Consider the following 57,493-nt stretch of genomic DNA (forward strand, 5'->3'; position numbering starts at 1 on the left):
TGACGGCACTGGTGATTCCGGCGGCAGTGGCGACGACGGCGGTGGTGATCAAGGGCATGGTCAGTCATGCGGATGCGACTTGAGGGCGTGATCCGGATTTTTTGGCGATGCTGATGGGCTCTTAGCGGGTAAGCCTCGCTCCTACAGGAATGATGATCTCAGCGATTTTGCGAACACCTCCAAACCGTAGGAGCGAGGCTTGCCCGCGAAGCTTTTGAGGTCGGTAGGTAGACAACAATATGTGCGATAAACGAACACTCAGTCGATTATCGGATTGTCTGGCGATTTTTAGGGGCTTACTCTTCAGTCATTCCGGCGCAGCGCCTCGCGCCTTTTTCTACCACTGTCGGTTCATAACAAAACGGGAGCCTGCCCCATGGCTGAAATCCTTTCGCTGCACGACGCGGTGAAGCAATTCGTTAACGACGGCGATACCGTCGCCCTCGAAGGCTTCACCCACCTGATTCCTACCGCGGCGGGTCACGAAATCATTCGTCAGGGCAAGAAAGACCTGACCCTGGTGCGGATGACCCCTGACTTGATCTACGACCAGTTGATCGGTGCCGGTTGTGCTCGCAAGCTGATCTTCTCCTGGGGCGGTAACCCGGGTGTCGGTTCGCTGCACCGTCTGCGCGATGCAGTCGAGAAGCAGTGGCCGCACGCGCTGGAAATCGAAGAACACAGCCACGCCGACCTGGCCAATGCCTACGTCGCTGGCGCTTCGGGACTGCCGTTTGCAGTGCTGCGCGCCTACGCCGGCTCCGACCTGCCGAAGGTCAACCCGCTGATCAAGACCGTCACTTGCCCGTTCACTGGCGAAGTGCTGGCAGCGGTGCCGTCGGTACGTCCGGACATCACCGTGATTCACGCACAAAAAGCCGACCGTAAAGGCAACGTGCTGCTGTGGGGCATCCTCGGCGTGCAAAAAGAAGCCGCGCTGGCGGCCAAGCGTTGCATCGTGACCGTCGAAGAAATCGTCGACGACCTCAATGCACCGATGAATTCCTGCGTACTGCCGACCTGGGCCCTGAGCGCGGTCTGCCACGTGCCTGGTGGCGCACATCCGTCCTATGCCCATGGTTACAACGAGCGCGACAACCGTTTCTACCAGGCTTGGGACCCGATTGCCCGCGACCGTGAAACCTTCACCGCGTGGATCAACGAGTACATCCATGGCTGCGCTGACTTCAGCGAGTTCCAGGCCAAGCTGGCCGCTGCTTCGGAGGCGAAGTAATGACTTACACCACCAATGAAATGATGACCGTCGCCGCCGCCCGCCGTTTGAAGAACGGTTCGGTGTGTTTCGTCGGCATCGGCCTGCCGTCGAAAGCCGCCAACCTCGCGCGCCTGACGTCCTCGCCAGATGTAGTCCTTATCTACGAATCGGGTCCGATCGGTGCCAAGCCGAGCGTACTGCCACTGTCGATCGGTGACGGTGAGCTGGCGGAAACCGCCGACACCGTAGTCCCGACCGGCGAGATTTTTCGCTACTGGCTGCAGGGCGGGCGCATTGACGTCGGCTTCCTCGGCGCTGCGCAAGTCGACCGTTTCGGCAACATCAATACCACCGTGGTCGGCGACTACCACGCGCCGAAAGTCCGTCTGCCGGGTGCCGGTGGCGCGCCGGAGATCGCCGGTTCCGCCAAGAGCGTGTTGATCATCCTCAAGCAGTCGGCGCGTTCCTTCGTCGACAAGCTCGACTTCATCACCTCGGTCGGTCATGGCGAGGGCGGTGATTCACGCAAGCGTCTCGGCCTGCCGGGTGCCGGTCCGGTCGGCATCATTACCGACCTGTGCATCATGGAACCGGAAGCCGGCACCCATGAATTCGTGGTCACCGCACTGCACCCGGGCGTGACCCGCGAGCAAGTGACCGCTGCCACGGGTTGGCCGATTCGTTTTGCCGAACACGTTGAAAACACCGCCGAGCCGACCGATATCGAGCTCAAGGCCCTGCGCGACCTGGAAGCCCGCACTGCCGCGGCCCACGGCCAAGCACCTGGAGAAGCGTGATGCGTGACGTTTATATCTGCGACGCGATTCGTACCCCCATCGGCCGTTTCGGCGGTGGTCTGTCGGCGGTTCGCGCCGACGACCTGGCCGCCGTGCCGATCAAGGCGCTGATGGAGCGCAACCCGTCGGTAGACTGGAACGCCGTGGACGAGGTATTCCTCGGTTGCGCCAACCAGGCCGGTGAAGACAACCGCAACGTGGCACGCATGGCGTTGCTGCTGGCGGGCCTGCCGGAAAGCATCCCGGGCGTGACCCTCAACCGCCTCTGCGCCTCGGGCATGGATGCCATCGGCACGGCATTCCGCGCCATTGCCAGTGGCGAGATGGAGCTGGCGATTGCCGGTGGCGTCGAGTCGATGTCCCGCGCACCGTTCGTGATGGGCAAGGCCGATGCGGCGTTCTCGCGCAACATGAAGCTGGAAGACACCACCATCGGCTGGCGTTTCATCAACCCGTTGATGAAGGCCCAATACGGCGTCGATGCGATGCCGCAGACCGCGGACAACGTCGCCGACGACTACGAAATTTCCCGCGAGGATCAGGACGCGTTCGCACTGCGCAGCCAGCAAAAGACCGCCGCCGCGCAAGCTGCAGGGTTTTTCGCCGAAGAAATCGTCGAAGTGCGCATTGCCCACAAGAAGGGTGAAACGGTCGTCAGCCAGGACGAGCATCCGCGCGCCGACACCACCCTGGAAACCCTGGCCAGACTGAAACCGGTCAACGGTTCCGACAAAACCGTTACCGCAGGCAACGCCTCGGGTGTGAACGACGGTGCCGCCGCGTTGATCCTGGCATCCGGCGACGCGGTGAAGAAACACGGCCTGACGGCGCGTGCCAAAGTATTGGGCATGTCCAGCGCCGGTGTCGCCCCTCGGGTCATGGGCATCGGCCCGGTCCCGGCGGTGCGCAAACTGACCGAACGCCTGGGCCTGGCTGTCAGCGATTTCGACGTGATCGAACTCAACGAAGCTTTCGCCAGCCAGGGTCTGGCGGTACTGCGCGAACTGGGACTGGCGGACGACGCGGCTCAGGTCAACCCGAACGGTGGCGCCATTGCCCTGGGCCATCCGTTGGGCATGAGCGGTGCGCGCCTGGTGCTGACGGCGCTGCATCAGCTGGAAAAGACCGGTGGCAAGAAAGGCCTGGCGACCATGTGCGTCGGCGTCGGTCAGGGTCTGGCGTTGGCCATCGAGCGCGTCTGACTCGTCGCCCCGATAACAAGAACTGAGGAATGCTCCATGACTGACAAGCCTGGTTACCGCCGCCCGCAGGCGGGCACTCAGCCGGACTACCTGCACCCGGCCTATCAATCCACCAACCGTCGCTCGCCGTCCAAGCCGCTGGTGTTCTTGCCTCACTCGCTGTCGGAAATTACCGGTCCGACGGTCGGCGCCGAGCGCATCAACGAGAAGGACAACGACCTGACCGCTCAACACCAGGGTGAACCCCAGGGCGAGCGGATCATCATCCACGGCCGCGTGCTGGATGAAGATGGCTTGCCGGTGCCGGGGATCCTGGTGGAGATCTGGCAGGCCAACGCCGCCGGTCGCTACAACCATGATCGCGACCTGCACGATGCGCCGCTGGACCCGAACTTCACCGGTACCGGCCGCACCGTGACCGACGCCGATGGCTGGTACCAGTTCCAGACCATCAAGCCCGGCGCCTATCCGTGGGGCAACCACCACAATGCCTGGCGTCCGGCGCACATTCACTTTTCGCTGTTCGGGCCGAGCATCCTGACGCGGCTGGTCACCCAGATGTATTTCCCCGGGGACCCGTTGCTGGCCTACGACCCGATCTACAACTGCGTGCCGGATACTTGCGCCAAAGAGCGCTTGATCGCCAGTTTCGACCTGGAAAAAACCATCCCTTCCTACGCCCTCGGTTATCGCTGGGACATCGTCCTGCGCGGCCGCGAAGCCACGCCGATGGAGAAATAAGATGACGCTGAATGCGACCACGTCCCACACCGTCGGACCGTATTACCACATCGGCCTGACCTGGCTGAACCGCGAAGATCTGACCGTCGAACACACCCTCGGCGAGCGCGTGGCGATCACCGGGCAGGTCATCGATGGCAACGGCGATGTCGTCAACGACGCGATGCTGGAAGTCTGGCAGGCCAACGCCGCCGGCAAGTACGACCACCCCGAAGACGATCAGGACAAACCCCTGGACCCGAACTTCGAAGGGTTTGGCCGGGTGCCGGTGGATGCCGAAGGGCGGTTCCGCTTCACCACGATCAAGCCGGGCACGGTGCAAGGCCTCAAAGGCACGACCCAGGCACCGCACCTGGTGGTCCTGGTGTTCGCCCGTGGTCTGGTCAAGCACTTGCTGACGCGAATCTACTTCGATGGCGAGCCGGCCAATGTGGCTGATTCGTTGCTTGAATGCGTACCTGCCGAGCGCCGCGATACCTTGCTGGCGAAGAAGGATGCATCGGGTGTTTATCAGTGGAATGTGATTTTGCAAGGGACTGAGGCGGAGACGGTGTTCTTCGATTATTGAGAGAACACCATCAATCCCTGTGGGAGCGGGCTTGCTCCCACAGGGGTTGTGTATTGCCAATGCTTCTGTGGAACGGGACTGTTGCAAATTGTGTCTAGACTCTGACAGTCCCCAAAGAGTGAATACCCATGACTACCCCCACCGCTATTCCAGCGCACTACACCGGTGAAGAGCGCAGCAAACGGATCTTTGCAATTGTCGGTGCCTCGTCGGGCAACCTCGTCGAATGGTTCGACTTTTACGTCTATGCCTTTTGTGCAATCTATTTTGCGCCCGCGTTCTTTCCTTCCGACAACCCCACGGTACAGCTGGTCAACACCGCTGGCGTATTCGCCGCCGGGTTTCTGATGCGGCCTATCGGCGGCTGGATCTTCGGCCGGGTCGCGGACAAGCACGGTCGCAAGAACTCGATGTTGATCTCGATTCTGATGATGTGCTTCGGATCGTTGCTCATCGCTTGCCTGCCGACCTACAAGGACATCGGTGTCTGGGCGCCGATCATGCTGCTGTTCGCCCGCTTGCTGCAGGGCTTGTCGGTAGGCGGTGAGTACGGCACCACGGCGACCTACATGAGCGAAGTCGCCCTCAGGGGCCAGCGCGGTTTCTTCGCCTCGTTCCAGTATGTGACGCTGATCGGCGGGCAGTTGCTGGCGGTGTCGCTGGTGGTGGTCCTGCAACAGTTCCTTACCGAAGACGATCTGCGCGCCTACGGCTGGCGGATACCGTTTGTGGTCGGTGCGGCGGCGGCATTGGTTTCGCTGTTCCTGCGTCGTTCGCTCAAGGAAACCACCAGCAAGGAAATGCGCGACAACAAGGACGCCGGCAGCATCCGAGCCCTGTTTCGCGACCACAAGGCTGCGTTCATTACTGTGCTGGGTTACACCGCCGGTGGCTCGCTGATTTTCTACACCTTCACCACGTATATGCAGAAGTACCTGGTGAACACCGCCGGCATGCACGCCAAGACGGCCAGCTACATCATGACCGGCGCGCTGTTCCTTTATATGTGCATGCAGCCGTTTTTCGGCATGCTCGCGGACAAGATCGGCCGTCGTAAGTCGATGCTCTGGTTCGGCGCCCTCGGTACCTTGTGCACCGTGCCGATCCTGTTGAGCCTGAAAAGCAACACCAATCCGTTCCTGGCCTTTGTGCTGATTACCCTGGCGCTGGCGATCGTCAGTTTCTACACCTCCATCAGCGGCCTGGTGAAAGCCGAAATGTTCCCGCCGGAAGTGCGGGCACTGGGTGTCGGCCTGGCGTATGCGGTGGCGAATGCGATCTTTGGTGGTACGGCGGAGTATGTGGCCTTGAGCCTCAAAGCCGTGGGCATGGAAAACTCCTTCTACTGGTACGTGACGGTGATGATGGCGGTGGCGTTCCTGTTCAGCCTGCGCCTGCCGAAGCAGCCGAAATATTTGGAACACGATCTTTGATTTTTTACCCGTGGGCCTGACCGGCCCACGCCTTCAGGGACTGTTTATGAACCAGCGACCGGGCAACCAGTTGTTCGATGCTTATTTCACTGCCCGCGATATGCGTGACGTGTTCTGCGATCAGGGCCGGGTCCAGGCCATGCTCGATTTCGAAGCGGCACTGGCCCGGGCCGAAGCGCAGGTCGGGTTGATTCCGCCGACTGCGGTCGCACCGATCGAAGCGGCTTGTCGGGCGGAGCATTACGACTTCGTCGCCCTCGGAGAGGCGATTGCCACGGCGGGCAATTCGGCGATTCCGCTGGTCAAGGCGCTGGGCAAGCAGATCGCGAAGCACGATGCCGAAGCCGAGCGCTTTGTGCATCTGGGCGCGACCAGTCAGGACGTGATGGACACCGGCCTGGTGCTGCAACTGCGCCACGCGCTGACCTTGATCGAAAGCGACCTGGCGCAACTGGGTGAAACCCTGGCGACCCAAGCCTTGCGTTATGTTGCGACGCCACTGGCCGGACGCACCTGGTTGCAACATGCGACCCCGGTCACCCTTGGCATGAAGATCGCCGGCTGGCTCGGCGCCGTGACTCGCAGCCGTCAGCGTCTGCAAGAACTCAAGCCACGACTGCTGGTGCTGCAATTCGGTGGTGCCTCCGGGACACTGGCGGCCCTCGGCGAACAAGCCATGCCGATTGCCGAAGCGCTGGCGGCGGAACTGCAACTGAGCTTGCCCGAACAACCCTGGCACACCCAGCGCGATCGCCTGGTGGAATTCGCTGCGGTGCTGGGTCTGATCGCCGGCAGCCTTGGCAAATTCGGTCGCGACATCAGCCTGTTGATGCAGACCGAAGCCGCCGAAGTCTTCGAACCGTCGGCGCCGGGCAAGGGCGGTTCCTCGACCATGCCGCACAAACGCAACCCGGTGGGCGCCGCGGTGCTGATCGGTGCCGCGACCCGGGTGCCGGGTCTGTTGTCGACCCTGTTCAGCGCCATGCCTCAGGAACACGAGCGCAGCCTGGGCCTGTGGCATGCCGAGTGGGAAACCCTGCCGGAGATTTGCTGCCTGGTGTCCGGCGCGCTGCAGCAGGCGCTGTCGCTGGCCGACGGGCTGGAAGTGGATGCCGTTCGCATGGCCCGCAACCTCGACCTGACCCAAGGCCTGGTGCTGGCCGAAGCGGTGAGCATCGTCCTCGCCCAACGGGTCGGCCGCGACACCGCCCATCATCTGCTCGAGCAATGCTGCAAGCGTGCCGTGGCGGAACACCGTCATCTGCGCGCAGTACTGGGCGACGAACCGCAAGTGACCGCCGAGCTGTCGGCTGCTGAACTCGATCGTCTGCTGGACCCCGCCCATTACCTCGGTCAGGCCCATACCTGGGTCGAGCGAGCGGTGGCTGAACATTCTGCATTGACTGCCTGAAGGAGACTGCCGTGGCATTCGTACAACTCGCCGAGGGCGAACTGAATTACCAACTCGATGGCCCGGCCGGAGCGCCGGTGCTGGTGCTGTCCAACTCGTTGGGCACCGACCTGCATATGTGGGACGCGCAGATTGCGGCGTTCACCGAACAGTTCCAGGTGCTGCGTTTCGATACCCGTGGCCATGGAAAATCCCTGGTCACGCCGGGGCCTTACAGCATCGAGCAACTGGGCCATGACGTGCTGGCCCTGCTGGATGCCTTGCACATCGAGCGCGCGCATTTTTGCGGTCTGTCCATGGGCGGCTTGATCGGCCAGTGGTTGGGGATCAACGCCGGCCAGCGTCTGAACAAACTGGTGGTGTGCAATACCGCGGCGAAAATCGGTGATCCATCGGTGTGGAACCCGCGGATCGAAACCGTGCTGCGTGACGGTGTGGCGGCGATGGTCGCGCTGCGCGATGCATCGATTGCACGCTGGTTCACCGCGGATTTCTCCGAAGCCAACCCGGAAGCGGCGAAGAAGATCACGGACATGCTCGCGGCCACCTCGCCTGAAGGTTATGCGGCCAATTGCGCCGCCGTGCGCGATGCGGATTTCCGTGAGCAGCTGTCTTCGATCAAGGTGCCGTTGCTGGTCATTGCCGGCACCGAAGATGCGGTCACGCCGCCGTCGGGCGGGCATTTCATTCAGGAGCATGTGCATGGCGCCGAATACGCCGAGTTCTATGCGGCGCATTTGTCCAACGTCCAGGCTGGCGCTGCGTTCAGCGACCGGGTACTGGCGTTCCTGTCAGCCGATTAAGGGGATGGTCGTGGACGAAAAACAACGTTATGACGAGGGCATGAACGTCCGGCGCGCGGTACTCGGTGACGCTCACGTCGACCGCAGCCTGACTACCCTGACCGAGTTCAACTCGGAGTTCCAGGAGATGATCACCCGCCATGCCTGGGGCGACATCTGGACCCGCCCGGGCCTGCCGCGCCACACCCGCAGCCTGATCACCATCGCCATGCTGATCGGCATGAACCGCGAAGGTGAACTCAAACTGCACTTGCGCGCCGCCGCGAACAACGGCGTGACCCGTGGCGAGATCAAGGAAGTGATCATGCAGAGCGCGATCTACTGTGGGATTCCGGCGGCCAATGCGACCTTCCACCTCGCGGAATCGGTGTGGGATGAGTTGGGAATCGAGTCGCGGGAGTGATTCCGTAAAACTCTGCTGCTGACGCCTTCGCGGCGGTGCGGCGATCCGACAAGCCCGCTCCTACAGTGTTCGGTGTGAACGCTAATTATGTGTTCACCGAAGATCCCCTGTGGGAGCTGGCTTGCCAGCGAAAGCGTTCTATCAGTCAACATCTCTGTTGAATGTGCCGCCGCCTTCGCGGGCAAGCCCGCTCCCACAGTGGGCCGGTGTGAACGCCAATTTTGTGTTCACTGATGGTCCTCTGCGGGCTTGCCCGCGATGGCGGTAGTGAAGTCTAGAGCAGGTTGATCGGATAGCTGACGATCAACCGGTTCTCGTCGAACTCGTTATTGCTGAAATCCCGGCGAATGGTCGAGTTGCGCCATTTGACGTTCAAGTCCTTGAACGTTCCGCTTTGCAGGGTGTACGCCAGTTCTGATTCGCGCCCCCATTCCTTGCCATCGGTAACGGTACCGGTGTGCACATTGTCACCACTGATGTAGCGGTTCATCAGGGTCAGGCCCGGCACGCCGAGCGCGACGAAGTTGTAGTCGTGGCGCAGTTGCCAGGACTTCTCCTTGGCGTTGTCATAGCTCGCGTTATAACTGTCGTTGGCCAGGGTGCCGCCGCTGGTACCGTTGACCCGCATCCAGGCATTGTCGCCGGTGAGCTTTTGCAGGCCGACGTAGAAGGTGTGGCCGCCGTACTTGGCGGAGAACAGCCCAGACCAGGTCTTGTTGTCCAGTTCGCCGGCCCGGGCACTGCCGTCATCCTTGCCGTAGAAGAAGCCGAGGTTGGCGCCCAGGGTCCAGTCGCCGATGGGCTGGCTGTGGGTCACATTCAGGTATTGCTGGCTGTAGATGTCCTTGAGTTCGGCGTTCCACAGGCCGACCTGGGTGCGCTTGTCGTTGAACAGGTATTCGCCGCCCTGGAAATTGAAACGGTCGGAGGTGAACGCAGCCTGGCCGGTCATCGACATGTCGCTCATGCTGCTGTCGTCCCGGGGGCTGTTGGCGCGGAACTGGCCGCCGTAGAGCGTCAGGCCGTTGATTTCCTTCGAAGTGATCTGCCCGCCACGGAAGGTTTGCGGCAGGGAACGCCCGTCGTCGGAACGCAGGATCGGCAGCACCGGCATCCATTCGCCGACCTTCACTTCGGTCTGGGACAGCTTGGCCTTGAACGCCACGTTGGTGCGCCCGAAGTTGTCCGCCGGGCGACCGTCGCTGTCCAGCGGCAGTAATTGTGTGCCACCGGTACCTTTACCGCCGTCGAGTTTCACCGAGTACAGCCCCAGCACATCCATGCCGAACCCGACGATGCCCTGGGTGAACCCGGACCTGGCATCGAGGATGAAGCTTTGCGTCCACTCTTCAGCCTTGCCCTGCGCCCGGGTCGGGTTGGTGAAGTTGCGGTTGATGTAGAAGTTGCGCAGGTTCAGGTTGACCTTGGCCCCTTCGACAAAACCCGATTCCTCGGCTGCGGCGGGCAGCGCCGCACCGGTCAGCGCGATGGCGATCAGGCTGGGGAAAAAATACTGCGCAGTGGAAGGCGTCATGGGCTCGGGTCTCTCTGGTTTTTAGGGGTGTAACGGGTTGCGACTGCAATGCGTGATTGCAGACAAAGGCGGGTATCAGGGACTAAAAATGAACAGGATCAGCCGGACAGGGCAGGGCGCGGGGGCATGGTGTAGAACCTGATGTTATTGGTCTTGTGTTGAGGATGGTGCGGGGAATGTACTGGATGGTTCAATCTGGAAAATCGGAATCGGGGCGATTATCGAACGATAGTTTTGGTAGATTTAATACATTGCCAATGTTCACAAAAGGCCCAGGCCACTTTTGTGTGGGGAGAATGTTAACTTTTCAAAATCTATCAGTTTTGTAAGGTTGTCAATCTGTCATATCTGACAGTTGTTGGCGTAGGTATGAGGGTGTAGTCTTTTTTTCGTTGTCTTTTGATTTCTTTATTTCATACGACTTTCAGTTGGAGATGGTTATGAGCTCTAAGAAAAAACAGCAGAATGCAGCAGATCTCAACGTTCTCTATAAAAATGGGCAAGCCTATTTTATATTTAATGAGGAAGAAATTTTACTCGAACCCGTACAGGGGAGAATCAGTGGAACTCTCCATGACTATCGTGCAACGGAAGAATCAAAAACCGATGTCAGCTTGACGAAATTGCTTTTTTCTCAGTGGACCCATAATCAACAGCGAAATTTTATGCTAATCGCTGCGGAGAGAGCTGAAGTAACCGGAATAGCATTGCGTATGGTGGGCGGAGATCTCGTGACAGGAACGCCCTACAGAATTTCAGATGAAATTACGGATGTGGGAGCACTGATTGAAGTTAAAGGAAAAGTCATTCCTGGTAATTGCATTTTAGAAGGGGTCCTTACTGTCTTGTCCGCTAATGAGTACTCAATTGATGGTTATTTCGATTTTTCCTACACTAATCTGCAAGGTGAGCGAGAGATCTATTTTAAGTGCAATGCTTTTTCTATAAATCTACAAGCCAGCGAGAGCTAATTAACGTTCTGGCTTTGGTTTTTTTTGTGTGAGGCGATTTCAAAGTATTATATGTGTAGCGGTGTACTATTTTAGATGGTTGCTTTGTAAAAAAGCCGCCTCATGGAACCACTATGTCCCATGAGGCTTTTTTTTGCTGAAGAATTAAAACAACTTCATCTTCGGCGCTTCTTCTTTCTGCGGCTCGACCCTGGCGGTCTGCTCATTCCAGCCACCGCCCAGTGCCTTGTACAAATTAACCGCACTGGTCAGCTGCGCCAGACGGTCGGTGATCAGCGCCTGTTGGGCACTGAACAGCTGGCGCTGGGCATCGAGGAAGGTCAGGTTGCTGTCGACACCAATGCGATAACGACGCTCGGCCAGACGGTAGTAGTCCTGGTTGGCGCTGACGAAATCACGCTGGGCCTGCAATTGATCGGTGTAGGTCTGTCGCGCGGCCAGGCCATCGGCGACTTCCTGGAAGGCCGTTTGAATGGACTTCTCGTAGTTCGCCACGCCGATGTCTTTCTGGATTTTCGAGTAATCCAGGCTGGCGCGCAGGCTGCCGGCGTTGAAGATCGGCAGGTTGATCTGGGGCTGGAACAGCCAGGTGCCCGAACCGCCCTTGAACAGGCCGGACAGGTCCGGGCTCAGGGAACCGGCATTGGCTGTCAGGCTGATGCTCGGGAAGAATGCCGCCCGGGCCGCGCCGATGTTGGCATTGGCCGCCTTGAGGTTGTATTCGGCCTGGAGGATGTCCGGACGCCGTTGTAGCAAGTCCGACGGCAGGCCGGGCGGAACGTCGCTCAGCAGTTCGTCGGACAGCGGCTTGGCGGTTGGCAGATTGGCCGGGATAGCGGTGCCGAGCAGCAACACCAGGCTGTTTTCATCCTGCGCGACCTGGCGGGTGTAGCGAGCCAGTTGCGCCCGGGCGTTTTCCACCGAGGTCCGCGACTGGGCCAGGTCCAGGGCCGAGGCTACACCGACTTCGTTGCTGCGGGCGGTGAGCTTCAGGCTCTCCTCGAACGCACCGAGGGTGTCCTGGGTCAGCTTGCGCAGCTCTTTGTCCGCCTGCCAGGTCAGGTAGGCATTGGCCACGCTGGCCACCAGACTGATCTGCGTGCTGCGGCGGCCTTCTTCGGTAGCGAAGTACTGCTGCAGGGCTTCTTCGCTCAGGCTGCGAACCCGACCGAACAGGTCCAGTTCATAAGCGCTGATGCCGACCGTGGCCGAGTAGGAACTGGTGATGCCCGCTTCGCCGGTCTGCGAGGCCCGTGCCGGGACCCGCTGCCGGCTGCCGGTGCCATTGGCCGACACCGCCGGGAACAGATCAGCACGCTGGATGCGGTACTGCGCCGCGAAGGCATCGATATTCAACGCCGCGACCCGCAGGTCGCGGTTGTTTTCCAGGGCGACCTGGATCAGTTGCTGCAGGGCCGGGTCATGGAAAAACTGCTTCCAGCCCTGTTCGGCGGCGGCCTGGGCCGGCGCCTGGGCCGGCGAGTACGCCGGGCCCTGTGGATACTGGCCGGCCACCGGCGCTTCCGGCCGCTGATAATCCGGTATCAGTGAGCAACCGCTCAGCACGAGGGCGGCGATTGCGATGGAGAGTAGCGACTTGCTCATTAGCCAGCCTCTTTAGAAGGTTCAAGTGCGTCATCCTGGTCAGCGGTTTTGCGCTGCCCCATGGCCGACACGGTGACGAAAAACAGTGGGACCCAGAAGATCGCCAGGATCGTGGCGGTGAGCATACCGCCAATCACCCCGGTACCGATCGCATGTTGGCTACCAGAGCCTGCGCCCGTGGAAATGGCCAGTGGTACCACACCAAGGACGAAGGCGAGCGAGGTCATGACGATCGGTCGCAAACGCATCCGGCAGGCTTCGATCGCGGCATCGCGCAGGCTGCGCCCCTGTTCATGCAGTTCCTTGGCGAATTCGACGATCAGGATGGCGTTTTTCGCCGCCAGCCCGATGGTCGTCAACAGGCCCACCTGGAAGTACACGTCGTTGGACAGGCCGCGCAGGCTGGTCGCCATCAGCGCCCCGATGATGCCCAACGGCACCACCAGCATCACCGCGATCGGGATCGACCAGCTTTCGTACAGCGCGGCCAGGCACAGGAACACCATCAGCAGCGACAACGCATACAGCGCGGGCGCTTGCGAGCCGGACAGACGTTCCTCATACGACAGACCGGTCCAGGAAATACCGACACCGGCCGGCAGTTTCCTGGCCAGGGCTTCGACTTCGGCCATGGCTTCACCGGTGGAATACCCGGGCGCCGGAGCACCGAGAATTTCCATCGCTTCCACGCCGTTGTAACGCGACAGCTTCGGCGCGCCGTAAATCCACTCACCTTTGGCGAAGGCCGAGAACGGCACCATGGTCCCGGCGCTGTTGCGCACATACCACTTCTTCACGTCCTCGGGACTCATGCGCGCATTTGGCTCGCCTTGCAAATAGACCTTCTTCACCCGACCGCGGTCGATGAAGTCGTTCACATAGCTACTGCCCAGGGCAATCGACAGGGTGTTGTTGATGTCGGTGAGGGTCACGCCCAGGGCGCTGGCCTTCTCGTCATCGATTTCCAGCTGGTATTGCGGCTCGTCGTTCAGACCGTTGGGACGCACTTGCGAGAGGACCTTGCTTTGCGCCGCCATGCCGAGGAACTGGTTGCGCGCTTCCATCAGCTTGTCGTGACCGATACCGGCGCGGTCCTGCAGGAACACGTCGAAACCGGTGGCGTTACCCAGTTCCAGAACCGCCGGTGGGGCGAAAGCAAACACCATGGCATCACGGAAGGTGAAGAAGTGCTGCTGGGCCCGTGCCGCGAGTTTGAATACGCTGTTGTCGGCGTTACGCTCGTCCCAGGGTTTGAGCATGATGAACGCCATGCCCGAGCTCTGGCCACGGCCGGCAAAGTTGAAACCGGTCACGGTAAACACCGAGGCCACCGCGTCACCTTCACCGCCGTCCTTGGAGGGACGCAGCAGGAACTCACGCATTTCGTCCACCACCACCTGCGTGCGCTGTGCAGTGGAGCCGGCCGGGGTTTGCACCTGGGCGAACAATACGCCTTGGTCTTCTTCCGGCAGGAACGCCGTTGGAATACGGGTGAACAGCCAGATCATGCCGACCAGGATGATGAGGTAGGCCAGCAGGTAGGGCGCCTTGTTCGAGAGCATATTGCCCACGCCACGCTCATAGCTTCTGACACTACGGTCGAAATTGCGGTTGAACCAGCCGAAGAAGCCGCGTTTCGGCGTGCCGTGTTCGCCTTTCGGAATCGGCTTGAGCATGGTGGCGCACAAGGCCGGGGTGAAGATCAGCGCAACCAGTACCGACAGCGCCATGGCGGAAACGATGGTGATCGAGAACTGCTTGTAGATCACACCGGTAGAGCCACTGAAGAACGCCATCGGCAGTAATACCGCCGACAGCACCAGGGCAATACCGACCAGTGCACCCTGGATCTGCCCCATGGATTTCTTGGTGGCCTCCTTGGGTGACAGGCCTTCTTCGCTCATGACCCGTTCGACGTTTTCCACCACGACGATGGCGTCGTCCACCAGCAAGCCGATGGCCAACACCATGCCGAACATGGTCAGGGTGTTGATGCTGAAGCCAAATGCCGCAAGGATGCCGAAGGTACCCAGCAACACCACCGGGACCGTCATCGTGGTGATGACGGTGGCGCGGAAGTTCTGCAGGAACAGGAACATCACCAGGAACACCAGCACGACCGCTTCGACCAGGGTTTCAACCACGCCCTTGATCGACTCGGTCACCACCGGCGTGGTGTCGTACGGGAACACCACTTCCATGCCTTGCGGGAAGAACGGCTTGAGTGTCTCGATGGTCTTGCGCAGGGCTTTGGCCGTGTCGAGGGCGTTGGCACCGTTGGCCAGTTTCACCGCCAGACCGGAGGCCGGGCTGCCGTTGAACTGGGCACTGATCGCATAGTTCTCGCCGCCCAGGCCGACATCCGCGACGTCGCCGACGCGCACTTGCGAGCCGTCCTTGTTGACCTTGAGCAGGATCGCCTTGAACTGCTCGGCAGTCTGCAGGCGGGTCTTGCCGATGATCGTCGCGTTCAGCTGTTGGCCGGCGACCGCTGGCAAACCGCCGAGTTGACCGGACGACACCTGGACGTTCTGCGCCGCGATGGCGGTCTTCACGTCCACCGGCGTCAGGTTGAAGTTGTTGAGCTTGGCCGGGTCGAGCCAGATCCGCATCGCGTACTGGGCACCGAAGACCTGGAAGTCACCGACACCGGCGGTCCGCGAGATCGGATCCTGCATGTTCGACACGATGTAGTTGGACAGGTCGTCCTTGGTCATGCTGCCGTCACGGGACACCACGCCGATCACCATCAGGAAGTTTTTCACTGCCTTGGTCACGCGGATCCCCTGTTGCTGCACTTCTTGCGGCAGCAGCGGGGTGGCCAGGTTCAGTTTGTTCTGGACCTGAACCTGCGCGGTATCGGAGTTGGTGCCCTGCTCGAAGGTCGCGGTAATGGTCATGCTGCCGTCGGAGTTACTTTCCGAGGAGACATAACGCAGGTTATCGATACCGTTGAGCTGTTGTTCGATCACCTGCACCACGGTGTCCTGCACGGTTTGTGCGGACGCGCCCGGGTAGGTCACCTGGATCGCAATGGCCGGAGGCGCAATGCTCGGGTATTGGTTGATCGGAAGTTTGAGGATCGAGAGTGCCCCGACCAGCATGATCACCAGGGCAATTACCCAGGCGAAAATCGGACGGTCGATAAAAAATTTCGACATGGTCTACTCCCCTTTGCCGCCGGCAGCCTTGTCAGCTACCTGTGCGGGGGCCGGGTTCTTTGCGCCAACGTTAGTCGCTTCACTGGCTTTGACTTCAATGCCAGGTTTGACGTATTGCAGCCCTTCGGTGATCAGTCGATCGCCGGCCTTCAAGCCATCTTCGATCAGCCATTGGCTGCCCACGGTGCGGCTGGCCTTGAGCTGACGCAATTCAACCTTGTTGTCCGGGCCGACGACCAATGCGGTCGGGCTGCCTTTGAGGTCGCGGGTCACACCTTGTTGCGGTGCGAGGATCGCCGCGCTGTTCACGCCCGATTGCAGCTGGGCGTGAACAAACATGCCTGGCAGCAAGGTGTGATCAGGGTTAGGGAACACCGCACGCAAGGTCACGGAACCGGTGGTCTGGTCCACCGAGACTTCGGAGAACTCGAGCTTGCCCGATTGTTTGTATTCGCTGCCATCTTCCAGGGTCAGCTTGACCATGGCGGCAGTGTCGCCAGCTTTTTGCAGGCGACCGCTTTCCAGTTCGCGGCGCAGTTGAAGCAGCTCCACGGAGGACTGGGTCACGTCGACGTAGATCGGGTCGAGCTGGTGAATCACGGCCATGGCTTCGGCCTGGCCGCTGGTCACCAGCGCGCCTTCGGTCACCGTAGAACGGCCGATACGGCCGGAGATCGGCGCGTACACCTTGGTGTAGCGCACATTGATCTGCGCGCTTTGCATGGTCGCTTCCGCTTGCAGCCGGTTAGCCAGGGCCGTGTCGTATTCCTGGCGGCTGACAGCCTGCTCCTTGACCAGTTGCTGGTAGCGATCGGAGATCGACTTGGTCTGTTGCAGATTGGCCTGGGCGCTTTTCAGGGTGGCTTCATAAACGGCCGGATCGATCTGATACAGCTGCTGACCGGCCTTGACGTCGCCGCCTTCCTTGAACAGGCGCTTGAGAATGATGCCGTTGACCTGAGGGCGAACCTCGGCGATGCGGAACGCGCTGGTGCGGCCCGGGAGCTCGGAGGTCAGGGTGAAGGCTTGTGGTTGCAAGGTGACGACGCCGACCTGAGGGGGCGGTGCTGCAGGCGCGGCCTCTTCCTTTTTGCATCCGCCAAGCAGTGTGGCCAAGGCGACGGCGGTGACCAGAGCGGTAACAGCTGGCTTGAATTGCATGAAAATCCTCGGGTCAGGCACGCACAGTGCGCACTCGAAAGGTGGAAAGGTAAAAATTTTGCGCTGAGTGGATAAGTAGCTTGCTAAGTAATATACTTACGTTCATGGTTGTTTGTAAATAGCTGAACCGTGTCACCTTGACGTTACAAAATTTGTTCAAGAGTTCGAACTGTAGGGTGGGGACGCCGCCTGAGAGCGTTCGCCCCACTTTTATTCAGCTGATATCCAGTCATCGCTGAAGCATCCTGATTGAGGTTGTACTGCCATGGTCCGTCGTACCAAAGAGGAAGCTCAAGAAACCCGTAGCCAGATACTCGAAGCGGCCGAAAAAGCCTTTTTCGAGCGGGGCGTGGCGCGCACGACACTGGCGGACATCGCGACCCTGGCCGGCGTCACGCGCGGGGCCATCTATTGGCATTTCAGCAACAAGGCGGACCTGGTGCAGGCCATGCTCGACACCCTGCATGAGCCGCTGGATGAAATGGCCACGGCCAGCGAAAGCGCAGATGAACCTGACCCGCTGGGTTGCATGCGCAAGCTGCTGATTCATTTGTTTCATCAAGTTGCCCTGGACCCGAAAACCCGGCGCATCAATGAGATTCTGTTTCATAAGTGCGAATTCACCGATGAAATGTGCGATCTGCGCCAGCAGCGTCGCTCGGCCAGTCTCGATTGCAACGGGCGAATCGCCCTGGCCCTGAGTAATGCAGTGAATCGCGGACAGTTGCCGGAAAACCTCGACACCGCCCGCGCCGCCATCAGCCTGCATGCGTACATCGATGGCATCCTGTACCAGTGGCTGTTGGCCCCCGACAGTTTTGAACTGCACGCCGAAGCCGAGCGTTGGGCCGATACAGGGTTGGATATGCTGCGCCTGAGCCCGAGTCTGTGCAAATAAAACAAAATGAACAAATGAGTCCGGTTCTGCCATTGGTCGACAGGGGTGAAGCTCGGTTCTTTGCTCCCGTTGTCGCAACGGGGGGCTTTTATATACGTAGACTCTTGCAGATGACAGCGAGCGAACCCGGTATTTTGTAGGGAATTTGTGTCGAGTTTGATTGAGTGTGGCGTCGGCGGGAGCGGTATCGCGCCGATTGGCCTCAATGATCTTGCTATTGCCTGGCTCCAGCGCCAGTGCTGAAAGGGTCAGAACATCAGCCCCATCCGCCGCTCGTAACCTATCCGGCCCTTATAGGCCTCACCGCTGTCGACCCAGCCGAATTTTGCGTAAAGCGCGATGGCCGACACGTTGTCGGCATCCACTGACAATTCCAGCCCCTTGATCTCTGGCCAGGCCTGGCGCGCCACCTCGGGCAACGCCTGCAGGCAGGCCTTGCCATAGCCTTTGCCCTGAGCGCGTTGATCCACTTGCAATGCATGCAGGGTCGCACTGTGTTCGTCGGCCCAGGCGGGCAGCACCGGCGGGCGTTTGAGCAGCAGAAAGGCCACGGGAATGTCCTCGGCCAGCAGGGCAAATCCCTTGACCCCGGGGCCGGGCTTTGACAACAAGCTGTGCAACGCACCGTGGATGTCACCAGAGAACCTGATTTGTTCTTTATGCACTTCAATGGCCTCGACCTGCCGACGCTGGAGCGCGTTCAGGCTTTCGTAAGGCACGAGTCTGGCTGTCACTGGAGTATCCTTTTTCCATTACCAAGATGTTTCAGATTCTAACGAGTTTGTGCCGACGGATTATTTTTATTTCGGTTGTCGATTTGGCGTTTAGCCAGACGACAAAGGGTGTCTTCCAACAAAAACCACGGAGAACCACCATGAACGCTACCCACGAGATCCAGACCCTGATCGACACCTATCGCCAGGCGGTCATCGCCAAGGATGTGGAGAAAATCATGGCCTTGTATGCCGACGACATCGTCTCCTACGACGCCGTCAAGGCCCTGCAATTCCGGGGCAAGGCCGCCTACCGCGCGCATTGGCTGGAATGCATGGAAATGTGCCAGGGCCCGCACACCTTTGACTTCGACCAGATGAACATCGTGGCGGACGAGCACATCGCCTTTGCCCACTGGCTGGCCCATTGCGGGGGCACCAATGAAAAGGGTGAAACCCAGGCCTGCTGGATGCGCGTGACCGCCTGTTATCGGCGCGAGGCCGGACAATGGCGCATCGTCCACGAACACTGGTCGGCCCCGTTCGACATGATGAGCGGCACGGCGCTGTTCAATCTGGAACCTTGATCGCCTGGCGGTTGATCGACAAACAGCGCCATAACGCCAATCTGCAGCCATAGTTGATCAGTTCGACCAGTTCGACCAGTTCGATCAGCGCAGAGCCTCAAGAAACGGAGAGCGTCATGAAATACCTATGCCTGGTCTACAGCAACGAGCTCGAGTTGCATTCGCTGCCCGACAGCCCGAAAGACGCCGAATGCATGGCCTACGCCGAGTCGATCCAGGGCAGTGGCCGGATGCTCGCGGCCGAAGCACTGGAGTCGGTGCAGACCGCGACCACGGTGCGCATGCGCAACGGGAAAATGTCGATCACCGACGGCCCGTTTGCCGAAACCAAGGAACAGTTGGCCGGCTTCTACCTGATCGATGCCAAGGACCTCAATGAAGCGCTCCAGGTCGCCGGCCACATCCCGGCGGCCCGGGTGGGCTGTGTCGAGGTGCGCCCCGTTCGCCAGTTGAACCCCTGAACCTTCAGCAAAAACAGGAGATCTGCATGAGCCCGCAACCCTGTAACAAGCAACCTGCCGAAGTCGAATCGGCGATGACCGAAGGCCTGCCGGTCTGATGCCTGATGTCGCGGTGACGGCTCGGGTCGAACAGGTCTACCGTGAGGAGTCGCGGCGGATCCTGGCGACCCTGATCCGGCTGCTCGGCGATTTCGATTTGGCCGAAGAGGCCTTGCACGAGGCGTTTTTCGTCGCGGTCGAGCGCTGGCAGCGTGACGGTGTGCCGGACAATCCGCGGGCCTGGCTGGTGTCTACCGGGCGCTTCAAGGCCATTGATGTGTTGCGTCGGCGCGCGCGCTTCAACGCGTCCCGGCCATTGTTGATCGCGCAACTGGAGGCGCTGGAGCAGGCCGACTGGAGTGACGAAGACGTGGAAGACGACCGCCTGCGCCTGATCTTTACCTGCTGTCACCCGGCACTGGCGGCGGACGCGCAGGTGCCGTTGACCCTGCGGGAAGTCTGCGACCTGACCACCGAAGAAATCGCCCGGGCCTTCCTCTCGACACCGCCCACCATTGCCCAGCGCATCGTGCGCGCCAAAGCGAAAATCCGTGACGCGAACATTCCCTATCAAGTGCCGACCCTGGCGGAATTGCCCGAACGCCTCGACAGCGTGCTGCGGGTGATTTACCTGGTGTTCAACGAAGGCTACTCGGCGTCCGTCGGCGCCGAATTGACCCGTGAGGAGTTGACCCGCGAAGCGATCCGGCTCGGCCGGTTGCTGGTCGAATTGCTGCCGGAACCGGAGGTGATGGGCCTGCTGGCGTTGATGCTGTTGCACGAGGCGCGGCGCCTGGCCCGGACATCGGCCAGTGGCGAGCTGATTGTGCTGGATGAGCAGGATCGTTCGTTGTGGGATGCCGGGATGATCGCCGAAGGTTGCGCGCTGGTGGCGCGGGCACTGAAGACCCGGCGTTTCGGACCTTATTGCCTGCAGGCGGCGATTGCGGCGGTGCATGCCGAGGCAGCGAAGGCGGGGGAGACGGACTGGCCGCAGATTGTCGGTCTGTATGACGTACTGGTGCAGGCCATGCCTTCACCGGTGATCGAACTGAACCGGGCTGCGGCACTGGCCAAGCGGGATGGACCGTTGGCGGGGTTGATCTTGATCGAAGGGATTCTGCAGCGCGGTGAGTTGCTGGATTACCACTTGGCGCATTCGGCGCGGGCGGAGTTTTGTCGGCAGTTGGGGCGGGTGGATGAAGCGCGGGCGGCGTATGAGCGGGCGCTTGAGTTGACGCAACAGGTGCCGGAGCGGCGGTTTATCGAGGGGCGGCTCAAGGGGTTGGAGTGAGGTGATCCCTCGGGCCTCTTCGCGGGCAAGCCTCGCTCCTACGGGGCCAGGTCAATCACAAGATGGGCTCGATCCTGTAGGAGCGAGGCTTGCCCGCGAATGGCCGCGCCGCTATTCCAGCATCTTGCCGATCAACCAACTCCCCGCCGGCCCCGGCGGATTCAACCGTGACCACAGCGCATCCACCGACACCGTCTTCGGCCAGCCGCGCACCTGAAGCTCCTGCAACGCCCCCGCACCAAAGCGTTCCACCAACCACCGTGGCAACGGCGCCCAGCCGAATCCGCCCTGGGCCATTTCCAGCAGCATCAGGTAGCTCGGCGCCGACCAGACGCGCCCCTTCGCCCGGCTTTCATAGGGATTGACGATGGTCGCCAGCCGCAATTCGCGGTGCTGTTGCAGCATCTCCTGATCGACCTTTGCCAACGCCGCCAACGGATGCCCGTGGGCGACGAACAGGGCGATTTCCGTGCGTTCGTCCACTGTCGAACTGGCCAGGTCCGGCGGGTAGCTGTCTTGCCGCTCGGCGAAGGCGACATGGGCGCGACCGCTTTGCACCAGCGCCACCAGGTCATCGCATTCGGCAATCAGGCATTCGAGCTCGAGGTCCGGATAACGCTGTTCGAAAGTACCGAGTGCCTCTTCGAACCGGTCGGACTGGTAGGTGTCGGACAACGCCACCGTCAGCTTCGCCTCGACCCCCTGGGACAGTTGGCTGGCGGTCATTTCCAGGCGGCTGGTGGCCGCCAGAATCGCCTCGGCCCGCTGCAAGACCACATGCCCGGCCGGGGTCAGGCCGGGCTTGCGGCTGCTGCGATCGAACAAGGTCAGGTTCAGGTCGATCTCCAGGCTGGCCACTGCCGCGCTGATGGTCGACTGACTGCGGCCCAGCTTGCGCGCCGCCGCGGAGAACGAGCCTTGCGTCGCCGCCTGGACGAACGCCAGCAACACTTCGTGAGAGGCCATAAACTATCGCCTTGATCGATGGTTATTGGTTATGAAGTATCGGTGTGATGGCGGACCATGGCAACCACAGTCACCCAGGGAGTCTGGCCATGAACGCCAACAAATCCATCACTGAACGTATTTTCCAGGCCATTGGTTTCGAACTGCTGGCGGTGTTGATCTGCACCCCGTTGCTCGCCTGGGTCATGGACAAGCCGATGCTGGAAATGGGCGTGGCGACCCTGGCCATCGCTGCATTGGCCCTGGCCTGGAACGTGGTCTTCAACGGCGTGTTCGATCGCGTGCTCAACCGTCTCGCCCTTGTGCGCAACGCCTGGGTTCGGGTGGTGCATGCGTTGCTGTTCGAGGGCGGCCTGGTCGCCGTCGGCGTGCCGCTGATTGCCTGGTGGCTGAATGTCAGCCTGTGGCAGGCGTTCCTGCTGGACATCGGTGTGTTGCTGTTCTTCCTGCCGTATACCTATGTTTATCACTGGGCGTATGACGTGGTGCGTGAGCGGATGGTCATGCGCAGTGCTTGTGAAAATCTGTAGGAACTGGCTTGTCGGATCGCCGCACCGCAGCGAAGGTCGTTAACGATAACGCGCCCAACCTGATTGAACCCGGAGCCTCTACGTTCTTCGCGAGCAAGCTCGCTCCTACAATCACCGCTGATCTGTAGAGGGATTGTTATCGACGGAGCGGCAGGCTGAAGGTGAAGATCGTGCCCTGCTCGGCGTTGGAGACCACCTCCAGTGTTCCCCCATGGGATTTGGCGATTTCGCTGGCGATGTACAAGCCCAACCCGAGGCCGGCCTGGGGTGTATCGTGCGATGGTCGCGAGTAAGGGCGGAACAGATGCGGCAACACCTGCTCGGCAATTTGTCCCTGATTTTTCACGCTCAGCACAAAGGTGCCTTGATCGATCCGCGCGCTGACCACCACTGAACCCGCCGCATCGCCATGGGCGACAGCGTTGGCCACCAGATTGGAGGCCAATTGCGCGACGCGCTCGCGATCGCACTGCGCACCGCGCAAGTCGCCAATGGACGCCACGATACTGCGGTCGGGGTGCACGCTCTGGATTTCAGCGATCACATGGCGCAATGCCCCTTCCAGATCCGGACACGGCTCGATAATCACCGGAATGCCCTTGCCCATGGTACCGCGGGTGAAGTCCAGTACATCGTTGACCAGTTTGGTCGCGCGCCGGGCGCTGGTGAGAATGTGGCGCACCAGCTTGTCGGTGGCCGGGTCTGGAAACTTGCGCAGGAGCATTTCCGCGCCGGCGCTGATGGCAAACAAGGGGTTGCGCAAGTCATGCCCGAGCACGGCGATAAACTGTTCGCGCAGTTCGCCGGCTTCCTGCTCCTGAATCAGGGCCGCTTCGGTCTTCTGCTGGTTTTCTTCGGATTCGATCTGCAGCGCCAGCATCCGCGCGAACGACTCCATGGTGCTCTGGATCGTGCTGGAGGTGAGCGGCGCCGGGTTGGGGTCAAGGGCGCAGATGGTGCCGAAGAAACGCCCGTCCGTGCGAAAAATCGGTACCGAGATGTAGCTTTCGAATTGATACAGGCGCGGCGTGTGGTGATCGCGGTAAAGCGGATCGTCACTGGCCTTGTCGATCACCACGGCGCGGTGGGCCTGACGGATTTCGTGACACAGGGTGGTCGTCACCTCCAGTTCACCACCGACCTGCAGGCCAAAACCCAGTTGATCGAGCACCGCACAGGCGGTCCAGGCATCTTCTGTCACGCGGGCCACTGCAGCAAAACGCAGGCCGGTCATTTCGCGGATCACCTGAAGTATGGCGGGCACCGCGCTGATGCGACCGATGGTGGCGATATCTGCTGCCGCTGTCTGACCCATGTACGTTGTTCTCGCTGCAAGATGCCGTGCGTGTGGAGGAATTCTAGCGGGCTGGGGCGAGGTTGGCGTCACTTGATTGAGGGCGTCGGGAATCAGCTGATGCAGAATGCAAAAAAGCCGCACGACCCGAAAGGCGTGCGGCTTTTTGATGTGTGTATCAGTCGTCTTGCTTGTTTTTCAGGACTTCGCCGGTGGCTGCGTTCAAATCCACGTCCCATTCAACGTTTTTGGCATCGCGCAGTTCGACTTCGTATTCATAGTTGTTGAAGTGGTTGTCCAGGTCGCTGTCGGTAATCGTGGCACCCGGGTGCAACTTCAGAACGATCTTGTTCAGTTCTTCCAGCGGCATGATCTTTTTATCTTTGACCAACTGTGGGATCTGATCGACAGGAACATCGGCCTGGGCCAGGCCAGCGGTAAGGGTCAGGGCGGCAGCGGTGAACAAGGCAGTCAGGGTTTTCATGGGGTTCTTTCCTTGGATGATCTGTTTAAGTGGGATCAGATTAACTGTGGCAACTTAATTCACCCTTAATTCCGAAAACCTCCCGTAGGAGCGAGGCTTGCCCGCGAAGCAGGCGCCTCGGTCTCGAATCAATACCCATTGTTCTGCAACAACTGCGCAACACTCGCCGCCGCCGGCCGTTTATAAAACTTGAGCAATTCGCTGGCGCGATTGGTAAAGATGCCATCGACGCCGGCATCCATGACCTTCTGATAATCCACTGCATCGTCAACGGTGTAGGCGTGCACCAGCAAGCCCTGGTCATGGGTGTACTGGTTCATCCACGGTTGCACCAGGTCCGAGTAGCTCTGGTCACCCCTCTGGGTCAGCCTGACAGACGGGCCGGTGCCGATCGCGCCCTGGGCCTTGGCGTACTCGACCCAGCGCTGGAATTCGGCTTTGTCCTTCGGTTGCTGCCTGGCGTAGAACGTCGCTTTGTCCTTGTCGCCGGATTCGGCAAACGTCACCTTGGACTTGGGCTCGATGCTGCCTGCGCCGACCCACAGCAGCAGGATCTTCGGCACTTGTGGCATTTCCTTTTCCAGCAGTTCGAGGCTGCCCTTCTCGAACGTCTGCAACACCACCTTGCCTTTGCCCTGGCCGACCGCCAGTTCGCTTTTCGCCAGTTTCGAACCGATCGGGCTCAACCAGCCGCGATCCTGGAGTTTCTCCTTGAGGTCGCGTTCGAGACCGGGAAACTGTTTCGGTTCCTTGGTTTCGATGTACAGGCCCGGCTTGTGCAGCGGGTTGCCCTGGGCGATGTCGATGATCTCGTCCAGGGTCAGGATCTTCAGCCCCGCATAGGACGGACGGGCGCGATCCGGGTAAGCGCTATTGAACCAGCTGCCGGCATCGAGGGTTTTCAGTTCGGCAAGGGTGAAGGCGTTGGCCGGGCTGTCCTTGCGCTCCGGAAATTTGCTGGCGACGTCGGTGGTGCGTTGCAGGTTGTCGTCGTGCAGGGCGAACAGCACGCCGTCCTTGCTGCGCTGCAAGTCCAGCTCCAGGTAATCGGCCCCCAGATCCCGCGCCAGCTTGTAAGCCGGGGCGGTGGATTCCGGCGCATCGAATGACGCGCCCCGGTGGGCGATCACCGCCGGATGCGGGATACCCAGGCGGGTCGCCAGTGCAGTGGGGCTGGGTTCGCTGGCGGCCTGCGCCTGGCCGAGGCCAAGCAGCACACTCAGCAACAGGGCGCTTCGGGTGAAGGTGACGGGCATGGGTCGAGGTCCTTTCGCAGTTTTTCAAAGAGCTCCCTTTTAACAACTGAGGGCTGCCAGCGCTATCGCGAGACCGACATAAACCTGTTTAAAGCAGATTTTTCCCGCGCTTTCGTGCGGTTCTTTGCAGTACTCTTGGCCCCGGCAGCGTCCCCGGCAGAGGGAACGCCATTCACTTGCCTTGCGTGTAAACCATCGATCACCGGTCCTTCGCGACCCATTGTGAGGTTTACCATGCGCATCACTTCCCAGCTCATCTGCCAGGCGGCCGACCAACTCCAGGGCTTCGTCGGCCTCAACCGCAAAACCGGCCAGTACATCGTCCGCTTCAGTGAAGACGCGTTCGGCATGGACGTGGCGGACGACGGCATTATTCCCGTGAGCGAGTTCGTCTGGGCAACCGGTCCGGAACAGGCTATGACCCTCAAGCGCGAGTCGATCCAGTTGCTGCTGGATCAGAATATCGACGACCGGATCAACATTACCGAGCCGTTGCGGGTGTATATGAATCGGCGGGAAGTGCCGCAGATTACGGCGGTGCGCAGTTTGGTGCAGCGGTTCGCTGATCAGCTGCCTGGCTGATCCTTGCCCACAAAGTGCTGATGCATCTCCGACGTCAGGCTTTCGATGCGTTCGGTCAGGGTCTTGGTCATTTCGGTCAGCCGGGTGTTTTGCTCCAGCAATTCCAACAATTGCGCGGAGTTCTGCGCTGCCTGGGCTTGACGTTCCGCGTTGGCCACGGCCAGGGCTTCGCGGTGCTGCGCATCGGCGTCGGACTGGGCTTTGTCGCGGGCGGCCTGGCGGGTCTGGGCCAGCAGAATCAGCGGTGCGGCGTAAGCCGATTGCAGGCTGAACGCCAGGTTGAGCAGGATGAACGGGTACAGGTCAAAGTGAGCCACGCCAAACAGGTTGAGGCAAATCCACACCACCACGATCAGCGTTTGCGCACCGAGAAAGGTCGGTGTGCCGAAGAAACGCGCAAAGGCCTCGGCGCGCAAGGCGAACTTGTCGTTGCCGAAAGTAGGCGCCAGGTGCGCGTGAGGCCGGTGGAAACGCAGGTGATCGACGGGAGCGGTGTGTTTGGTTTCGGTGGTCATGGGGCTCTCTGCCTGGCGCTGGGACTGGGACTCACTATAGCGCCCGGGCGCAGCCAGAGCTTGATCTAGACCTGATGACAGGCCAGAAACATGTCCAGCGCCGACTCCACAACGGTGCTCTGCCGCTCGGCTGACAGGGTTGGCAGGCCCATGGAAATCTGCGGCCAGAAGGCAAAGGATTTGAGCATCCCCTGAATCTGCTGCGCGGCAAATTCCGGTTCGACCGGTTTTAACCGGCCATCGGCCTGGGCGGCACGGATCCACAGGGTCAGGCTTTCTTCGCGTTCACCCATTCGCGCGACCATGTTCTGCGCACGCTCCGGGGAGTGAATGGTGGCGGCAATGGCGACCCGGGCCAGGTCGAGAAAATTGTCGTCGCTCATCATCTGCAATTTTGCCATCAGCATCCGGCGCATCTGCTCGCGCAGGGGCAGGTCAGGGCGGTAGGACGTTTCCGGTTCTGCGGTCAGCCGAGCCCACAACTGATTGAGGATTTCGGCGAACAACTCTTCCTTGCTGGGGAAGTGGTTGTACACCGTGCGTTTTGATACCCCGGCGGTGGCGGCGATCTTGTCCATGCTGGTGATGTCGAAACCGTTGGCACGGAATTCGGCAATCGCCGCCTGAATGATGGCTGCACGTTTTCGATCGGTAAGGCGCTGTGGGGCGGTCATGGCAACGCTTCGTCAGGAAAAAGTAAAGATTACACTGATCAGTTTACTTGTGATCGGCAATGATGCAACCTAGAAACTACACTGTGCAGTGTAATGCTCTGTTAATCCTGTGCAGTGACCATAGAGTTTTCGGCTAGTGCGTGCGTGCTCGGCCATTTAACGTTTCAAAGCAGAGGGCCGCCAATCAGCGGTTTTCCTGGAGTCTTCAGCCATGGCCACCTCAATTTCCCCGGCGGACAACGCCTCCACACCTGAAGCGTCGCGACAGACTCAAGGGCAATATCGCAACCATGCCCCGGTGCAGCGCGAAGGTTTTCGCAAAACCTTGCGCATTATGTGGAACGTGATCTTCCACAAACCAAACAACACCCGCCCGACGGCAGCCGTTCCGGTACAAAGCCTGACGCGAGCGGCATTGATCGCTGCGCCCAATCACAGCGTCTACCGCCTCGGTCATTCCACCGTCCTGCTGAAACTGCGCGACAAATTCTGGATCACCGACCCGGTCTTCGCCGAACGCGCCTCACCGGTGCAATGGGCCGGCCCCAAGCGTTTCCATCAGCCGCCGATCAGTCTGGAAGAACTGCCGCCGATTGAAGCGGTGATCCTGTCCCACGATCACTACGACCACCTCGATTATCAGGCGATCCGCCAACTGGCGGACAAGGCCAACTACTTCCTGACGCCCCTGGGCGTGGGCGACACCCTGATCAAGTGGGGCGTCGACGCCAGCAAGGTGCGTCAGCTGGACTGGTGGCAAGGTACCGAGGTCGATGGCCTGGAGTTCATCGCCACCCCTTCGCAGCACTTTTCCGGCCGTAGCCTGTTCGATGGCAACAGCACGCTGTGGGCTTCATGGGTGATGATCGACGGCGACACGCGGATCTTCTTCAGCGGTGACAGTGGCTATTTCGACGGCTTCAAACGCATCGGCGAACAGTACGGGCCGTTCGACCTGACACTGATGGAAACCGGCGCCTACAACGTCGAGTGGCCCCATGTGCACATGCAGCCGGAGCAGACCTTGCAGGCGCATATCGATCTGAAAGGGCGGTGGTTGCTGCCGATCCACAACGGTACTTTCGATCTGTCGATGCATGCCTGGTACGAACCCTTTGACCGGATCCTGGCGTTGGCCTGGGAGCGCAATGTGTCGATCACCACGCCGCAGATGGGGCAAGCCTTCAATGTGCTGCATCCGCAGCGAGGCAGTACCTGGTGGGATGAGGTCGAGCAGCAGGTGTACCAGCAGAGTGTCGGCTAAAGCGGCTACAGGGCGGGGCGCGTATTCGTACAGGATCCAGCGATAAGTGATGACGGACATTTCCAGCGGCGTCGATAGGCTGGATAGCGGGTGAACTCATTCACCCGCTATCCATCATCACAAGGATTTTTATCACATGGATGTGACATCAAAAGCCTGCATGACGCGACTGGCCTCGCTGGTGCTTCTGACGGTTGCAAGCGCAGCCCTTGCGCAAACGTCGTCAGCCGAATCGGGGCTGGAATATTTAAGTGTCGATGAACTCGGCAAAAGAATGGAGCGCAATCAGCTGAGTGCGGTAACGCTGGTGCAGCACTTGCAACAGCGGATCGAACAGCTGGATAAACAGGGACCGGCGATCAACGCGATCATTGAACTCAATCCGGAGGCATTGGCCATTGCCGAGTCGCTGGATCAGGAGCGACGGGCAGGGCATAGTCGAGGCCCACTGCATGGCATTCCGGTATTGCTCAAAGACAATATCGATACCTCCGACCAGATGCAGACCAGCGCCGGGTCGTTGGCCATGATCGGGCAACCCGCCGCGCAGGACGCCTTTATCGTGCAACGACTCAGGGCGGCCGGGGCGGTTATCCTGGGGAAAACCAACCTCAGCGAGTGGGCCAACGTCCGCGACCTTTCCATCCCGGCTGGGTGGAGTGGCCGCGGTGGACAAACCAAAAATCCCCACGTGTTGAGTGAAACGCCCTGCGGTTCCAGCTCGGGCTCCGGCGCCGCTGTCGCCGCTGGTTTCGCCCCCCTGGCCGTCGGCACGGAAACCTCCGGCTCGATCATCTGCCCGGCTGCCCTCAACGGGGTAGTGGGCCTCAGGCCTACCGCGGGCCTGCTCAGTCGTAGCGGCATCATTCCCGTAACCTATAAAACCGATACGCCCGGGCCGATGACGCGCACCGTCCGCGAGGCTGCACTGCTGTTGAACGCCATGACCGGTAATGACGATGACGAGCCGGTCAAGAAACCGCAGTCCGTGCGCGACGTGGACTATACGCAATGGCTGCAACCCAACGCTCTGGAAGGGCGGCGCATCGGTTATCCGGTGAAATTCGACACCGGCATAGAGGCGAAACAGCTCGACCCCCAGTTCTCCCTGGCGCTGGAAATCATGCAGGCCGCAGGCGCCACCTTGATCCCGGTGGAGTTCATTGAACCGGAATCGGAACAGATAGAGGAGGCCTTCTCGATGGGTATCAAGCGCAACCTGCCAGGCTATCTGGCAACTCGCAAAGGACTTGTGGCACCGAGTCTTGAGGCGATTGTGCAATTCAACGAAAAGTCCCCCGGGGCTGAAGGTTATGGGCAGACGATGTTGAGCGCGGCCAGCAAGATCGATTTTGACGAGAGTACGTACAACCAGTTGTGGCAAAAAATCCAAAGCGAAAATGCGGCCGCCATCGACAACGTGCTGGTCACCCATCAACTGGACGCCCTGGTGCTGGACGTCGGCTCACCCGGCTTGAACGCCGCCCCGCTGGCGGGTTATCCCGGCATCATGGTGCCATCCGGGATCGACGATGGCGGGGTGCCGACCTCGGTGTACTTCTTCGGCGCACGCTGGAGCGAGGCCCGGCTGCTGGCATTAGCGTACGGTTATGAACAAGTGTCTCGTGCGTGGCGGGCACCGGCGTTTAAGCCGTAGGCACTGGCGGGTGCTGGCTAGGCTAGTCATAGCTCGACGCTCATTGAGCGTCAGAGCTGCTCCTGCCAGATCACTCAACCATCGCATAATCCGCCCGTCCCACCGGATTCGGCGTCGATCCCTTCACATTCATCCCTCTCCCCGGCGCAAACCCCGGGAAGAACACCAACCCCTCCGCTTCAAACCGGTAAGCCAGCGCCAGCCGGGTCACATCCAGCACATCACGCTCGGCTTCGAACCGTCGAATGGCGTCAACCGAAACACCGGCTTCTTCAGACAACTCTTCAATACTCCAACCCAGCATCGCCCGGGCCTGGGCGCAGTGGGTTGGCGTGAATTGGAAAAGGGCGATACGTTCCAGGGTGATCTTCATCGCATAAGAGGCCATGGTGTTCTCCGGGCTCGAGAGTGTCGGTTCAAAATATACTGTGTTTTTGTACAGTTGTTTTGCCCCCGGATCAAACTCATTTTTTGATGCATCCTATTTCACCCCCTCCAGCCAGACCGACGGTGGGCTCTTCCGGCACCCGGCGAAACAGGCGGATACCGGATAGAGTGCACGCGCGGGTATGTATCGGCCTGTTGACGCTGGTAACGACGAGCATGACCGCGTCACATACGTGATTATGAGAGCAGCCACCTGTCAGAACTGACAGTAGACGGGGTTTTTTGTTTGAGGGACGCTGAACACCCAGCCCCCCAAGGACGGAAAACAATGCGCAAAGCAGCCTGGTTGATCCTGGTTACTCTCTTGAGCAGTGATGGCATTGGGGCGCAATCGTGGCCGGAATCTGCTCCTGACTATGCCAAGCTCCATTTCATCGACAAGCTGATGCGACAGATGACGGTCGAAGAAAAGATCGGCCAGCTCAGATTGAATTGCATTGGCGCGCAATCACCCCGCGAGCAATTGCTTGAGGAGGCTGGCGCATCAACACTCGGTGGCATTTTCTACGCCGTGGGTCGTAGTGAGCTACGGGAGTTCCAGGACGCAGCTCTGCGCAGTCGTTTGAAAATCCCTCTGTTCTTCGCCTACGACGTAATTCACGGTCATCGCACGCTGTTCCCCATCGGTCTTGGCTTGGCTTCCACCTGGGATACCGATGCGATTGCGCTTTCCGGTCGCATCGCCGCGAAAGAGGCCAGTGCAGACGGGCTGGATATGGTGTTTTCACCGATGGTCGATATTGCTCGGGATCCGCGCTGGGGCAGGGCTTCGGAAGGCTGGGGCGAGGATACCCATCTGTCCGCCCGCTACACCGAATCGATGGTCAACGCACTGCAAGGCGCCACACTGGACGCTGCCGGTAACGTCATGGCGAGCGCCAAGCATTTTGCCTTGTACGGCGCCGCGGAAGGTGGGCGCGACTACAACTCGGTGGACATGAGCCTGCCGCGAATGTATCAGGACTATCTGCCACCCTATCGCGCTGCGGTAAAGGCTGGTGTCGGCGCGATGATGCTGACGTACGTCGCCATCAACGGCATACCGGCCACGTCCAACATCTGGTTGATCCGCGACCTGCTGCGCCAGCAATGGCGTTTCAAGGGGCTGGTCATCACGGACTTCAATGCTGTGGCTGAACTGGTCAGTCATGGGGTGGCCCGTGATGGCCGTGAGGCAGCCATGTTGGCGATCAAGGCCGGGGTCAGCATGAGCATGTCCGACACTTACTTTCGTGACGAATTGCCCGGTCTGTTGCAATCGGGAGCGGTGTCGCAGAAAGACATTGATGACGCCGTGCGGGAAGTCCTGGGAGCCAAATACGATTTGGGATTGTTTGCCGACCCCTACTTGCGCATCGGTACCGCCAAGGATGATCCAGCGGATATCAATGCCGAGCACCGCCTGCATCGCGCACAGGTCCGAGACGTCGCCCGCAAAAGTCTGGTGTTGCTGAAAAATGATCGGGCGGTATTGCCGCTCGACAAGACCGCCGTGGTCGCCGTCGTCGGACCTCTGGCCAAAAGTCGCGTCGACATACTGGGCAATTGGAGCTCCATCGGCTCCTCCGCGCAAGCGATCTCGGTGTATGACGGCATCGCCCATGCGCTCGATGCGCCGAACCGGCTGCTATACGCCCGTGGGGCAGACGTCACGGGCGATCCTCTGGTCCTCGACTACCTTAATGCCCCCGGTGCCAACCCTGCCGATGTGGAAGTCGACCCACGCTCGCCGACGCGCATGTTGCAAGAGGCGATGGATGTTGCCCGACAGGCCGATGTGGTGGTTGTGGTGGTCGGCGAATCCCGGGGCATGTCCTATGAAGGGGCCAGTCGTGCCAGCCTGGCCTTGCCGGGGTATCAGACGCAGCTCATCAGCGCACTCAAAAGCACCGGCAAACCCTTGGTGCTGGTGTTGATGAATGGCCGACCACTGTCCATTGGCGTGGAACATCAACTGGCCGATGCGGTCCTGGAAACCTGGTACAGCGGCACAGAAGGCGGCAACGCCATCGCCGATGTGCTGTTCGGGGACTACAACCCTTCAGGAAAACTGCCGATCAGTTTCCCACGCTCCGTGGGCCAGGTGCCTACATACTACAGCCACCTGAACACCAGCCGGCCCTATCAAGCCGATGCCCCACGAGCGGTGACTTCTCGTTACTTCGATGAAGCCTATGGGCCGCTTTATCCGTTCGGTTTCGGCTTGAGTTACACCAATTTCAGCGTCTCGGACATCACCCTTACTCGCCAAAGCCTCAAGCGCGGTGAAGCCCTGGGCGCGAGTGTGGTGGTGAAAAACATTGGTCAGCGCGCCGGGGGAACCGTCGTGCAACTATACATCCACGATATCAGCGCCTCGATCAGCCGCCCCGTCAAGGAATTGAAGGGCTTTCAAAAAATCATGCTGCAGGCAGGGGAAGAACAAGTCGTGCACTTCAACTTGAGCGAAGAAGATCTCAAGTTCTACAACGCACAACTGGAGTACGCGGCCGAGCCGGGGGAGTTCAGCGTAATGATCGGCCTGGATTCGCGGGAGGTGAAGCAGCGGCGATTTGAGCTGTTATGAATACGCTGCCAAGCTTTGACGCAAAGATGAACAGCTTCATCAAGGGCAACAAAAGCGCCAAAGGTTATTCAGGGCCGGATGAGCAAATGATGGCCCACTGGATGCGTCAGTACGGTGGTCTCGACGAGTCCGTTATCCAGGACGCACGCAACCGACGTGATGAAGTAAAACGAGAGATACGGGAGCTGGAAGCGGCCCACGAGCAGCAGGATCAGCCGTTGCAATAACGCTATGCAGCGAGTTACTTGTCCGCCAACCCCGGCGCCTCACGAATAATGAAGTGATCCAGGTTCTCGATATCGGCACTGAACACCCCGAACGTCTGCTCGGGGTTCTTCTTGCTCGGCACCTGCTGCAACTCCGGCGTCACCCCATAAAAGAAGCAAAACAACTCGGCATCACTGTCGATGGCATGCTTGATCTCCTCCAGAAACGCCTTGCGCTTGCGGTAGTTCTCGATCAGCTTCTTGCTCAGGTAAACGTTGACCGAATAAGGCTTCTTCTTCGCCTCATCCCCTTGCTTGAACCAGACCTTCTGCTCGAAATCGATGCGAAAGCTCTGGGTGTAATCCTTGATCTCCTTGATCTTGCCCCAGTAGATCAGTCCCTTGTTGTCCTGCAGATACTCGATCTTCTTGAAGAATGATGCATAAGGCGCCGTGTGCTCGCCGATCTTCAGCGGCATGCGCTTGAGCAGCGCCTTGTCCTCGAAGTTCGACACGAAACACTCTACCGGGTGGGCGAAGACGCTGGTCTTGTCCGGCGCCGAGTCGCGTGTCGAATGCTCGACGTCACTGGCCGTTGAAGGTGGTTTCGGATCATCCCGCACGACATCCACCACCACCGCCGGGCTGGACGGCTTGCGCACATACTCACGCCGGGTCAGCAACAACTCCGACGGAAAATGCTCCTCGCGGCTGTCATCCGTTTCCGCGCCGTCCACCTCCACGCCCGACGCTGGCGTCCTCAGGCTGACATAAGGACAACCCTCGACATGCCGGGTGCTGGGAATGTTCTTGAAATGCGGGGTGCGCACGTAATTCACATTCTTGGCGTTGAACGTCCCCAACACATTCACCGCATCGAACGCCAAGCGGCAGGCATCGTTGGGGCACTGGAAGTGCTCCTTGGCGGAATCGAACGCCATCGTCTCGTCAAAATTCAAATCGCGCACGTCATAGATCGACAGCTTGGCGTCGAGGCTGAGGCAGTAGGCGAGGTCGAATTTCATGGAAGGGCTCGGATCCTTGAGGGGAAGGGTCTAGGTAAGCGTTTCGCCTAAGTAGAGACGATGAGTATTCTCGATCGCGTCGATCAACCGCGGAGCTACGCCCACCGATTCCGCGATTTCACGCCAGCGCTTAACTGCAGCACACACTTCTTTGATGATGGTTGAAGCATCCATGCCACGGACTTGTTTGGCGACAGCCTCCAAGTCAGCGATTTCAAATTTGTCGCGCTTCCCGTTGACCGTCATTTGGTGGGTCTCAACCCAAAAACTGCCCGGCTGGTATGACCATGAAACATCGTAGGCTGGAGAGAGGGTCCACGTCCCCTGCGAATCCATCAAAAAGCTGGTGTTCTTCGTATGATCGTCCTGGTTGCGCCCCACCACGTTGAAAACCATGCGGCGGTAATACTCTACGGCGTCCTGGCGCGACAGCCCGAGGACTCGCATCACACTGAAGGCTTCCTCATACGAATAGCCGCCCGGCTGCTTGTAGTCAGCATGGTCCAGTGCGCACAGGGTTGCCATGTGGATTTTGTCGCCGTCGTCGGTCCGATCAAAACGCTTTGTTAAAAAGTGAGCGCGGCCGCCTTCTTGCAGCAATTCACACGGGTTCATGGTGATGCCGGCCTCTTTCGCCATGAGTGAGTAGGCATATTCCACGCGCCCAAAGCCTTGAGAGTCGGCCAGCACATCTGTGTTTTTGGCAACGTCGAATTTCAACAGCCAGTAAGTAAACCCTTTTGGGGCTTTGACTTGGCCTGAGCGGATCTCACCGGCCGCGTTCATCGCGATGACAGCTTTTGCCCGGGCGCCGCCAGCGCTGGTACCCACCTGAATCAAGCGTTGAAGAGCCGCATCATCGACATTTGGGTCGTGTTTTGCGAGACGATCGGCCAGGCTTTCCCGCTGAGAAAGCACTTCACTTGCGAGCTCGACCAGCGCCTCAATCTGGATGCTCTCACTGGCCTTGGCAGAGCCATCGAGGGCAGGTCGATACTCTAATCCCCCCATTCCTCTGCTTCCCTGATACAAAATTCGTTCGACTGGTGTGAAAGTCGATTTGTCTCGGCCCTCTTTTGCCAACCAGGCATCGATCAGGGCGTTACCGAAATCGTCCGGTAAGGAGTCAGCCAGAGTCGCTGGGAGCCCTTTGTACGTCTCTCGATTCAGGCTTGGAAAGGCGTAGGTTTGATTCGCTGCCAGTGGCATGTGGATCGGTGAGATCTCGATGCCCGTTTTAACGAATTCGGGATCGTATTCGAACAGACCCAGCTGGCTGTCCTCATCCCAAAGGAGCCCGCCTACAAACAGATCGAACAGATACACTTTTGCAGTAATCACCACTGATCTTCCTTCTTAACCTTGTCCTTGGGCGCTGAGACTACACTGCTCGCTGCTGGCGCCTTGCTCACCATGCGGGCCGCCCGCACACCAGTTGCTCGCACGCGGGGACTGCCGGCCATCTTGATCACCTGCAGTGGGCTCGGCCGGACAGCCTGGATAAGCGAGGTCAACCTTTCCAACTCACCCATGGCACGCAGGACCGCCACCAGGTTCACCATCGTGCCTTTCCCATGCAGGATATTGATCAAGGTTTGGCGGCTAATGCCGGCTTGCTCAGCCACTTGCTCTTGACTCAAATTTTTTTTCAGGCGCACCTCTTGGAGTCGTGCTCCGATTGAGGTGGCAATGGCATCGTCAGTCATGGCTTGGAGGCGCATAGTGTCTAAATCCCTAGGCCAAATGCGAAAAATATTGAGTTTATGTATTCAAATCTAGACATTGGCAATGATCAGGGTAGAGCCGCTTAGGTGCAAGGCCTTTGTATAGAAATTTAGGCATTAGATGCCGAGATTTACCTTTGCATCCTGATTTGTAGATATTAGAGCCTTATCCTGATATTCAGGATAGTCGTAACACTGATAATGTCCATGAACCTAGACGAAATATCAGATTTTGCGGGCTACTGTGCAAGTTTCTAGGCGCTGAAAGCTCGGCAGTAAGGGCTACTCTTATTCACGGACGCTGGCGAGCCATTCGGCGAACAGGGACATCGACTACTCCCGGGTAGCCCCCACATGAAGACATTGAAATTGATCTCGCTCAGTCTGGCGTTGACTGTCGTAAGCCTTTGCGCCGAGGCATACGTATCTGATCTCCACTTCGGACTAACGTGGTGGCTGGCAAGCCAGGCAGGTTAGTCACTGCGGACGAGATTATTCAGGGGTATGGGGGAGGGTGGTTTCGGCACGGTTGTGAGAGGCGCGGGAAACTAATGTTTTCAAACCCGCCGCAGACCCCTGTAGGAGCGAGCCTGCTCGTGAAGGCGTCAGTAAACACACCACTTAAAAAATCCGCTGCCTGAGATACACGCAGCGGATTTTTTACGCAGCAATTGGCGATCAAAAACCTCGCAGTACCCGTGATGCCTTACGCCACCAGGATCCTCGCTGATTGAACGGATCGTCCGCTAACACACAAGGCATATCCCGCAACCGAATCCACGGTTCATCCTGCCAATGCAGCATACAGAGCGACATCTGCGGCCAATCCAGAACACTCATCGTCGGACGCTCCACCGCTCGCGATGGTCGAGCATCGCGAAGCGCTGGTACGACCTGATGCGTCAGCCATTCGCGTAGCAGTCGGTATTCCGGGCAGTAGTGATAAATCAACAAGGCATAAACACCCGACTCGCTAACCATCAAGGATTCATCGACGCCTCCATAGACCTGGACGAACATCTTCTGCCTCTGGTCAGCATCGAGCTTGCGCACAGCTAAGCTCTCGTCCTGCACAGTTTTTTACACAACCGACCTACTTATCTGTGTGGCTTTACCCGTGATAGCAATGTGGTTACCTTTGTAGGATTAATTTCCTGCGGCTGTGCGCTGTTTCCTACGTTGAGTTTCTGTTCCTACGAGCCGTAACGATTCTGGTCGAGGCGCAACCCCGCGATGCCCATTTCGCTCACGTAGCAAGGATAGCGACTCGATGACTTCACCTGCACTTAACCAAATCTTGTTTGGCCCACCGGGAACCGGTAAGACTTACGCGACTATCGAAGCAGCTCTGGAAATTCTTGTTCCCGAGTTTCTCCAGGCCAACAAAGACGATCGGATTGCTCTGAAAAGGCGCTTTGATGAGCTTGCTGCAGATAGGCATATTGAGTTCGTTACGTTTCATCAAAGCTTTAGCTACGAAGATTTTGTCGAAGGTTTGCGTGCGGAAAGCGGGGAAGATGGGCAACTACGCTACGACGTAGTCGATGGCGTGTTTAAAAATTTGTGTACCACTGCTATTGCCAAGGTAACTCAGCAAGCCGCTGCGCCGATTGATATAGAGCGGCGTCGTGTCTGGAAAATGTCGTTGGGTAACACTCATGGCAGCGATGCGTATATTTTTGATGAGTGTAAAGAGAACAACTACGCCTTGCTGGGTTATGGCGGGTGCATTGATTTCAGTGGTTGCAAGAGCCGAGAAGATATCGTCCAACGCTTTGCTGAGGGAGGGGAGGTTCTGCCTGCAAATGCTTATGGGATTACCGCAGTTCACAGTTTTTTACTGAAAATGAAAATTGGTGATTTGCTTGTCGTAACCGAAGGCAATACCAAATTTCGTGCGATTGGTGAGGTGACCGGAGAGTACCGTTGCCTAAATCGCGAGGATCAAGATTTCGAATACGGGCAATGTCGTTCGGTGAAATGGTTACGAATTTATGAGCCGTCATTGCCTCATGAGCAACTTATGAATGGTAAATTTACCCAGCGCACGCTTTATGAGTTGGGGGCTGGATCGCTGGATCGCAGTAAGCTGGCTCAGTTACTCGGAGCGCCGCTCCAAAATTCTGCTGGTAAATTTAGTCCATGTGTTCGCTTTGCGAAAGGGGAGTCATTTGGCACGGGATACGTAGTTGCTAGTGCATCCATTGAGTTGCTCAATTTAGTAAAACCCAATGGAAAGGAACTACCGATTGGGATGAGCATGCTCAATACGCTTGCTGAATATGTGCGTTCCGGCCGGTTAACCGTCTCAGATATTCGCAATAAGCTAGTTTTTGACAAGATATCAGAAACTAAGCTGGAGCCATTTCTGATCAATGGCTACAACAATATTTTTCCGGTTTTGGTCGAGCGCATTTTGGATACTCCATCTGATCGCGCAGAGGTTGAGGTAACAGTCCGATCCAGCAACGCACGCGTACTTATCATCGACGAAATAAATCGAGGCAATATTTCTCGGATATTCGGTGAGCTAATTACGTTAATCGAACCTTCCAAACGCGCCGGAGCTGCTGAGGCATTGACGTTGACGCTGCCGTATTCGAAGGATCATTTCAGCGTACCGAGTAATGTCTACATCATTGGTACGATGAATACCGCCGACCGTTCATTGGCTGGCCTAGATATCGCATTACGTCGTCGTTTCACGTTCCGCGAAATGCCGCCTAAACCAGAGCTGCTGAAAGACGTTGCCGTGGGGGAACTAAATGTTGCCCAACTCCTAATAGTGATGAATCAGCGAATCGAGATGCTGCTAGATCGAGATCATTGTTTAGGGCACGCGTATTTTATGCCGTTAGTGGAAGATTGTACGCTGGAGCGACTGGGACAAATTTTTCGCGAGCAAGTGCTTCCATTGCTGCAAGAGTATTTTTTCGAGGATTGGCTACGGATTCAGTGGATCCTTAACGATCATCGCAAGGCCTCTGAAAATTGCTTTGTCGAACAGGCGCTATTCAACTCAGAATCTTTGTTTGGCGATAAAGTGGTACTGAGTAGCCAAAATAATCAATGGTTTATAAACGAGGATGCCTTTGCTCGGATTGAATCTTTCTGGGGTATTATTGATCACCAATTAGTACCTCCAAAGGTCCAGGAATCTATCGGGGCGGAAAAAGACGGCATTCAGGTTCGTCAGCTTGAAAGCGGAACAATCGAGGTCTTGAAGTCTGGGAAGATCGTCAGTCCTTCTAAACCCATTTTGCGAAAGCTTGCCGCAGAGCATGGCCTGACAACGCACCATGCAAGTGGTCGCGAGTTTAATACTCGACATCTTGGTGCGGCTGTTATTAGCGCATTGAAAGGTGTGACGGCGTGAAACCCGTCATCACGGTTCGCGAATACGCGAGATTGACGACAGATATCGTCACTGTGCCTACGTTGGATCTTGCTCAAGTATCAACTTCCGCCTTTGACTGGCTGTGCAAATTGAATGCTACTTTCAGCAATGCAGGAGCTACACTGGTTCAGCTTGAGAGTCGGTGTTTGCTCAAACTAGACAACTACGTTGGTGTGTTGGAAACACCCTGTGGTACGCGTCTTGAAATTCTCCCCAAGCATTTTGAGCGAGAGGACTGCGTTAATCAGAGCAGAGCCTTATTGCGACGCATGATTCAAGCTTCTCTAAATTTACCTACCCGAGAAGTTGGCGCAGCGGATCTACAAAACTTCGATGCGCCGTTGAGCGAATGGGTCATGGGCCGATTCTTGCTGGCTCTGGATCATTTGATTAAGCGAGGTCTACGCTTTGACTACCAACGCGTAGAGGAGGAGCAGCGATTCCTGCGTGGTCAATTGGATGTGGTTAAGCAGATGCGCCAACCCCCTGGTCGTCAGCACAATTTTCAGATTCGACATGACATCTATCTGCCCGACCGACCAGAAAATCGGTTGCTCAAATTAGCGTTAGATCAGGTCTGCAAAAAGACTAATGATGCCGCTAATTGGCGACTGGCTCATGAGCTAAGAAGTGTCTTGTTAGAGGTGCCAACAAGCCGTGACGTGCAACAGGATTTTAAACAATGGAGCAACGAGCGACTGATGGCGCACTACGTTCCGGTAAAACCCTGGTGCGAGCTGATCATCAAGCAACAGATGCCTTTGGCGGTTGCTGGAGATTGGCATGGCATGAGCTTGTTGTTTCCGATGGAACGGCTGTTTGAGCGCTATGTAGCTGCGAGTCTTGGCAGGGATTTGCAGGGCGATGCACAACTTCAAACTCAATCCCGCAGTGAGTATTTGTGTCAGCACAAAGGCAAAAATTTCTTCCAGCTACGGCCGGACCTGATGGTTCACCATCAACAAAAGAGTTGGGTGCTGGACACAAAATGGAAGCGGTTGAATTCATCCGCTGAGGATATAAGTTACGGTCTGAAGCAGTCCGACTTTTATCAGTTGTTTGCTTATGGCCACAAATACCTCGCGGGCGAGGGGGAGTTGGTGCTGATTTACCCCAGACGATCCGCATTTGACGCGCCGCTGCAGGTATTCGAGTTCGCTCCGCGGCTCGCACTTTGGGTACTGCCGTTTGATATGGAACGTGGCGTATTGTTAGGAGCTCCTGAAGGGTTCCCGCTTCACTCTCAACAACAGCAATCGGCGTGACACTCAACGTTCCCAATCAAACGGGTGCAGAAAGCTGCACCCATCTTTAACGGCTTTCTAAAATAGAAATAGCCGTGAAGCTTTCCTCCACCAGGATGTTTGATGTTGGGTCGGCAGGATGCAAGGCATGTCCCGCATCCGAATCCATGGTTCATTCCGCCAATGCAGCAAACTCAGTTGCATCTGTGGCCAATCCAAAACGCTCAAGGTCGGCCGCTCAACTGCCCGCGATGGTCTTGCGTCACGCAGTGCAGCTACGACCTGATGCGTCAGCCATTCGCGTAGTGAGCGATATTCCGGGCAATAGTGATAAATCAGTAATGCATACACGCCCGATTCGCTGAGCATCAGTCGCTCCTCTGCTACTCCGTGAGCATGCACCAACAACATCCGTCGCTGATCTATATCGAGTTTTCGGGACATTCGCTCATCCAAATACTTGCCCATCAGCCGCCCTATATCACGCGCGCAAAACCAGGCTTGGTTTTCGAATAGTAGGGCGTGGAGATGAATGTCGTGGCGAGTGAATGGGGTGGATGCGAGAGGCTCCCACTCGTCGTTCATTGGTGTGGGTAAACTTTTAGATGTGAGTTGAGTAGACATAATCCGTGACCTCTACGTATTAAGGGGGCAGGGCTCTAGACCCAACGTAGAGTGGAATTAAGAAATCCCAACGAGCAAAGCCGTCACCTTCGAACGACAAACCACCATAGGGTGACGTGCGCATCTGTGTGATCGACCAAGCTTTCTACGTTGGGCGTTTCTTAGGCGCCTGCAATGAAGCTTAGAGGTGCTTTGATGGGGCATCAACGCGGAAGCAGCTGTAATTTTTGTAGGAATTTTGACGTCGTAGCGTAGGGATGAAAAAAGCATTTTTCATCCTCCATAAAAAAGCCCCGATCAGATCGGGGCTTTTGCTTGTTAGGTTTGTCGATTCCGATTGAAATCGTCAAATCACGGCGAGCTCGGAATCAATCCCAACTCAACGCCCCACCAGTCTGATACTCAATAACCCGAGTCTCAAAGAAATTCTTCTCTTTCTTCAAGTCCATGATCTCGCTCATCCAAGGGAACGGGTTAGTCGTCCCTGGGTACTCTTCCTTCAACCCAATCTGCGACAGACGACGGTTGGCAATAAACTTGAGGTAATCCTCCATCATCGCCGCATTCATCCCCAGCACGCCGCGAGGCATGGTGTCCCGCGCGTATTCGATCTCCAACTGAGTGCCCTGCAGAATCATCTGCGAAGCTTCTTCCTTCATCTCGGCATCCCACAAGTGCGGGTTTTCGATTTTGATCTGGTTGATCACGTCGATGCCGAAGTTCAGGTGCATGGATTCGTCGCGCAGGATGTACTGGAACTGCTCGGCGACGCCGGTCATTTTGTTGCGGCGGCCCATGGAGAGGATCTGGGTGAAGCCGCAGTAGAAGAAGATGCCTTCCAGGACGCAGTAGTAGGCGATCAGGTTGCGCAGCAGTTCTTTGTCGGTTTCGACGGTGCCGGTTTCGAACTTCGGATCGGAGATCGAGCGGGTGTATTTGAGGCCCCAGGTGGCTTTTTTCGCGACCGACGGGATCTCGTGGTACATGTTGAAGATCTCGCCTTCATCCATGGCCAGGGATTCGATGCAGTACTGGTAGGCGTGGGTGTGGATCGCCTCTTCGAAGGCCTGGCGCAGGATGTACTGGCGGCACTCCGGGTTGGTGATCAGGCGGTACACGGCCAGGACCAGGTTGTTGGCGACCAGGGAGTCGGCGGTGGAGAAGAAGCCGAGGTTGCGCATGACGATGCGGCGTTCGTCGTCGGTCAGGCCTTCCGGGTCTTTCCAGAGGGCGATGTCGGCGGTCATGTTGACTTCTTGCGGCATCCAGTGGTTTGCGCAGCCGTCCAGGTATTTCTGCCAGGCCCAGTCGTACTTGAAGGGTACGAGTTGGTTGAGGTCGGCGCGGCAGTTGATCATGCGCTTTTCGTCGACCGCTACGCGGGCGGAGGCGCCTTCGAGTTCGGCAAGGCCTTCGGCAACGTCGAGGTTGTCCAGGGCGGCTTTGGCGCGGGCGATTGCGGCGGAGTCGGACGCAGTCACAGCGCGAGCTTCTTGGGCGGCAACGCCACCGGCAGCATCGAGGCGGTCCATGTTGGCTTCGGTCGCGTGGCCGGCGTTGGCGCCTTTGACCACGGTTTCGCCGCTGTCTTCTTTGTCGAATTCGTCCCAGCTCAGCATGACGTGTCGTCTCCTGCGTGAGGGCCAGTTGCCCGTGTGAAAACTGATAGGTTGGTTTTCACACGACCGACTGGCCGCGTTGGATCTAAAGGAAATCGTTTTTTGCAGCAGTACAACGCAGGCAATAAACAGAATTTTGTACGGGTGTTCCGAAGCCGCTGACGGGCGCAGAAAACATGAACGGCATCTGCGTGGGCTTCAGACTGGCTATTGACCCCTGTAAGGGAATATTGCAGGCCCGTTTAAGCCCGCATTATAAGGAAAAATTCAGCGCCGTGGTGCGGCGAATCGGCGCTAGGAACGGTCGGCAGGGCGCGTTTTCCGGTCGGAGCGAGGGTTTACAGGGCTTTGGCGGATGAAGTTTTTTTTTCGCCTGAAATGGCTTGTTTTTGACGCTGTGATCGGGTTGGCGGCGGGGTAGAGATCGGCTGAAACGCTGCGAGCCATGCGGTGCGGGGCTTACAGAGGAGAGTGGGTGATTTTTGATCGAAAATGGCTGCGGTTTTTCTCGGGAAATGACCTTGGAGCGGTCTGATCAAAAAATAGGCAGAAATCGAGGTTTTTCACTACATGTTGTGTTTTTAGTCGGTTTTCCATGGTTCCAGACACAACTAAGCCCGACCGAAGCCGGGCTGTCAGTCACGCTCGAGGATCAGCCCAGGCGAGCAGCACCCACGTGATCGGAACCGTCGGCGGCGACCTTGGCGGCACCGGTGTGATCGAAGCCGTCAGCGGCGACTTTGGCGGCGCCAGTGTGATCAAAACCGTCAGAAGCGAGTTTGCCCGCACCGACGTGATCCGCACCGTCGGCAGCGAAGGATGCCGAGCCGGTATGGTCGTAACCGTCAGAAGCGACAGCTGCCGAGGTGGTGTAGGCGGCCGAGCCAGTGTGGTCGTAGCCGTCGGCGGCGAAGGTGTTGGCAGCCAGCACGGAGAGGGTCAGGGCGAGGATCAGTTTGGTTTTCATGAGTGTGGCTCCAGGTTCGTTGGCGTGGTGTGCCTTGGGTGTGGAATTCATATTACGCCGACTATTTTGATTAAAAAGCGCAAATAAACGCTTAAAACAATCTAGTAAATCGATATGTAAGGTTCGGCGCATCATCTGTCTGAAACGGCGGGCAGGTGGGTCGAACCTAGGGAAGAAGAGGGCGGGGATCAGCCGTTGGAGCAGCCGTTACCCATGACGCTGTAACGCAGAATGTGGCGCTGACCTTTGGAGTCGTCGTATTCCATTTTTGCTGGAACAACTTCGCAGACGTTGGGGATTTCGCTCATCGAGATAACTTTGGCGACGTCCAGGTGGGTGGAGTAAGTGTATTCCTCAATAGCGGGCTGCTGTTGTGCGACATCAGTCGGTACCTCGTCTGCCATGGCGGTTGCGCACAGGCTGCTGAGGACCAGAACTAATAAAGCTTTCATTTCAGGTTTACCTTTTAAAGGTCGAGTGGGGTCACGCAACCTTTTGGGGTTGCGTGTGGAGCTGGGTTGCCGGGATCTGGATTAACTGCCTTCGTGGGGGCTGCAACTGGGTTAATCGCGTTGCCTTGTTGGCGAGGTGGATTTTAGGCGGGGGGTGGGGATTCATATAGGTGGGGTTTTGATAAACACTTTTGGCGAATTTTGTAACAATCGGGGAATATCGATGTAGAGGAGAGCTTGCTCGCGATGGTCTTCAATGATGGCGCGTTCAGTCTGGCATCCCGTGGTGTTCTCGGGTTTTTCGCGAGCGAGCTCGCTCCTACAGGGGGTTGCGTACGGCTTTTGGGCTTATCACGGTAATTTGTAGGGGCTTGTTACTACCATCGTCGAATGGTTCTATAGGCCCGGCCGGGCTACAACTGGGCCATACAAAAACAACTATTCCACCGAGGTAAGAAAGATGAGTGCGGCTTCCCTGTATCCCGTTCGTCCCGAGGTTGCGGCCAACACGCTGACTGATGAGGCGACCTACAAGGCAATGTACCAGCAGTCCGTCGTCAACCCGGATGGTTTCTGGCGCGAGCAAGCCAAGCGCCTCGACTGGATCAAGCCTTTCACCACGGTGAAGCAGACCTCTTTCGACGATCACCATGTCGACATCAAGTGGTTCGCCGACGGCACCCTTAACGTTTCCTATAACTGCCTCGACCGTCATCTGGCCGAGCGCGGTGATCAGGTTGCGATCATTTGGGAAGGGGATGACCCTGCCGAAAGCCGCAACATCACCTATCGCGAGCTGCACGAACAAGTCTGCAAGTTCGCCAACGCCTTGCGCGGCCAGGATGTGCATCGCGGCGACGTGGTGACTATCTATATGCCGATGATCCCCGAAGCTGTGGTCGCCATGCTGGCGTGTACCCGGATCGGCGCGATTCACTCGGTGGTGTTCGGTGGTTTCTCGCCGGAAGCCCTGGCGGGCCGGATCATCGACTGCAAATCCAAAGTGGTGATCACCGCTGATGAAGGCGTTCGTGCCGGCAAGAAGATCCCGCTCAAGACCAACGTCGACGATGCGCTGACCAACCCGGAAACCAGCAGCATTCAGAAAGTCATCGTGTGCAAGCGCACCGGTGGCAACATCAAGTGGAACCAGCATCGCGACATCTGGTACGAAGACCTGATGAAAGTGGCGGGCAGTGTCTGCGCGCCGAAAGAGATGGGCGCTGAAGAAGCGCTGTTCATCCTTTATACCTCCGGTTCGACCGGTAAGCCGAAGGGTGTCCAGCACACCACCGCCGGTTATCTGTTGTACGCGGCGATGACTCACGAGCGCGTGTTCGACTACCGTCCGGGCGAAGTCTACTGGTGCACCGCCGACGTCGGTTGGGTCACCGGCCACAGTTACATCGTCTACGGCCCGCTGGCCAACGGCGCGACCACGCTGCTGTTCGAAGGTGTGCCGAACTATCCGGACATCACCCGGGTGGCGAAGATCGTCGACAAGCACAAGGTCAACATCCTCTACACCGCCCCGACCGCCATCCGCGCGATGATGGCGTCGGGCAAGGCCGCCGTTGAAGGCGCTGATGGCAGCAGCCTGCGTCTGTTGGGTTCGGTCGGTGAGCCGATCAACCCGGAAGCGTGGGATTGGTACTACAAGAACGTCGGCCAATCCCGCTGCCCGATCGTCGACACCTGGTGGCAGACCGAAACGGGCGGCAACATGATGAGCCCGCTGCCGGGTGCGCATGCGCTCAAGCCGGGTTCTGCTGCACGTCCGTTCTTCGGCGTGGTGCCGGCATTGGTGGATAACCTGGGCAACATCATCGAAGGCGTTGCCGAGGGCAACCTGGTGATTCTCGATTCGTGGCCAGGCCAGGCACGCACGCTGTATGGCGACCATGACCGCTTCGTCGATACCTACTTCAAGACGTTCCGCGGCATGTATTTCACCGGTGACGGTGCCCGTCGTGACGAAGACGGTTACTACTGGATCACCGGTCGTGTGGATGACGTGCTCAACGTGTCCGGGCACCGCATGGGCACGGCCGAGATCGAAAGCGCGATGGTCGCCCACCCGAAAGTCGCCGAGGCGGCGGTGGTCGGTGTGCCGCATGACATCAAGGGGCAGGGCATTTATGTCTATGTCACGCTGATCGCTGGTGAAGAGCCGACCGAGCAGTTGCGCCTGGAACTGAAAAACTGGGTGCGCAAAGAGATTGGCCCGATTGCTTCGCCGGATGTCATCCAGTGGGCGCCGGGGTTGCCGAAGACCCGTTCGGGCAAGATCATGCGCCGGATTCTGCGCAAGATTGCGACCGCCGAGTACGATGGGTTGGGGGATATCTCCACCCTGGCGGATCCGGGTGTAGTGCAGCATTTGATTGATGAGCACAGGACGATGAACGTCGCTTAACGGCGGTTCTTGAGTTAATGAAGCCCCGTCAGGTGTTGAGCCTGGTGGGGCTTTTTATTGTCTGAGGTTTTTGTGTTGTTCGTGCAGGCCTCTCGCGGGCAAGCCTCGCTCCTACAGTTCTGAGTCGTTCGCAAATGCCGTGATCAACCGGAACCCTGTAGGAGCGAGGCTTGCCCGCGAAGGCGGTCTGTCAGACGCCAAATCATCATCAACCAATAATTATCGGCTTCAGCTGTAGGTGCTTTCCCACTGTTACCCGCTACCCTTCAAGTAACTGAATGTGTAACCGCTGGAGCCGTTACGGGGCATTGAGAAACGCAAAATCCCCTTCTCAGGGCGTTTTAGTGCCCTAAAAAAATAAGACCCAACGCTACACTTGCCGGATTAGAAGGCTTTGCCAATAATAGGCCCGCAATTTGCAACTCTGATCGGTTTACCGTCTTTTTCTCTTGCATGAAATTGCAAGGCTGTCAACGCGCCCAAACGGCTTTCTCGGTGCTTCTGTAATTTGTTGTCGCATTGAAGAAATATCGGCTTCGGGCCTATCGTTAGAATGCCGATCACTCGCTCGTCGTTGCTCGCGTTGAAAATCAACGCGGGTTTCCCAGGACGCAGCACTGTTTGCGGTTCCACTCATTCGCATATTGGGCTCTCGCTCACTCTGCCGTTTTAGCCCTTTACCGATGGAGTCCCAAGATGAAGAAACTCGTGCTGCTTGGCGCCCTGGCACTGTCCGTGCTGTCCCTGCCGACGTTCGCTGATGAAAAGCCGCTGAAAATCGGTATCGAAGCGGCTTACCCTCCGTTCGCTTCCAAAGCGCCGGATGGCAGCATCGTGGGTTTCGACTACGACATCGGCAACGCCCTGTGTGAAGAGATGAAGGTTAAATGCACCTGGGTCGAACAAGAGTTCGACGGCCTGATCCCGGCCCTCAAGGTGCGCAAGATCGACGCGATCCTGTCGTCCATGTCGATCACCGAAGACCGCAAGAAGTCCGTGGACTTCACCAACAAGTACTACAACACCCCGGCGCGCCTGGTGATGAAGGCCGGCACTCAGGTCAGCGAAAACCTGGCTGAGTTGAAGGGCAAGAACATCGGTGTGCAGCGTGGTTCGATCCACGAGCGTTTCGCCCGCGAAGTCCTGGCCCCGCTGGGTGCCGAGATCAAGCCTTACGGCTCGCAGAACGAAATCTACCTCGACGTGGCAGCCGGTCGTCTCGACGGCACCGTGGCAGACGCGACCCTGCTGGATGATGGTTTCCTGAAAACCGACGCCGGCAAAGGTTACGCCTTCGTCGGCCCGGCCTTCACCGACGAGAAGTATTTCGGCGACGGCATTGGCATCGCAGTGCGCAAAGGCGACGCCTTGAAAGACAAGATCAACGCCGCTATCACTGCCATTCGTGCAAGCGGCAAGTACCAGCAAATCCAGGACAAGTACTTCGCCTTCGATATCTACGGCAAGTAATCCGCCCCGGCGACAAGTCCGAAATGGCGCAAGCAACAGGATCTCTGAGGTTTGCGCCATTTTTTCATCCCCCTTTTCGAGGACCTGAATCATGTTGAAAGGCTACGGGGCTGTCATCCTCGATGGCGCTTGGCTGACGCTTCAGCTCGCCTTGTCGTCCATGGTCCTGGCGATTGTTCTGGGTCTGATCGGCGTTGCGCTGCGTCTGTCCCCGATTCGCTGGCTGGCCTGGCTGGGCGACCTGTATTCCACGGTGATCCGCGGTATTCCCGACCTGGTGCTGATCCTGCTGATTTTCTACGGGGGTCAGGACCTGCTCAACCGCGTCGCACCGCTGCTCGGCTTTGACGAGTACATTGACCTCAACCCGTTGGCCGCCGGTATCGGCACCCTGGGCTTCATCTTTGGTGCGTACTTGTCGGAAACTTTCCGTGGTGCGTTCATGGCGATTCCCAAGGGGCAGGCCGAAGCCGGCATGGCGTACGGCATGAGCAGTTTCCAGGTGTTCTTCCGGGTATTGGTGCCGCAGATGATTCGCCTGGCGATTCCGGGTTTCACCAACAACTGGCTGGTCCTGACCAAGGCCACCGCGCTGATTTCGGTGGTGGGTCTGCAAGACATGATGTTCAAGGCCAAGCAGGCGGCAGATGCCACTCGCGAGCCTTTCACCTTCTTCCTCGCAGTGGCGGCGATGTACCTGGTGATCACCAGTGTCTCGTTGCTGGCATTGCGTCAACTTGAGAAGCGCTACTCGGTAGGCGTAAGGGCGGCTGATCTATGATCTTCGACTACAACGTCATTTGGGAGGCCTTGCCGCTGTACTTCGGCGGTTTGGTGACCACCCTCAAATTGCTCGCACTCTCACTGTTCTTCGGTCTGCTGTGCGCGTTGCCGCTGGGCTTGATGCGCGTCTCGAAGAACTCGGTCGTCAACTTGAGCGCCTGGGCCTTCACCTATGTGATCCGCGGCACGCCGATGCTGGTGCAGCTGTTTTTGATCTACTACGGGCTGGCGCAATTCGAAGCGGTGCGGGAAAGCTTCCTGTGGCCGTGGCTGTCCAGCGCCACGTTCTGTGCATGCCTGGCCTTCGCCATCAATACCAGCGCCTACACCGCTGAAATCATCGCCGGCAGCCTGCGCGCCACGCCCAATGGCGAGATCGAAGCGGCCAAGGCCATGGGCATGTCGCGCTACAAGATGTACAAGCGCATCCTGCTGCCATCGGCCCTGCGCCGGGCGCTGCCGCAGTACAGCAACGAAGTGATCATGATGCTGCAGACCACCAGTCTGGCGTCCATCGTGACCCTGATCGACATCACCGGTGCCGCGCGCACGGTCAATGCCCAGTTCTACTTGCCGTTCGAGGCCTACATCACGGCGGGTGTGTTCTACCTGTGCCTGACCTTCATTCTGGTGAAGCTGTTCAAACTGGCCGAGCGCCGCTGGCTGGGCTATCTGGCCCCGCGGAAGCACTGATATGGAACGCATCGACCATGCATTGCCGTGGAGCAACCTGGGCAGCGAACGCCAGATTTCGGTGTTCCGCTTCGGTGGTGGCGAGCGCAAGGCCTACATTCAGGCCAGCCTGCACGCCGATGAGTTGCCGGGGATGCGCACGGCCTGGGAGCTGAAAAAGCGCCTGGCCGAACTCGAAGCCCAGGGCTTGCTCAACGGTGTGATCGAACTGGTGCCGGTGGCCAATCCCATAGGCCTCGGCCAGCTGCTTCAGGGCAATCATCAGGGTCGTTTCGAGGCAGGCAGCGGCAAGAATTTCAACCGGGATTTCGTCGAGCTGAGCGCGTCGGTGGCTGCCGAGCTGGATGGGCATCTGGGTGATGATCCCCACGCCAATATCCGCTTGATCCGTCAGACCATGAGCGACCTGCTCGACGCTTTGCCGCCGGCCGCGAGTCAGTTGCAGGGCATGCAGCGCGTGTTGCTCAGCCATGCCTGCACCGCCGACGTGGTGCTGGACCTGCATTGCGATACCGACGCGGCGCTGCACATGTACGCCTTGCCGCAGCACTGGCCGCAGTGGCGTTCCCTCGCCGCGCACCTGGATGTGAAGGTGGGGTTGCTGGCGGAAGATTCCGGCGGCAGTTCCTTCGACGAAGCCTGTTCGCTGCCGTGGCTGCGCCTGTCGCGTCTGTTCCCGGAGGCGCAGATTCCGCTGGCCTGCCTGGCGACTACCCTTGAACTGGGTGGCCAGGCCGACACCGGTCGGGTTGAAGCGCAAGTTTACGCCGAAGGTATTCTGGCGTTCCTCGCCGAGCAAGGCTTGATCAGCGGCGACTGGCCAAAACCTGCGCACCAGGCGTGCGAAGGATTGCCGTTCGAAGGCACCGAATTGTTGTTCGCGCCGCACCCGGGGGTGATCAGCTTTTTGCGCAAACCCGGCGAGCAGGTCGAAGCCGGTGACGAGATTTTCGAAGTGATCGATCCGTTATCGGATCGGGTCAGCACGGTGTGTGCTGGTACGTCCGGGGTGCTGTTTGCCATTGAACGGCTGCGTTATGCCCAACCCGGTTTCTGGCTGGCCAAGGTGGCGGGGCGCGAAGCGCTGCGTCACGGGCGCTTGCTCAACGACTGACTGACTGTTTTTGTGAGAACCGACCGCATGTACAAACTTGAAGTCCAAGACCTGCATAAACGCTATGGCAGTCACGAAGTGCTCAAGGGTGTGTCCCTGAAGGCGGCGGCTGGCGATGTGATCAGCATCATCGGCTCCAGTGGCTCCGGCAAAAGTACCTTCCTGCGCTGCATCAACCTGCTCGAGCAGCCCCATGCGGGCAAGATTCTGCTCAACAACGAAGAGCTGAAACTGGTGCCGAACAAGGACGGCGCGCTGAAGGCGGCCGACCCGAAACAGCTGCAACGCATGCGTTCGCGCCTGTCGATGGTGTTCCAGCATTTCAATCTGTGGTCGCACATGACCGCGCTGGAAAACATCATGGAAGCGCCGGTGCACGTACTCGGCATGTCCAAGGCCGAAGCCCGCGAGAAGGCCGAGCTCTACCTGAACAAGGTCGGCGTGGCGCATCGCAAGGACGCTTACCCGGGCCACATGTCCGGCGGCGAACAGCAGCGCGTGGCGATTGCCCGGGCGCTGGCGATGGAGCCCGAGGTGATGCTGTTCGACGAGCCGACCTCGGCGCTCGACCCGGAACTGGTGGGCGATGTGCTGAAAGTCATGCAGTCCCTGGCCCTCGAAGGCCGGACCATGGTGGTGGTGACGCACGAAATGGGTTTTGCCCGGGAAGTGTCGAACCAACTGGTGTTCCTGCATAAAGGTGTTGTCGAAGAAAGCGGCAACCCGCGTGAGGTGCTGGTCAATCCACAGTCCGAACGCCTGCAACAATTCCTCTCGGGCAGCCTGAAGTAATCGCTGCCGTTACGCACCGGGATCGTGCATGCTCCTTGATTTAAAGGCTGCCCCCGATCCCCTGTAGGAGCCCGGCTTGCAGGCGAAGGCGATCTCAAGGACGCCTTCGCCGGCAAGCCGGGCTCCTACAGGGGGAGGCGGGGTTGGTTTTGAGATGTGCGTTCATTTACGGGCTAGCATTGACCCCGTGCCTTCATCATTGTTTTCGTTTTCGGATTGCCCACCATGACTGCCCATCGAATTGGTTTCCTGATTTGGCCCAGCACTAAAGCATTGACGCTTGCGCTGGCTGAGGAGGCCTTGCGTGTTGCCCAGCGTGTGCATCCGGACGTGGTCTACGAGCTGTCGTTTCTGCAGGCCGAGCCGCCGGCCGAAGGTGCCTGGCGATTGCCGGGTGAGCCCTGGGCCGGCAAGCTCGAAAACTTCCAGAAACTGTTCCTGCTCGCCGACGAGCCGCCGACCGCACTGGCGCCGGCGCTCAGCAGTTCGCTGAAACAACTGGTGCGTGCCGGTTGTGTGATCGGTGGGCTGTCGGCAGGCGTTTACCCGTTGGCGCAACTCGGTTTACTCGACGGTTATCGTGCCGCCGTGCACTGGCGCTGGCAGGACGATTTCGCCGAGCGCTTCCCGAAAGTCATTGCCACCAGCCATCTGTTCGACTGGGATCGCGATCGCCTGACCGCGTGCGGCGGCTTGTCGGTGCTGGATCTGTTGCTGGCGGTGCTGGCCCGCGACCACGGTGCCGAACTGGCGGGCGCCGTCTCGGAAGAATTGGTGGTGGAGCGCATCCGCGAAGGCGGCGAACGCCAGCGCATTCCCCTGCAGAACCGCCTCGGTTCCAGCCATCCGAAGCTCACCCAGGCGGTGTTGCTGATGGAAGCCAACATCGAAGAACCGCTGACCACCGACGAAATCGCCCAGCATGTGTGCGTGTCCCGTCGGCAACTGGAGCGCATCTTCAAGCAATACCTCAACCGGGTGCCCAGTCAGTACTACCTGGAACTGCGCCTGAACAAGGCCCGGCAGATGTTGATGCAAACCAGCAAGTCGATCATCCAGATCGGCCTGTCGTGCGGCTTTTCCTCGGGGCCGCATTTCTCCAGTGCCTACCGCAACTTCTTCGGCGCCACGCCGCGGGAAGATCGCAACCAGCGGCGCAGCAGCAGTCCGTTCGAATTGTCTTCGGTGCCGTCGGAGCGCGGCTGATTCCTGACTGAACAGGCCGTGGACATGATTGCCGTGGCCCCTGCGTGACTGGAACGATCCCTCTACATCATGTTGCTGATCGCTGATCATGGTCACGGTTTCGGTTTTGCCTGCGTGCCCATTCGACGCGTCTCTCTGTCCCTATAAAGGATGTGCATATCAGAGACTGACGAACAGGCCTGTGAGCGGTGGTGCGAGGGTTCGACTTGCCCTCGATGTACGTTAACGATAAGGCGTGCTAACTGGGTGAGCGCGTCGTCCTCAGGTTTTTCGCGAGCAAGCTCGCTCCTACAGGGGTGTGTGGTGGCCGCGCGGACTTTGTCGGCAATAAAAATGCTTCCTGGCAACGCTGCCGCTAATCCCGTCGGCCAGTTAAACTGCGCCTTTGCGACGCTATATGTCGCATTGCCGTAAACCCGGCTGAAACCGGGGTTTGCGCTATAAGAAGTTGTCGCTTGGCGGCAAGGCCGGGCTGAAAACTGTCCTTACAATCCCCCCCATCGCTCGCCAGTTTCAGGCGAGCGTTCCTCTTCAGGAGACTCCGATGTCCGTTGAGCACGCTGCGGTACAACGCGCCGATTTCGACCAGGTAATGGTTCCCAACTACGCGCCTGCCGCCTTCATTCCCGTGCGTGGCGCCGGTTCCCGCGTCTGGGACCAGTCCGGCCGCGAGCTGATCGATTTCGCCGGCGGGATCGCCGTTAACGTGCTGGGCCATGCGCACCCGGCGCTGGTCGGTGCCTTGACCGAGCAGGCGAACAAGCTGTGGCACGTGTCGAACGTGTTCACCAATGAGCCGGCCTTGCGCCTGGCCCATAAGCTGATCAACGCGACCTTTGCCGAGCGCGCCTTCTTCTGCAACTCCGGCGCCGAAGCCAACGAGGCCGCCTTCAAGCTGGCCCGTCGCGTCGGTTTCGATCGGTTCGGCAGCGAGAAGTACGAAATCATCGCTGCGCTCAACAGCTTCCACGGTCGCACCCTGTTCACCGTGAACGTCGGTGGCCAGTCGAAGTACTCCGACGGCTTCGGTCCGAAAATCACCGGCATCACCCACGTGCCGTACAACGATCTGGCGGCGCTGAAAGCGGCCATTTCCGACAAGACCTGCGCCGTGGTGCTGGAACCGATCCAGGGCGAGAGCGGCGTAATTCCGGCCGAACTCGAGTATCTGCAAGGCGCCCGTGACCTGTGCACCGCGCACAACGCGCTGCTGATTTTCGATGAAGTGCAGACTGGCATGGGCCGCAGCGGCAAGCTGTTCGCCTACCAGCATTACGGTGTGGTCCCGGACATCCTGACCAGCGCCAAGAGCCTGGGTGGCGGTTTCCCGATCGCGGCGATGCTGACCACCGAAGACCTGGCCAAACACCTGGTCGTCGGCACCCACGGCACCACCTACGGCGGCAACCCGCTGGCGTGTGCGGTCGCCGAAGCGGTGATCGACGTGGTCAACACCCCTGAAGTGCTGGCCGGCGTCAACGCCAAGCACGACAAGTTCAAGGCGCGCCTGGAGCAGATCGGCGAGAAGTACGGCCTGTTCACCCAGGTCCGCGGTCTGGGCCTGTTGATCGGTTGTGTGCTGAACGATGCCTGGAAAGGCAAGGCCAAGGACATCTTCAACGCCGCTGAAAAAGAAGGCCTGATGATTCTGCAAGCCGGCCCGGACGTGGTGCGTTTCGCGCCGAGCCTGGTGGTGGAAGATGCGGACATCGATGAAGGTCTGGACCGTTTCGAGCGTGCTGCGGCGAAGCTGACGCAAGCCTGATAGACCCTTCGACGCCTGACTTTCGGGCGTCGAACCCAATTTTCATGCCGGGCCAGATTCAATGTGGGAGCGAGCTTGCTCGCGATAGCTATCTGACAGTCGACATTGATGGCGACTGGCAGGGCCTCATCGCGAGCAAGCTCGCTCCCACAGTTGACTCTGAATGGTTTCAGAACTGGCCCGGTTATTTTTCCTCAAAGAATTTTTCGAGAAAGGAGTGACACCATGCTGGTGATGCGCCCCGCGCAAATGGCTGATCTGGGCGAGGTACAGCGTCTGGCTGCGGACAGCCCGATTGGTGTCACTTCCTTGCCGGATGACGTTGAGCGCCTGAGCGACAAGATCGCCGCGAGCGAAGCCTCGTTCGCCGCCGAAGTCAGCTTCAACGGTGAAGAGAGTTATTTCTTCGTCCTCGAAGACACCGCCACCGGCAAGCTGGTGGGGTGCTCGGCCATCGTTGCCTCGGCGGGCTATTCGGAACCGTTCTACAGCTTCCGCAATGAAACCTTCGTGCACGCCTCCCGCGAGCTGAAGATTCATAACAAGATCCACGTGCTCTCCCAATGCCACGACCTGACCGGCAACAGCTTGCTGACCAGTTTCTACGTGCTGCCGGAACTGGTGGGTTCGGCCTGGTCGGAACTCAACTCCCGGGGCCGCCTGCTGTTCGTGGCCAGCCATCCGGAACGCTTTGCCGATTCCGTGGTGACCGAGATCGTCGGTTACAGCGACGAACATGGCGACTCGCCATTCTGGGACGCCATTGGCCGCAATTTCTTCGACCTCAATTACGCCGAAGCCGAGCGTTTGTGCGGGCTCAAAAGCCGGACCTTCCTGGCCGAACTGATGCCGCATTATCCGATCTACGTGCCGCTGCTGCCGGACTCCGCGCAAGAAGCGATGGGCCAGGTGCACCCGCGGGCGCAGATCACCTTCGACATCCTGATGCGCGAAGGCTTCGAGACCGATCACTACATCGACATTTTCGACGGTGGCCCGACCTTGCATGCCCGCGTCTCGGGGATCCGCTCGATCGCCCAGAGCCGCGTGGTCCCGGTGAAAATCGGCGAACCGGTCAAAGGTGCCGGTCGTCAGTACCTGGTGGCCAACGCCCAGTTGCAGGATTACCGCGCAGTGTTGCTCGAGCTCGATTATGCGCCGGGCAAACCCGTGACCCTGGATCTGGAAGCAGCCGAAGCCCTGGGCGTCGGTGAAGGTGCCAGCGTGCGCCTGGTGGCGGTCTGACGACTGCTGCCACGGCTGGAAAACAATGCTTGGAAAAGCAGCGAAGTTTCGCGGGTGGCGCAAGCGGCCCGTTTGAGGAGATAGCATGATCGTTCGTCCCGTACGCAGCAGCGATTTACCCGCTCTGATCGACCTGGCCCGCAGCACCGGCACCGGCTTGACCACCTTGCCGGCCAACGAAGAGCGCTTGGCCCATCGGGTCGGCTGGGCCGAGAAGACCTTTCGCGGCGAAGCCGGGCGGGGCGATGCGGACTACCTGTTCGTGCTCGAAGACGACAACGGCCGCGTGGTGGGCATTTCTGCCATCGCCGGCGCCGTTGGCCTGCGTGAGCCCTGGTACAACTTCCGGGTCGGCCTGACCGTCAGTGCCTCCCAGGAACTGAATATCTATCGGGAAATCCCGACGCTGTTCCTGGCCAACGACCTGACCGGCAACTCCGAGCTGTGCTCGCTGTTCCTGCACGCCGATTACCGCAGCGGCCTCAACGGTCGCATGCTGGCCAAGGCGCGGCTGCTGTTCATCGCCGAATTCCCGCAGCTGTTCGGCAACAAGATCATCGCCGAAATGCGCGGCATGTCCGACGCAGCCGGGCGTTCGCCATTCTGGGAAAGCCTGGGCCGGCACTTCTTCAAGATGGAATTCAGCCAGGCCGATTACCTGACCGGTGTGGGCAACAAGGCGTTCATCGCCGAACTGATGCCGAAATTCCCGTTGTACACCTGCTTTCTGTCGCCAGACGCGCGCAATGTGATCGGTCAGGTTCACCCGGACACCGAACCGGCGCTGTCGATGCTCAAGAGCGAAGGCTTCAGCTATCAAGGCTACGTCGATATCTTCGACGCCGGCCCGGCGGTGGAGTGCGAAACCGGCAAGATCCGTGCGGTCCGCGACAGCCAGGCGCTGGTCCTGGCCGTCGGTACGCCGGGTGACGACGCCACGCCTTTCCTGATTCACAACCGCAAGCGCGAGGACTGCCGAATGACGGCGGCGCCCGCACGCTTCGCCGCCGGTACCCTGGTGGTCGATCCACTGACCGCCAAACGTCTTCAACTCAACGCCGGCGATCAAGTGCGCGCCGTGCCGTTGTCCGCAGCCCGGGAGTCGAAATAATGAATTCGCTATACATCGCAGGTGAATGGCTGGCCGGTCAGGGTGAAGCCTTCCAGTCGCTGAACCCGGTGACCCAACAGGTACTGTGGGAAGGCGCGGGCGCCACCACTGCGCAGGTCGAATCGGCGGTGCAAGCCGCGCGTCAAGCCTTTCCGGGCTGGGCCCGGCGCACCCTGGACGAGCGTATCGCCGTGCTGGAGGCGTTTGCCGCCGCGTTGAAAAATCACGCGGACGAACTGGCGCGCACCATTGGTGAAGAGACCGGCAAGCCGCTGTGGGAAGCAACGACCGAAGTCACCAGCATGGTCAACAAAATTGCGATCTCGGTGCAGAGCTACCGCGAACGTACCGGCGAGAAGAGCGGCCCGCTGGGCGACGCCACCGCCGTACTGCGTCACAAGCCACAC

Annotated in this window: 53 protein-coding genes and 1 pseudogene (2 of these 54 cut by a window edge); 34 read left to right on the forward strand and 20 right to left on the reverse strand. The window is 58.8% G+C overall.

The window, feature by feature from the left end; genetic code table 11:
• From pcaK to pcaC, 10 genes are all read left to right on the forward strand, one after another.
• Positions 1–83, forward strand: partial view of a 4-hydroxybenzoate transporter PcaK gene (gene pcaK, locus PMA3_RS05385; protein ID WP_064676200.1) — the final stretch only. 1,264 nt of this gene lie to the left of the window's left edge; only the last 83 of its 1,347 coding nucleotides appear in the window; its start codon lies beyond the left edge, outside the window; the stop codon is at positions 81–83.
• 293 nt (positions 84–376) lie between these two features.
• Entirely contained in the window at positions 377–1,234 is an 858-nt protein-coding gene (locus tag PMA3_RS05390; protein WP_007947285.1) for a CoA transferase subunit A, read from the forward strand.
• The gene (locus PMA3_RS05395) at positions 1,234–2,013 is read left to right on the forward strand and encodes a CoA-transferase subunit beta (protein ID WP_064676201.1); all 780 of its coding nucleotides are present in this window, start codon (positions 1,234–1,236) and stop codon (positions 2,011–2,013) included. The genes PMA3_RS05390 and PMA3_RS05395 overlap by 1 nt, the downstream gene beginning before the upstream one ends.
• Positions 2,010–3,215: a 3-oxoadipyl-CoA thiolase gene (gene pcaF, locus PMA3_RS05400; protein ID WP_191630804.1), complete on the forward strand. Its 1,206-nt coding sequence runs from the start codon at positions 2,010–2,012 to the stop codon at positions 3,213–3,215. Before PMA3_RS05395 ends, pcaF begins: the two co-directional genes overlap by 4 nt.
• Before the next feature lie 36 nt (positions 3,216–3,251).
• Positions 3,252–3,956: a protocatechuate 3,4-dioxygenase subunit beta gene (gene pcaH / locus PMA3_RS05405; protein ID WP_064676203.1), complete on the forward strand. Its 705-nt coding sequence runs from the start codon at positions 3,252–3,254 to the stop codon at positions 3,954–3,956.
• Position 3,957: 1 nt separating this feature from the next.
• Positions 3,958–4,524, forward strand: a complete 567-nt coding sequence (gene pcaG / locus PMA3_RS05410) for a protocatechuate 3,4-dioxygenase subunit alpha (protein ID WP_064676204.1) — start codon at positions 3,958–3,960, stop codon at positions 4,522–4,524.
• Between the two features lie 128 nt (positions 4,525–4,652).
• Complete coding sequence (locus tag PMA3_RS05415; protein ID WP_064676205.1) at positions 4,653–5,957, forward strand: MFS family transporter; 1,305 nt, start codon at positions 4,653–4,655, stop codon at positions 5,955–5,957.
• A gap of 46 nt (positions 5,958–6,003) precedes the next feature.
• Positions 6,004–7,368, forward strand: coding sequence for a 3-carboxy-cis,cis-muconate cycloisomerase (locus tag PMA3_RS05420; RefSeq protein ID WP_064676206.1), 1,365 nt, complete (start codon positions 6,004–6,006; stop codon positions 7,366–7,368).
• Between the two features lie 11 nt (positions 7,369–7,379).
• Positions 7,380–8,171, forward strand: a complete 792-nt coding sequence (gene pcaD, locus PMA3_RS05425; RefSeq protein WP_064676207.1) for a 3-oxoadipate enol-lactonase — start codon at positions 7,380–7,382, stop codon at positions 8,169–8,171.
• Between the two features lie 10 nt (positions 8,172–8,181).
• Entirely contained in the window at positions 8,182–8,574 is a 393-nt protein-coding gene (gene pcaC, locus PMA3_RS05430) for a 4-carboxymuconolactone decarboxylase (RefSeq protein ID WP_064680618.1), read from the forward strand.
• A 274-nt stretch (positions 8,575–8,848) separates the two neighbouring features.
• On the opposite strand, the gene PMA3_RS05435 is transcribed toward pcaC, so the two are convergent.
• Positions 8,849–10,108 (reverse strand): OprD family porin, encoded by a 1,260-nt coding sequence (locus PMA3_RS05435; protein ID WP_064676208.1) that lies wholly within the window; start codon positions 10,106–10,108, stop codon positions 8,849–8,851.
• Between the two features lie 440 nt (positions 10,109–10,548).
• Here PMA3_RS05435 and PMA3_RS05440 point away from each other — a divergent pair, with 440 nt between their 5' ends.
• The gene (locus tag PMA3_RS05440; protein WP_064676209.1) at positions 10,549–11,079 is read left to right on the forward strand and encodes a hypothetical protein; all 531 of its coding nucleotides are present in this window, start codon (positions 10,549–10,551) and stop codon (positions 11,077–11,079) included.
• Between the two features lie 144 nt (positions 11,080–11,223).
• Here the strand turns inward: PMA3_RS05440 and emhC are convergent, their stop codons facing one another.
• Genes emhC through PMA3_RS05455 form a run of 3 tightly spaced genes read right to left on the reverse strand, consistent with a single transcriptional unit; the run spans position 11,224 to position 17,006 of the window.
• Positions 11,224–12,684, reverse strand: a complete 1,461-nt coding sequence (gene emhC, locus PMA3_RS05445) for an efflux RND transporter outer membrane subunit EmhC (RefSeq protein WP_064676210.1) — start codon at positions 12,682–12,684, stop codon at positions 11,224–11,226.
• A complete protein-coding gene (gene emhB, locus PMA3_RS05450; RefSeq protein WP_064676211.1) occupies positions 12,684–15,845 on the reverse strand; it encodes an efflux RND transporter permease subunit EmhB in 3,162 nt (1,053 codons plus the stop codon). Before emhB ends, emhC begins: the two co-directional genes overlap by 1 nt.
• Positions 15,846–15,848: 3 nt before the next feature.
• Complete coding sequence (locus PMA3_RS05455; RefSeq protein WP_064676212.1) at positions 15,849–17,006, reverse strand: efflux RND transporter periplasmic adaptor subunit; 1,158 nt, start codon at positions 17,004–17,006, stop codon at positions 15,849–15,851.
• Between the two features lie 265 nt (positions 17,007–17,271).
• Here PMA3_RS05455 and emhR point away from each other — a divergent pair, with 265 nt between their 5' ends.
• Complete coding sequence (emhR, locus tag PMA3_RS05460) at positions 17,272–17,904, forward strand: efflux system transcriptional repressor EmhR (protein WP_064676213.1); 633 nt, start codon at positions 17,272–17,274, stop codon at positions 17,902–17,904.
• A 248-nt stretch (positions 17,905–18,152) separates the two neighbouring features.
• Here the strand turns inward: emhR and PMA3_RS05465 are convergent, their stop codons facing one another.
• Positions 18,153–18,638 carry a GNAT family N-acetyltransferase gene (locus PMA3_RS05465; protein ID WP_064676214.1) on the reverse strand — a complete coding sequence of 162 codons (486 nt, stop codon included), beginning with the start codon at positions 18,636–18,638 and terminating at the stop codon, positions 18,153–18,155.
• Positions 18,639–18,778: 140 nt separating this feature from the next.
• On the opposite strand from PMA3_RS05465, the gene PMA3_RS05470 reads away from it, so the two are divergent.
• The 3 genes from PMA3_RS05470 to PMA3_RS05480 all read left to right on the forward strand — a co-directional run bounded on the left by PMA3_RS05470 (position 18,779) and on the right by PMA3_RS05480 (position 20,998).
• Positions 18,779–19,204, forward strand: coding sequence for a YybH family protein (locus PMA3_RS05470; protein WP_064676215.1), 426 nt, complete (start codon positions 18,779–18,781; stop codon positions 19,202–19,204).
• Between the two features lie 116 nt (positions 19,205–19,320).
• Positions 19,321–19,665: a YciI family protein gene (locus tag PMA3_RS05475; protein WP_064676216.1), complete on the forward strand. Its 345-nt coding sequence runs from the start codon at positions 19,321–19,323 to the stop codon at positions 19,663–19,665.
• A 97-nt stretch (positions 19,666–19,762) separates the two neighbouring features.
• Positions 19,763–20,998 carry an RNA polymerase sigma factor gene (locus PMA3_RS05480; RefSeq protein ID WP_064676217.1) on the forward strand — a complete coding sequence of 412 codons (1,236 nt, stop codon included), beginning with the start codon at positions 19,763–19,765 and terminating at the stop codon, positions 20,996–20,998.
• Between the two features lie 111 nt (positions 20,999–21,109).
• On the opposite strand, the gene PMA3_RS05485 is transcribed toward PMA3_RS05480, so the two are convergent.
• A complete protein-coding gene (locus PMA3_RS05485; RefSeq protein WP_064676218.1) occupies positions 21,110–21,964 on the reverse strand; it encodes a LysR family transcriptional regulator in 855 nt (284 codons plus the stop codon).
• Positions 21,965–22,053: 89 nt separating this feature from the next.
• Between PMA3_RS05485 and PMA3_RS05490 the strand changes: the two genes are divergently transcribed.
• Complete coding sequence (locus tag PMA3_RS05490; RefSeq protein WP_064676219.1) at positions 22,054–22,494, forward strand: multidrug/biocide efflux PACE transporter; 441 nt, start codon at positions 22,054–22,056, stop codon at positions 22,492–22,494.
• 136 nt (positions 22,495–22,630) lie between these two features.
• On the opposite strand, the gene PMA3_RS05495 is transcribed toward PMA3_RS05490, so the two are convergent.
• The 3 genes from PMA3_RS05495 to PMA3_RS05505 all read right to left on the reverse strand — a co-directional run bounded on the left by PMA3_RS05495 (position 22,631) and on the right by PMA3_RS05505 (position 25,528).
• Entirely contained in the window at positions 22,631–23,809 is a 1,179-nt protein-coding gene (locus PMA3_RS05495; protein ID WP_064676220.1) for a GAF domain-containing sensor histidine kinase, read from the reverse strand.
• Between the two features lie 157 nt (positions 23,810–23,966).
• On the reverse strand, positions 23,967–24,272 hold the full coding sequence (locus PMA3_RS05500) for a PepSY domain-containing protein (protein ID WP_064676221.1): 306 nt from the start codon (positions 24,270–24,272) through the stop codon (positions 23,967–23,969).
• A gap of 128 nt (positions 24,273–24,400) precedes the next feature.
• Positions 24,401–25,528: a glycerophosphodiester phosphodiesterase gene (locus tag PMA3_RS05505; protein ID WP_064676222.1), complete on the reverse strand. Its 1,128-nt coding sequence runs from the start codon at positions 25,526–25,528 to the stop codon at positions 24,401–24,403.
• 234 nt (positions 25,529–25,762) lie between these two features.
• Between PMA3_RS05505 and PMA3_RS05510 the strand changes: the two genes are divergently transcribed.
• Entirely contained in the window at positions 25,763–26,110 is a 348-nt protein-coding gene (locus PMA3_RS05510) for a DUF2025 family protein (protein ID WP_064676223.1), read from the forward strand.
• Here PMA3_RS05510 and PMA3_RS05515 read toward each other — a convergent pair.
• Entirely contained in the window at positions 26,095–26,625 is a 531-nt protein-coding gene (locus tag PMA3_RS05515) for a DUF1003 domain-containing protein (protein WP_064676224.1), read from the reverse strand. The genes PMA3_RS05510 and PMA3_RS05515 overlap by 16 nt on opposite strands.
• Positions 26,626–26,690: 65 nt before the next feature.
• Complete coding sequence (locus PMA3_RS05520; RefSeq protein WP_064676225.1) at positions 26,691–27,299, reverse strand: TetR/AcrR family transcriptional regulator; 609 nt, start codon at positions 27,297–27,299, stop codon at positions 26,691–26,693.
• A 211-nt stretch (positions 27,300–27,510) separates the two neighbouring features.
• Here PMA3_RS05520 and PMA3_RS05525 point away from each other — a divergent pair, with 211 nt between their 5' ends.
• Together PMA3_RS05525 and PMA3_RS05530 are read left to right on the forward strand one after the other, a co-directional pair.
• The gene (locus PMA3_RS05525; RefSeq protein WP_064676226.1) at positions 27,511–28,563 is read left to right on the forward strand and encodes an MBL fold metallo-hydrolase; all 1,053 of its coding nucleotides are present in this window, start codon (positions 27,511–27,513) and stop codon (positions 28,561–28,563) included.
• 136 nt (positions 28,564–28,699) lie between these two features.
• Positions 28,700–30,220 carry an amidase family protein gene (locus PMA3_RS05530; RefSeq protein ID WP_064676227.1) on the forward strand — a complete coding sequence of 507 codons (1,521 nt, stop codon included), beginning with the start codon at positions 28,700–28,702 and terminating at the stop codon, positions 30,218–30,220.
• Between the two features lie 70 nt (positions 30,221–30,290).
• Here the strand turns inward: PMA3_RS05530 and PMA3_RS05535 are convergent, their stop codons facing one another.
• Complete coding sequence (locus tag PMA3_RS05535; protein ID WP_064676228.1) at positions 30,291–30,608, reverse strand: helix-turn-helix domain-containing protein; 318 nt, start codon at positions 30,606–30,608, stop codon at positions 30,291–30,293.
• A 327-nt stretch (positions 30,609–30,935) separates the two neighbouring features.
• Here PMA3_RS05535 and bglX point away from each other — a divergent pair, with 327 nt between their 5' ends.
• Together bglX and PMA3_RS05545 are read left to right on the forward strand one after the other, a co-directional pair.
• On the forward strand, positions 30,936–33,233 hold the full coding sequence (gene bglX, locus PMA3_RS05540; protein WP_064676229.1) for a beta-glucosidase BglX: 2,298 nt from the start codon (positions 30,936–30,938) through the stop codon (positions 33,231–33,233).
• Positions 33,230–33,460 (forward strand): hypothetical protein, encoded by a 231-nt coding sequence (locus PMA3_RS05545; protein ID WP_064676230.1) that lies wholly within the window; start codon positions 33,230–33,232, stop codon positions 33,458–33,460. The genes bglX and PMA3_RS05545 overlap by 4 nt, the downstream gene beginning before the upstream one ends.
• Positions 33,461–33,474: 14 nt before the next feature.
• On the opposite strand, the gene PMA3_RS05550 is transcribed toward PMA3_RS05545, so the two are convergent.
• The 4 genes and pseudogenes from PMA3_RS05550 to PMA3_RS30475 form a co-directional block, all read right to left on the reverse strand.
• Complete coding sequence (locus PMA3_RS05550) at positions 33,475–34,464, reverse strand: hypothetical protein (RefSeq protein WP_064676231.1); 990 nt, start codon at positions 34,462–34,464, stop codon at positions 33,475–33,477.
• Between the two features lie 30 nt (positions 34,465–34,494).
• Positions 34,495–35,808, reverse strand: coding sequence for a type II toxin-antitoxin system HipA family toxin (locus tag PMA3_RS05555; RefSeq protein ID WP_064676232.1), 1,314 nt, complete (start codon positions 35,806–35,808; stop codon positions 34,495–34,497).
• Positions 35,802–36,185: a helix-turn-helix transcriptional regulator gene (locus tag PMA3_RS05560; RefSeq protein ID WP_064676233.1), complete on the reverse strand. Its 384-nt coding sequence runs from the start codon at positions 36,183–36,185 to the stop codon at positions 35,802–35,804. The genes PMA3_RS05555 and PMA3_RS05560 overlap by 7 nt, the downstream gene beginning before the upstream one ends.
• 681 nt (positions 36,186–36,866) lie before the next feature.
• Positions 36,867–37,238 (reverse strand): annotated as a pseudogene (locus tag PMA3_RS30475) (BRO-N domain-containing protein); the annotation flags it as partial.
• Positions 37,239–37,458: 220 nt separating this feature from the next.
• Here PMA3_RS30475 and PMA3_RS05565 point away from each other — a divergent pair.
• Together PMA3_RS05565 and PMA3_RS05570 are read left to right on the forward strand one after the other, a co-directional pair.
• Complete coding sequence (locus tag PMA3_RS05565; RefSeq protein ID WP_064676234.1) at positions 37,459–39,564, forward strand: AAA family ATPase; 2,106 nt, start codon at positions 37,459–37,461, stop codon at positions 39,562–39,564.
• Positions 39,561–40,850, forward strand: a complete 1,290-nt coding sequence (locus tag PMA3_RS05570) for an McrC family protein (protein ID WP_064676235.1) — start codon at positions 39,561–39,563, stop codon at positions 40,848–40,850. The genes PMA3_RS05565 and PMA3_RS05570 overlap by 4 nt, the downstream gene beginning before the upstream one ends.
• A gap of 57 nt (positions 40,851–40,907) precedes the next feature.
• Here the strand turns inward: PMA3_RS05570 and PMA3_RS30480 are convergent, their stop codons facing one another.
• The 4 genes from PMA3_RS30480 to PMA3_RS05585 all read right to left on the reverse strand — a co-directional run bounded on the left by PMA3_RS30480 (position 40,908) and on the right by PMA3_RS05585 (position 44,491).
• Positions 40,908–41,453, reverse strand: a complete 546-nt coding sequence (locus PMA3_RS30480; RefSeq protein ID WP_420848634.1) for a BRO-N domain-containing protein — start codon at positions 41,451–41,453, stop codon at positions 40,908–40,910.
• A 368-nt stretch (positions 41,454–41,821) separates the two neighbouring features.
• Positions 41,822–43,072 (reverse strand): ribonucleotide-diphosphate reductase subunit beta, encoded by a 1,251-nt coding sequence (locus tag PMA3_RS05575; RefSeq protein WP_064676236.1) that lies wholly within the window; start codon positions 43,070–43,072, stop codon positions 41,822–41,824.
• A 652-nt stretch (positions 43,073–43,724) separates the two neighbouring features.
• Complete coding sequence (locus tag PMA3_RS05580) at positions 43,725–44,039, reverse strand: hypothetical protein (protein WP_064676237.1); 315 nt, start codon at positions 44,037–44,039, stop codon at positions 43,725–43,727.
• 188 nt (positions 44,040–44,227) lie between these two features.
• A complete protein-coding gene (locus PMA3_RS05585; RefSeq protein ID WP_064676238.1) occupies positions 44,228–44,491 on the reverse strand; it encodes a DUF2790 domain-containing protein in 264 nt (87 codons plus the stop codon).
• A 460-nt stretch (positions 44,492–44,951) separates the two neighbouring features.
• Between PMA3_RS05585 and acs the strand changes: the two genes are divergently transcribed.
• The 11 genes from acs to astD all read left to right on the forward strand — a co-directional run.
• A complete protein-coding gene (acs, locus tag PMA3_RS05590; RefSeq protein ID WP_064676239.1) occupies positions 44,952–46,907 on the forward strand; it encodes an acetate--CoA ligase in 1,956 nt (651 codons plus the stop codon).
• A gap of 696 nt (positions 46,908–47,603) precedes the next feature.
• Complete coding sequence (locus PMA3_RS05595) at positions 47,604–48,377, forward strand: ABC transporter substrate-binding protein (RefSeq protein ID WP_064676240.1); 774 nt, start codon at positions 47,604–47,606, stop codon at positions 48,375–48,377.
• Between the two features lie 91 nt (positions 48,378–48,468).
• Positions 48,469–49,158: an ABC transporter permease gene (locus tag PMA3_RS05600; protein WP_064676241.1), complete on the forward strand. Its 690-nt coding sequence runs from the start codon at positions 48,469–48,471 to the stop codon at positions 49,156–49,158.
• Complete coding sequence (locus PMA3_RS05605; protein ID WP_064676242.1) at positions 49,155–49,853, forward strand: ABC transporter permease; 699 nt, start codon at positions 49,155–49,157, stop codon at positions 49,851–49,853. Before PMA3_RS05600 ends, PMA3_RS05605 begins: the two co-directional genes overlap by 4 nt.
• Position 49,854: 1 nt before the next feature.
• Positions 49,855–50,967 carry a succinylglutamate desuccinylase/aspartoacylase family protein gene (locus PMA3_RS05610; RefSeq protein WP_064676243.1) on the forward strand — a complete coding sequence of 371 codons (1,113 nt, stop codon included), beginning with the start codon at positions 49,855–49,857 and terminating at the stop codon, positions 50,965–50,967.
• A gap of 27 nt (positions 50,968–50,994) precedes the next feature.
• A complete protein-coding gene (locus PMA3_RS05615; RefSeq protein ID WP_064676244.1) occupies positions 50,995–51,759 on the forward strand; it encodes an ABC transporter ATP-binding protein in 765 nt (254 codons plus the stop codon).
• A gap of 225 nt (positions 51,760–51,984) precedes the next feature.
• A complete protein-coding gene (gene argR / locus PMA3_RS05620; protein WP_064676245.1) occupies positions 51,985–52,965 on the forward strand; it encodes a transcriptional regulator ArgR in 981 nt (326 codons plus the stop codon).
• 544 nt (positions 52,966–53,509) lie between these two features.
• Positions 53,510–54,730: an aspartate aminotransferase family protein gene (locus tag PMA3_RS05625; protein WP_064676246.1), complete on the forward strand. Its 1,221-nt coding sequence runs from the start codon at positions 53,510–53,512 to the stop codon at positions 54,728–54,730.
• A gap of 225 nt (positions 54,731–54,955) precedes the next feature.
• Complete coding sequence (gene aruF / locus PMA3_RS05630) at positions 54,956–55,975, forward strand: arginine/ornithine succinyltransferase subunit alpha (protein ID WP_064676247.1); 1,020 nt, start codon at positions 54,956–54,958, stop codon at positions 55,973–55,975.
• A gap of 85 nt (positions 55,976–56,060) precedes the next feature.
• Entirely contained in the window at positions 56,061–57,086 is a 1,026-nt protein-coding gene (gene astA, locus PMA3_RS05635; protein ID WP_064676248.1) for an arginine N-succinyltransferase, read from the forward strand.
• Positions 57,083–57,493, forward strand: the 5' end (the start) of a protein-coding gene (astD, locus tag PMA3_RS05640; RefSeq protein ID WP_167355129.1) for a succinylglutamate-semialdehyde dehydrogenase. It continues 1,059 nt past the right edge of the window; the window shows 411 of its 1,470 coding nt (coding positions 1–411); its start codon is at positions 57,083–57,085; its stop codon lies off the right edge, out of view. The genes astA and astD overlap by 4 nt, the downstream gene beginning before the upstream one ends.

Origin of the sequence: Pseudomonas silesiensis (assembly GCF_001661075.1) — a bacterium.
Taxonomy (GTDB): domain Bacteria; phylum Pseudomonadota; class Gammaproteobacteria; order Pseudomonadales; family Pseudomonadaceae; genus Aquipseudomonas; species Aquipseudomonas silesiensis.

Coding starts and splice junctions, on each gene's coding strand:
- PMA3_RS05390 (WP_007947285.1), top strand. CDS start 377: ATGGCTGAAATCCTTTCGCTGCACGACGCGGTGAAGCAATTCGTTAAC.
- PMA3_RS05395 (WP_064676201.1), top strand. CDS start 1,234: ATGACTTACACCACCAATGAAATGATGACCGTCGCCGCCGCCCGCCGT.
- pcaH (WP_064676203.1), top strand. CDS start 3,252: ATGACTGACAAGCCTGGTTACCGCCGCCCGCAGGCGGGCACTCAGCCG.
- pcaG (WP_064676204.1), top strand. CDS start 3,958: ATGACGCTGAATGCGACCACGTCCCACACCGTCGGACCGTATTACCAC.
- PMA3_RS05415 (WP_064676205.1), top strand. CDS start 4,653: ATGACTACCCCCACCGCTATTCCAGCGCACTACACCGGTGAAGAGCGC.
- PMA3_RS05420 (WP_064676206.1), top strand. CDS start 6,004: ATGAACCAGCGACCGGGCAACCAGTTGTTCGATGCTTATTTCACTGCC.
- PMA3_RS05435 (WP_064676208.1), bottom strand. CDS start 10,108: ATGACGCCTTCCACTGCGCAGTATTTTTTCCCCAGCCTGATCGCCATC.
- PMA3_RS05440 (WP_064676209.1), top strand. CDS start 10,549: ATGAGCTCTAAGAAAAAACAGCAGAATGCAGCAGATCTCAACGTTCTC.
- emhC (WP_064676210.1), bottom strand. CDS start 12,684: ATGAGCAAGTCGCTACTCTCCATCGCAATCGCCGCCCTCGTGCTGAGC.
- emhB (WP_064676211.1), bottom strand. CDS start 15,845: ATGTCGAAATTTTTTATCGACCGTCCGATTTTCGCCTGGGTAATTGCC.
- PMA3_RS05455 (WP_064676212.1), bottom strand. CDS start 17,006: ATGCAATTCAAGCCAGCTGTTACCGCTCTGGTCACCGCCGTCGCCTTG.
- emhR (WP_064676213.1), top strand. CDS start 17,272: ATGGTCCGTCGTACCAAAGAGGAAGCTCAAGAAACCCGTAGCCAGATA.
- PMA3_RS05470 (WP_064676215.1), top strand. CDS start 18,779: ATGAACGCTACCCACGAGATCCAGACCCTGATCGACACCTATCGCCAG.
- PMA3_RS05475 (WP_064676216.1), top strand. CDS start 19,321: ATGAAATACCTATGCCTGGTCTACAGCAACGAGCTCGAGTTGCATTCG.
- PMA3_RS05480 (WP_064676217.1), top strand. CDS start 19,763: ATGCCTGATGTCGCGGTGACGGCTCGGGTCGAACAGGTCTACCGTGAG.
- PMA3_RS05485 (WP_064676218.1), bottom strand. CDS start 21,964: ATGGCCTCTCACGAAGTGTTGCTGGCGTTCGTCCAGGCGGCGACGCAA.
- PMA3_RS05490 (WP_064676219.1), top strand. CDS start 22,054: ATGAACGCCAACAAATCCATCACTGAACGTATTTTCCAGGCCATTGGT.
- PMA3_RS05495 (WP_064676220.1), bottom strand. CDS start 23,809: ATGGGTCAGACAGCGGCAGCAGATATCGCCACCATCGGTCGCATCAGC.
- PMA3_RS05500 (WP_064676221.1), bottom strand. CDS start 24,272: ATGAAAACCCTGACTGCCTTGTTCACCGCTGCCGCCCTGACCCTTACC.
- PMA3_RS05505 (WP_064676222.1), bottom strand. CDS start 25,528: ATGCCCGTCACCTTCACCCGAAGCGCCCTGTTGCTGAGTGTGCTGCTT.
- PMA3_RS05510 (WP_064676223.1), top strand. CDS start 25,763: ATGCGCATCACTTCCCAGCTCATCTGCCAGGCGGCCGACCAACTCCAG.
- PMA3_RS05515 (WP_064676224.1), bottom strand. CDS start 26,625: ATGACCACCGAAACCAAACACACCGCTCCCGTCGATCACCTGCGTTTC.
- PMA3_RS05520 (WP_064676225.1), bottom strand. CDS start 27,299: ATGACCGCCCCACAGCGCCTTACCGATCGAAAACGTGCAGCCATCATT.
- PMA3_RS05525 (WP_064676226.1), top strand. CDS start 27,511: ATGGCCACCTCAATTTCCCCGGCGGACAACGCCTCCACACCTGAAGCG.
- PMA3_RS05530 (WP_064676227.1), top strand. CDS start 28,700: ATGGATGTGACATCAAAAGCCTGCATGACGCGACTGGCCTCGCTGGTG.
- PMA3_RS05535 (WP_064676228.1), bottom strand. CDS start 30,608: ATGGCCTCTTATGCGATGAAGATCACCCTGGAACGTATCGCCCTTTTC.
- bglX (WP_064676229.1), top strand. CDS start 30,936: ATGCGCAAAGCAGCCTGGTTGATCCTGGTTACTCTCTTGAGCAGTGAT.
- PMA3_RS05545 (WP_064676230.1), top strand. CDS start 33,230: ATGAATACGCTGCCAAGCTTTGACGCAAAGATGAACAGCTTCATCAAG.
- PMA3_RS05550 (WP_064676231.1), bottom strand. CDS start 34,464: ATGAAATTCGACCTCGCCTACTGCCTCAGCCTCGACGCCAAGCTGTCG.
- PMA3_RS05560 (WP_064676233.1), bottom strand. CDS start 36,185: ATGCGCCTCCAAGCCATGACTGACGATGCCATTGCCACCTCAATCGGA.
- PMA3_RS05565 (WP_064676234.1), top strand. CDS start 37,459: ATGACTTCACCTGCACTTAACCAAATCTTGTTTGGCCCACCGGGAACC.
- PMA3_RS30480 (WP_420848634.1), bottom strand. CDS start 41,453: ATGTCTACTCAACTCACATCTAAAAGTTTACCCACACCAATGAACGAC.
- PMA3_RS05575 (WP_064676236.1), bottom strand. CDS start 43,072: ATGCTGAGCTGGGACGAATTCGACAAAGAAGACAGCGGCGAAACCGTG.
- PMA3_RS05580 (WP_064676237.1), bottom strand. CDS start 44,039: ATGAAAACCAAACTGATCCTCGCCCTGACCCTCTCCGTGCTGGCTGCC.
- PMA3_RS05585 (WP_064676238.1), bottom strand. CDS start 44,491: ATGAAAGCTTTATTAGTTCTGGTCCTCAGCAGCCTGTGCGCAACCGCC.
- acs (WP_064676239.1), top strand. CDS start 44,952: ATGAGTGCGGCTTCCCTGTATCCCGTTCGTCCCGAGGTTGCGGCCAAC.
- PMA3_RS05595 (WP_064676240.1), top strand. CDS start 47,604: ATGAAGAAACTCGTGCTGCTTGGCGCCCTGGCACTGTCCGTGCTGTCC.
- PMA3_RS05600 (WP_064676241.1), top strand. CDS start 48,469: ATGTTGAAAGGCTACGGGGCTGTCATCCTCGATGGCGCTTGGCTGACG.
- PMA3_RS05605 (WP_064676242.1), top strand. CDS start 49,155: ATGATCTTCGACTACAACGTCATTTGGGAGGCCTTGCCGCTGTACTTC.
- PMA3_RS05610 (WP_064676243.1), top strand. CDS start 49,855: ATGGAACGCATCGACCATGCATTGCCGTGGAGCAACCTGGGCAGCGAA.
- PMA3_RS05615 (WP_064676244.1), top strand. CDS start 50,995: ATGTACAAACTTGAAGTCCAAGACCTGCATAAACGCTATGGCAGTCAC.
- argR (WP_064676245.1), top strand. CDS start 51,985: ATGACTGCCCATCGAATTGGTTTCCTGATTTGGCCCAGCACTAAAGCA.
- PMA3_RS05625 (WP_064676246.1), top strand. CDS start 53,510: ATGTCCGTTGAGCACGCTGCGGTACAACGCGCCGATTTCGACCAGGTA.
- aruF (WP_064676247.1), top strand. CDS start 54,956: ATGCTGGTGATGCGCCCCGCGCAAATGGCTGATCTGGGCGAGGTACAG.
- astA (WP_064676248.1), top strand. CDS start 56,061: ATGATCGTTCGTCCCGTACGCAGCAGCGATTTACCCGCTCTGATCGAC.